Origin of the sequence: Sorangium sp. So ce281 (assembly GCF_051527395.1) — a bacterium.
Taxonomy (GTDB): domain Bacteria; phylum Myxococcota_A; class Polyangia; order Polyangiales; family Polyangiaceae; genus Sorangium; species Sorangium cellulosum_B.
This window is the reverse complement of sequence record NZ_CP150322.1, coordinates 10128485-10186155: the sequence shown is the minus strand read 5'-3', so window position 1 is coordinate 10186155 and position 57671 is coordinate 10128485. Positions and strand designations below refer to the sequence as shown.

Sequence of the window (57671 nt, the reverse complement as noted above, 5' to 3'; positions counted from 1 at the left end):
AAGGTCCTCCTCTCCAGCGCCGTCAAGCTCATCTCCGACGGCACCTTCGACCTCATCAAGTCGGCCAAGGAGGGGAAGCTGCCGTCGGGGAACTTCCAGGGCAAGTCAGGGTATGCGCCGTATCACGATCTCGACGCCAAGGTCCCCGCCGAGGTGAAGGCGAAGATGGAGGAGCTCCGGAAAGGGCTCCTCGACGGGACGCTCAAGACGGCGGTGCCGCCGGCCAAGGGGCCGTGATCGCCCTGGGCCCCCGAGGATGCGAGAGAAGCTGATCCGGCGCTTCGCGCCGCTGCTCCGGCGCCTCCGGCCGCTGCTCCTGCCGGCCCTCTCGGTGTTCACCGCGATGGTCCTGGGCGGCGTCCTCATCGCCGTGGCCGGGGGCAACCCGCTCGAGGCCTACGCCGGCATGCTCGAGGGCGCGCTCGGGTCGCCGCGGGCGGTGAGCGAGACGCTCGTGTGGGCGACGCCGTACATCCTGGCCGGCCTGTCGGTCTCGCTGGCGCTCAAGGGCGGGCTCTTCAACATCGGCGCGGAGGGGCAGCTCGCGCTCGGGGCGCTCTCCGCGGCCTGGGCGGGCCACTGGCTGCCGCAGCTCGTGGGCGGCCTGCCCGCGGCGCTGCACGTCCCCGTGACGCTGCTGCTCGGCGCGCTCGCGGGCGGGCTGTGGGCCGCGGTGCCCGGCTGGATCAAGGCGCGCGCCGGGGGACACGAGGTGATCAGCACGATCATGCTCAACTACGTCGCCCTCAACGCGGTCAGCTTCCTCTTGAACGGCCCGATGAAGGATCCCGAGGCGTCCAACGTGCTCTCCCGGACGCCGCTCATCGACGAGAGCGCGTGGGTCCCCGCGCTCGTGGACGGCTTCCGGCTGCACTGGGGCTTCCCGCTCGCCCTGCTCGCGGCGGCGCTCGTCGGGTGGGCGCTCCGGCGGACGACGTTCGGCTTCGAGATCCGGACGGCGGGGCAGAGCCCGGACGCCGCGCGCTACGCCGGCGTGCGGGTGAGCCGCACCGTGATCGCGACCATGGCGCTCTCGGGCGCCCTCGCCGGGCTGGCCGGCGCCATCGAGGTGAGCGCGCTGCACCACCGGCACGAGCTCGGGTTCTCGCAGGGATACGGCTTCGACGCGATCGCCATCGCCCTGCTCGGCAAGGCGCACCCCGGCGGGACGGTGCTCGCGGCCCTCTTGTTCAGCGTGATGCGCAGCGGCGCGACCCGGATGCAGTACCTGACGCAGGTGCCGATCGACGTGATCTCCGTCATCCAGGCGCTGATCCTGCTCTTCGTCGCGGCGGACGCCCTGGTCCGGCGCATCTACCGCGTCCGGGGCGAGCGCGAGCGGCTCGTGCTCACGCGCGGGTGGGGCGGTTAGCGCGCCGGCGCGGGTGAGGAGCCGGAGCGGGGAACGGGAGCAGGGAAGGACGAAGATGGGCTATCGACGCTACGCATTCATCGCGGTGGTCGTGGGCGTGCTGGTCCTCGTCGTGACGCTGGTCGGCGCGTCGCAGGTGCCGCCGCTGACGATCGTGGCCAGCATGGCGGCCACGACGCTCGCCGTCGCCACCCCGCTCACCCTGGGCGCCCTCTCGGGCGTCTTCTGCGAGCGCTCCGGGGTCGTCAACCTCGGCATCGAGGGCATGATGCTCGCGGCGGCGTTCTCGGGCTGGTTCGGGTCGATCTACGCGAGCGCGATCCTGGGCCTCCCGCCGCTGCCGAGCCTGCTGATCGGCGTCGTGATCGCGGTCGCCACGGGCGCCGCGCTGGGGCTCCTGCTGGCGGCGCTTGCGGTGACCTTCTCGGTGGACCAGATCCTCGCGGGGACGGTGATCAACTTGCTCGCCGTGGGGCTCACCGGCTTCTTCAACCGCCAGCTCTTCTTCGGGTCGGGCAGCGTGTTCGGCGGGCAGGTGCCTCACGCGCCGGGCGTCCTTCCGCGCCTCGGCGTCCCGCTGCTCGCGGACATCCCGGTCGTGGGCCCCGTGTTCGAGCAGCAGCCCATCGCCGTCGCCGCCGTCGCGCTGGTCGCGCTGACGCACCTCGTGCTCTTCCGCACGCGGTGGGGCCTGCGCGCGCGGGCCGTTGGCGAGCACCCCCGCGCGGCCGCGACGGTCGGGATCGACGTGGCCCGCGTGCGCTACGTGAACGTCGTGATCGGCGGCGCGATCGCCGGGCTCGGCGGGGCGTATTTCACGCTGGAGTCGGTGCCGTCCTTCGAGCCGCTGATGACGAACGGGCGCGGCTTCATCTCCCTCGCGGCGATGATCTTCGGCGACTGGACGCCGTTCGGCTCGTGGGCCGCGGCGCTCGTCTTCGGCGCGGCGCAGGCGTTCCAGATCAACCTGCAGCTCTTCCGCGACCAGATCCCGCCGTCGTGGTCGTTCCTGCAGCAATCGTCGGTCGTCGGGCTGGTGCCGTACCTGCTGACGCTGCTGCTCCTGACCGGCGTCATCGGCAAGACCACGCCGCCGGCCGCCGACGGCCTGCCGTACGAGCGGGAGGGGCGGCGGTGACGGCCGTCCTCGAGGCCCGGGGGATCACCAGGCGGTTCTCCGGCGTCCTGGCGAACGACAAGGTCGATCTCGACCTCCGAAAGGGCGAGATCCACGCCCTGCTCGGGGAGAACGGCGCCGGCAAATCGACCCTGATGAACATCCTCTACGGGCTCTTGCGCCCCGACGAGGGGTCGCTCCTCCGGAGCGGGCGCCCGGTCGCGCTGCGCTCGCCGAGCGACGCGATCGCGCTCGGGATCGGCATGGTGCACCAGCATTTCATGCTGATCCCGGTGTTCACGGTCGCCGAGAACATCGTGCTCGGCGCGGAGCCCGTGCGCGGCGCCCTGCTCGACCGCCGGCGCGCGAGCGCCGAGGTCCGCGAGCTCTCGGCGCGCCACGGGCTGGACGTCGATCCCGACGCCCGGGTGGAGGACCTCCCGGTCGGCGTGCAGCAGCGGGTGGAGATCCTCAAGGCTCTTTACCGGAAGGCGGAGATCCTGATCCTCGACGAGCCCACGGCCGTGCTCACGCCCCAGGAGGCGGACGAGCTGTTCCGCGTGCTGCGGGGGCTGACGGCGCGGGGGGTCTCGGTGCTGTTCATCACGCACAAGCTCAGGGAGGTGCTCGCGGTCGCGGACCGGGTGACGGTCATGCGCGCGGGGCGCGTGGTGGGCGCCGCGATCCCGGCGGAGACGGACGAGCGCGGCCTGGCGGCGATGATGGTGGGCCGCGAGGTGGCGCTCCAGGTGAGCAAGGCCCCGGCGAGCCCCAAGGACGTCGTGCTCGACGTGCAGCGCCTCGGCGTCGCGGGCCGCCGCGGATCCGGCGGCGACGTGGTGCGCGAGGTGAGCTTCTCGGTGCGCGCCGGCGAGATCCTGGGGATCGCCGGCGTGCAGGGCAACGGCCAGACCGAGCTCTGCGAGGCCATCACCGGCCTCTCGCCGCCCCGCGCCGGGCGCGTGCTCCTCCGGGGCCGCGACGTCACCGGCGCGCTGCCCCGCGCCCTGATCGAGCGCGGCGTCTCGCACGTGCCCGAGGACCGCCAGCGCCACGGGCTCGTGCTCTCGTACGCGATCGCGGACAACCTCGTGCTGTGCACTTACTACAAGGCTCCATTCGCCGTGCGCGGCGTGCTCCGCGACGACGCCCGCGAGGAGAACGCGAGGCGGTTGATAAAGACCTTTGACATCCGCGCGCCCGGGCCGGAGACGCCCGTCTCCGCGCTGTCGGGCGGCAACCAGCAGAAGGTGATCCTCGCCCGGGAGATGAGCCGCCCCGTGGAGCTGCTCGTGGCCAGCCAGCCGACCCGGGGCGTGGACGTCGGGTCGATCGAGCACATCCACCGCGAGATCGTGGCGGCGCGCGACGCGGGGGCGGCGGTGCTGCTCGTGTCGGCGGAGCTCGACGAGATCCTGGCGCTGTCGGACAGGATCGCGGTCATGTACCGGGGCGAGATCGTGGCGACGCGGGGCGCGGGCGCGGTATCGCGGACGGAGCTCGGGATGCTGATGGCCGGGGTGCTCCCCGGCGAGGAGGCCCCGCCGCCCGCCGCGGAGGAGGTCGACGCATGAGGGGGCGCGCGCTGCGCGCGCTGGCCGTGGCGGGGCCGCTTGCGGCGGCGGCCGCGGCCTCGTTCGCGCCGCCGTCCGCCGCCGCGCCGACGCTGGAGCAGTACCGGTATTTCCGGGCGCTCTCCCTCGACCTGAAGGGGCGGCTCCCGACGCGCGAGGAGCTCGCCGAGCTCGAGTCGCCGGGCTTCGATCTGGACGCCTGGATAGAGCGCCACCTCGACGGCCCGGGGTATGCCGAGCGGCTCACGCGCATCTACATGGATGTCCTGCGGCTGGAGCTCGGCCCTGCGGGGCTGTTCACGCCGTCCGCGACGACGCTCCGCCGGGTGGAGGTGCTCGGCCCGGAGGGCAAGCCGCTCTACGTCCATTACCGCATCAACCAGCGCCGCCTGAACCCGGTGATCGACGGCGAGTTCTGCTTCTCCGACGCCGAGAGCGGGCTCCGGGTGGCGGCCTACGCGCCCGTCACGGGGACGCCCGCCCGCATCTCCCAGAAGCTGCTCGACGAGCGGACGACGCTCGTGCGCCCCTACTGGCTTTACCGGGATTACCTCTCCGTCGTCCCGACGCAGCGTTATGGCGACGGGTGGAAGGACCCGGACAGCGCCTATGTCCCGCTGCCGCAGCTCCTTGTCGAGCCGGACGGCAAGACGCCGACCGTCGAGGTCCGGGTCTGCAAGGAGGAGGCGCAGACCGCCGAGGTCGGCCACCTCTACGCGAGCGACATCCCCCCGCCGCCGAAGGGAGCTCCGCCGCCGCCGGGCCGCGCGCGCCCGCCGGTGCGCGAGGATCGTTATGCGAAGGCGCACCGGGGCGAGCCGATCTCGTGCCGGAGCGCGCTCGCGCCCGTGATGAGCGTCGACTGCGGCTGCGGCATCGGCCTCGAGCATTGCTTGCCCGCCGACAGCGCGGGCAGGGATCCGCGCGCCTTCGCGCTGCCGGCGAGTACCCCGCTCGGCATCGAGGATCCCATCGGCTCCGCGCCGCACACGATCACCGGCTGGAACAAGTTCTGGTGGTCGCAGGAGGCGATTCATCTCATCCATCACGTCTTCGCGGCGGATCGTGATTTCCGGGAGATCCTCACCGGTCGTTCTACGTTCATCAACGGCCCGCTCGCGCAGTTTTACCGGTCGAGCGCGCCCGCGGCGTGCTGCTCGCTGCACCCGTCGTTCGGGATGCGCGAGGACGAGGCGCCCCTGTTCTTGCCGGGCGCGGTGCCGCCGGTCGTCGCGCCGCACGACGTCTCGGCCTGGACGTTCATCCCCGATCGCGGGCCGCGCGCGGCGGGGATCCTCACGACGCCGGTGTTCCTCACGAAGTATTCCTCGCGGCGCGCGCGGGCGGCGGCGCTCTACAGCGCGTTCCTGTGCAAGAGCTTCACGGCCGAGCACGCGGAGCTCCCGCCGTCGGAGGAGCCCGATCTCATGGTCCGGCCGGGCTGCTCGAGCTGTCATGCGACGCTGGAGCCGCTCGCGGCGTATTTCACGCGGGTCGAGGAGACGACGTGGACCTATCTGCCCGCCGAGCGGTTCCCGATCGAGAACCCGGTGTGCAAGCTGAACGCGGAGGGGAAGACGGGGCAATCGTGCGAGCGCTTCTACGACCCCGTGTTCTCGAGCCGGGAGCGCGGCGTGCTGCGGGGCGCCTATGCCTCGGCGGATCACGCCGAGCGCGGCCCGGCGGGCGCCGCGGCCGATATCACGCGTTTGCCGGAGTTCGCGTCGTGCGCCGTCGAGCGCGTCACCGAGTCGTTCCTGGGGCGGCCGCTGCGCGAGGAGGACGAGGCGCTGCTCGGCGCGCTGCGCGAGCGGTTCGTGTCGCGCGGCTACCGGATGCGGCCGCTGGTCGAGGCGATCGTCCGCTCGCCGGCGTATGCGCGCGCGAGCAACGTGCGGCCTGCGCTGGAGCGGGGCGGGGCGGCGCGGGGCGGCGGCGCGGTGAAGGGCGGAGCGGGGGAGCGGGGCGGCGCGGCGCGCGGCGAGGGAGCGCGGTGATGCAGGGCCGGGGGAGGGCGCCCGGCAGGACGGGGGCGTTCGCCCTCGCTGCCGCGGCCTCGGTGGCCGCGCTGGCCGGCGCGTGCGGCCCGCCGGAGGCGATCGCGCCGCGGCCTGCCGCGCCGCTCCGGGAGACGGGGCGCGTCGCGCAGAGCCGGGCTCCGAAGGAGGATCTGCGGCTCATCCCGGCCGAGGCGTACCTGAGGACCTATCTCCGGCTCTTCGGCGGCCTCGCGCCCGCCGAGGTCGAGCGCCGCGCGCGGGGGGGCGACAAGGCGGCGCTGTTCGACACCTGGGGCGACTACCTCGCGGCGCTCGGGCTCCCCGATCACGGCCTGGATCTCCCGCGCGCCACGCAGACCAACGCGCTCATGCTGGCGGCGTTCGAGCGGCTCGGGATCGCGCTCTGCGACCGCGCACTGGAGCACGATCTCAAGGCAAAGGAGCGCGTCCCCATCGAGCGGCGGCTGATCTTCGCGTTCGATCTGCCCGCGCAGGACCCGGACGAGGCGGCGTTCGCCCCGCGCTTCGACGTGCTGCACCGGACGTTCCTGAGCTACCCGGCGCGGCTCGGGCCGCCGGATCGGCAGGGGAAGTTCTTCGCGCTGTACGAGGGGACGGTCGCGCGGCACCGCGCGAAGGGCGCGGCGAAATCGCGGTTCTCGCCGGAGGAGGCGGGGTGGGCGGCCGTCTGTTACGGGCTCGTCCGGCACCCGGAGTTCCATCTGTATTAGGGGTACTATCAGCGGGCCCACGGCGCGGCCGGCGTCGCGCGTGGCTCCGGCCGCGCCGGCCGTCACCTACTCGTCCTCGCACTCCTTGACGTGAAACAAAGCGGAGACGAGCAGCGCGGGATGGCCGTCGAGGGCCCGCTGCAGCTCGCAATCGCCCGTCGAGAACTCCACCTCGCGCGGGTCGCTGCCGATCGTCGCCACGACGTGGCAAAAGCCATCGTAGAAATCCTCTCCTGCGTGCATCGTGACATTCGGTAGAGGCTCGCCGCCGTCATCCTCGCGCTTGACGAGCAATACAATTGAGCTGATCGGCGGGTCGTCGTCGCGCGCGCGGTCCAGGGACATCTCCGGCAAGGAGTCTTTCAGGTAGCACCCCGTCGACCACCTCTCCCCTGTTTTCACGAACCTCCGTCCATCATCGCCGGTATCGTAGCTCAGGGTTTCACCGTCGAGGGCGACGACCGCCTTCCCCGCGATGTCCGGATGGTTGGCGCACGCCATCGCTGGCAGCGACAGCACGGCCAGGAGCGTGAGCCGCGTGCTCGACATGGACATCGTCATCCGCCTCACGGGGTGTTCCACCAGATCTCGGAATAGGAACATACGATGTGCGGCTCGCGTCGCTCCAGGGTGCCAAGCACGGCAGCGACGCTCGGGGAGCAGGCGCCTGGCTCTTCCTCCACGAGCGTGGCGCGCATCGCGCTGAGCGGGAGGGGCGAGGTGACGTCCGCGCAGGCCGTCTCCCCGAGGCCGACAGGGAGCCCCGCGTCCATGCGTTCGCTGCATGCGCTGTCCCCATACAAGCCGACGTCGGCGACGCACCTGCCCCCCGCTGGGGGACCACACTCGCACGGAGCGCAGGCGCGGTTGTCGATCAGCTGTTCGAAGAACTCGTGTCGTGTCAGGCCACGCCTGCAGGTCCCCTCGCTGCTGGCCTGCATGCAGGGGATGAACCCCGGCGGGTCCTGCGCCGTGCTGCCGGCGCACACCCGGACGAACCTTGCAGGAACGGGCGGCGGCTCGAATGTCGCCGAGGGGGTGCACGGCGAGAGTGTCGGCGGCTCGTAGACGACGGACGCGAAATCGTCCGGCTGGACGGGCGACGGGAGCGCAGCGCACGTCCCATCCCATCCCGCTCCGGCGTCGAGCGCGATCGAGGTGCTTCCGCCTGGGCAGGTCATCGCGTTCACCATGACCGTGGAGGGCAGCCCGCACGCCGCCGGACCGCATTCGCACGCATCGCACGTGTCCGGCAGCCCTTCAGGCGCGTCAACCATCCAGCCTTCCCACTTCGGCGGCTGGCCGTCGATACAGGGAGGCGCATCGTCCTCCGCACCTACCCACATCCACAGCACTGGAGCCGAATCGGCAGGCGGAGGCAGCAGCGGCACAAACCACTCGTCTTCGCACGCGAGCAGCGTTATCGCGGAGACGAACAGCAACATCGGACGCCGCATCAGAAAGGCCTCCGTGCCAGCGTCGCCATGCTCACGCGCTGACGGTCCAAAGCGACATCGCCGACGCTCACCATCGAACGCGAACCTCCGCGCCGTGCGCCGTCACTCGAATCTGCGCGTCGTTCGGCAACCAGACGTACACGAGGGTGGCCGCGCCTGCTGCGGCCCCAGCGATCAACGCGCTGGTACCCAGGAGACGCATCAGCTTCTCGTGCGCGGCAGCATCGATCATCTCGTTGTAGTCGGGTTGAAATGCGGGGTCGACCGCGCCCATCACCCGTGCATGATGTCGAGCCGCCGTCGCCTCCTGCCCGTACCCCTGCGCGCTCTGCAAGCACACGGTGCCTGCCACCAAGAACCCGACCGAGGCCACCGCGCCCGTCGTGACGATCCGGAGGTCCGGCCCCGGCCGACCTGCGCCCTGCGGGGGCCCTTTTGGTGCCGCAGGCCCGGGCGCTCCAGGCCCGGAAGCCCGTTTCGGCGGTTGAGCGCGGTCCTCCGGCGCTTGTGCCGGCTTGTCGAACGTGAGCGGCACCTCCTTCGACTCGCCCGCCTCCACCTTCACACCCGCGCGCGCGACCTGCCCCTCCTGCCCGACGGCCATCACCTCGTGCTGGCCAGGCCTCACGTAGACGCGGCTGCCGTCCTTCACCCCCCGGCCGTTCACGAACATGCCCACGACGCCGGGCGGCGGCACGAGGACAACCTCGCCCACGCGGCGCCGGGCCCGGGCGAGGTCGGCGTGCCGGTGGTCATACAGGCGCCGCTCCACCTCCGTGCGCGGGGCCGGCATGTGCTCGACGCATTGCGAGAGCTCCACCACGGCCTCCTCCCAGCGGCCCATCCGCAGGTCGAGCTGCCCCATGTTGCACATAGCGACGTTGGACCGCTCGATATCGTACACCTCGCCCCACAGCTCCCGGGCTCGCGCGACGTCGAGCCGAGCCAGCGCCGCCCCGGCCTCGTGAATGAGCTCCTTGACGGCTCGCGAGCGCTTCAGAGGCGCCTCCGCGCGCGCGGGAGCAGCCGCGAGCAGCACGAGGAACAACACTGCCCACGACGGAAGCCAGGATGCTGATCGAGTACCTCGCACGCTCCACCTCGGGCGCGCCAACGTACGTGACCGCGCGCCAGCGTCACGTTCGCTCTCTACCATCCTCCGTGTGTGTCTGGCTAGCGCTCCCGGCACGTGAGCGATGCCGAGAGGCATCTGGCGTTGCATTGCATCTCGGCGACGAAATTTCTCATCCCACCCGCATCGATGGCCGTCTCATCCTTCCGAAATCGCACCCGCGCGGAGGATGGCCCTTGGACGGGACGGTGCGAAGGAGGTCGCAGCGCTCTACCGCTGGGTTGACGGACATCTCCGGCTTTGCCAGCCGCCCGGGGAGCTCCGCAGGACACGCCAGCAGCCTCGGGAACGCGTCCAGCACTGCCGGGGCGTACTCAGCAGCGCCGGAAAGTTGCCCAGCAGCTCCGGGGAGCGTGCCCAGCGGGGAGCGCGGCCAGCAGCTCCGGGGAGTGCACCCTCCCGGGCTCGCGTTGGTTTTCACCCTCAGCAGGCACGCGGGCGGCTGGCCGCTTGCCGTGCCGTCGACGCGTGGCGCGAAGAGAACCCGGAGCGACTCTTGTCGAAGGAGCAAGTTGATGCCGCGCTGAGCGCGGAGCGCGACAGCTGGGGAGAACCGTGAGTCGAATCTATCTGGACTCTTGCGTTCTCATCTATCGGGTCGAGGGGGCGGAGCCCTACAGGGGTGCATCGGGTCGCGCGCTGCTTTCGCTCGGATCGAGCGATGCGTACATATCGCCTCTTGTTCGACTGGAATGCCTCGTGAAACCCGTTCGGTTGAATGATAGCGGCCTGCGAGCGATGTATGAGGGCATGCTCTCCGCCTTCGAACTCTTGCCGCTCTCCCCGGAAGTCTTCGACCTCGCGACCACGCTTCGAGCGCTACACGGGCTGAAGACCCCCGATGCTCTTCATGCAGCTGGTATTGAGCGCACCTCGGCCTCGCCGCCTCGAGGCGGCATCACGACCCGATCCCCGATGAGCTCGTCCGTGTAGCGCCGGTGCTCGCGATGGCGGCCGCGCTCGACGGCAAGGTCGTGCGGGCGCGCGCGGCCGCGGAGGGTATCCTGAGCAGCGCGCCCGATGCCTCGCCACGCCCCCCGCCCCCTCGCCGTCCCGCGCCGCGCGCTGCTCGAGGCCGCCGCGGGCGCGGCGCTCGCCGGCGTCCTCGGCCTGCCGGCGCGCGCGCTCGCCGCGCAGGGCAAGGCCGCGGAGGACGAGTTCTTCCTCTTCATCCACGCGTCGGGCGGCTGGGACGTGACGCTCTGGGCCGATCCTCGCAACGAGGCCAGGGGCCTCGTGAGCCCCGCGACGACCGACAACACCGACACCGCGGGGCTCCGCCTCTGGGTCGACGCGCCCGCGGCCGGCGGCGCCAAGACCTTCGCGCCGGTGACGCCCAGGGGCTCGAGCCTCGTGTTCGGCCCCGGCATCGGCGCCCTCGCGGACATGCACGACCGGCTGTGCATCCTCAACGGCCTGGCGATGAACACCGTGAGCCACCCCGACGGCACGGCGTTCTCGACCACGGGACGGCACCTCAGCGGCGGCCGCACCGTGGCCTCCAGCGTCGACGCGATCTGCGGGAGCGAGCTCGGCGCGAGCCAGACCTTCCCCGTCGTCTCGGTCCAGTTCCCCTCGGCGTTCGTCGGCGATCGCCTCGATCGGCGCGCCGTCCCGCTCATGGTCGGGGAGATCGGCACCCTCAGCCGCTCGCTCTCCCGCGCGCGCCACTACGACACCGACGAGGACCGCGCCGCGGTGACCGCGCTCCTCTCCGAGGAGGCCAGGTCCCTCGCCGCGCGATCCAGCCACACCGACGCCCTGCGCGGCTTCGCCATCCAGGCGGAAGGGCTGGGCAAGATGCTGAGCGCAGGCCTCCAGGACGTGTTCTCCAGGGGCAAGCTCATCCAGGCGCACCCGGAGTTCAACCACGCGGCCCGCTTCGCAAGGCAAGCGGCCGTCAACGCCGCGTTCGCGATCGAGGCCATGCGGCGGAACGTGGTCCGCTGCGTGAGCTTCTCGAGCAGCGGGTTCGACACGCACACGAGCACCTACCGGCAGCACGCGGCCACCCAGCAGGAGCTCTTCGACCTCATCGCCGCCCTCCTCGGCTCGCTCGACAGGACCCCGCACCCGACCCGGGCCGGCAAGAAGCTCTCGGATCACACCCACCTCCTCGTGACGAGCGACTTCTGCCGCACGCCCCAGCTCAACACGGCGATGGGCCGCGACCACTACCCCAACAACTCCGCCATGGTGATCTCCCCGCGCTTCCGCGGGAGCTTCGCGTTCGGCAAGACCGACCCGGAGCAGCTCCTGCCGGCCCCGGCGAAGACGTTCCGGGGCGGGCCGCGGCCGATCGCCCCGCCCGACCTGCTCGCCACCTTCCTGTTCGCCTTCGGCATCTCCCCGCGCGAGCACCTGCGCGACGGCGAGGTGGTGCCGGAGCTGCTCCGGTCGCCGTGACGCTCCTCCGCCGAGCGGCGTCCGCCGCCGCGCTGGCGCTCTCGTCGTCGGCGCTTGCGCTCTCGTCGTCGGCGCTGGCGCTCTCGTCGTCGGTGCTGGCGCTCTCGTCGTCGGCGCTTGCGCTCTCGCTCGCCGGCTGCGCGGCGCAGGCCGCGGCGCCCCTCCCGCCGCTCGTCGTGCGCGAGGTCGCGTGGCCGTCCTCGGGGGCGCTCGGCCCGGTGCGCGCGGTCGCCGACGACGGGCGCCGCGTCGTGGTGTTCCACGACGGCGCCGCGGCCGTCTTCGTGAACGGCGCCCTCGCGAGGGTGGAGCGCGCGCCCCACCGCTGGGTGAGCGCCGCGGTCCTGCCCGCGCCCGATGGCTACGGTACGTGGATCGTCGGCGTCGACGCCGAGGGCCGGCTGCTGCGGCTGCCAGGCCAGGGGGCCTTCGAGGTCGTCTCCGACCGCTACGGCCTCGAGCGCGCCGCGGTGCGGTCCGCGATCGGCCTCGGCGAGGGCGGCGCCGCCTTCGCGCTGGACCGCGAGATCGCGGTGGCGGACGGCGACACCGTCACGCGCTACGCGACGGGCCCGCTCGCGACGCTCGCGGCGGGGGCCGGGCGCGTGGCCTTCGCGGCCGGGGGCGACGGGCTCGGCGCCCTCGACGTCGCCACGAGGGCGCTGCGATCGTACCCGCTCCCGGCGGACGGCGCCGCGCCGCTGCTCGCCCTGACCGGCGCGGGCGCGCTGCTCGCGGCGACGCCCGCCGCGCTCTACGCGGAGGACGGCGCCGGCGTCCTGCGCCTCCGCTTCCGGGCGCGCGCCGCGCTCCACGGGCTCGCCGTCTCCGGCGACCGCGCGTGGTTCGCCGACGGCGACGAGCTCGGCGTGCTCGAGCAGGCCGGCGCGCGCGAGACCCGCGGCGCGCGCCTCCCGCGGGCCGGCAGGCTCGTCGGCTCGCCGAGCGGCGACGTGTGGCTGCTCGCGTCGGGCGCCCTCCGGCGCTTCGCCCCAGCGGACGGCGACGGGCCCGCCTGGGGCGAGATCGCGCCCGTGTTCGCCCGCGCGTGCGCGCGCTGCCACCTCCCGCGCGGCGAGGGCGGCGTCGACCTCTCCACGCCCGCGGCGTGGGCTTCGCTCCGCGAGGCCATCGCGCGCCGGGTCGTGGACGAGCGGAATATGCCGCCCCCGGGATACGCGCTGTCGGAGGCCGACCGCGCGCGGATCCGCGCCTTCGTCGGGCGCGCGGGGCCGCCCGCGCGGCCGTGATGTGGGCTCGCCGCCGTGGCCGCGGCGCGCGCTCGCCCGCGCGGCCGTGAGGCGCGCTCGCCGCCGCCGCGCGCCCGTCTTGCGCTACCCTGGGGCACCATCGCGAAGAGGAGAGCTGCCTGATGATGTCGTTCAGCCCGGATCCGCGCGTCGCCGAGCAGCAGATGCACGCCATCATCTACTACCTCACGGGGTTCGGGTACATCGACGGCGAGCTCGATCCGACCGAGAAGTCGTTCATCCGCGGCTACATCCACGACCTCGTCCGGCAGCGCGCGCGCGACGCCCTCGGCGGCGGGGCCCAGGAGAACGAGGACGTCGTCGGCCGGTGGACCAGCCACTTCCACGAGGTCTTCTCCGAGATCGACCACCAGATCCAGAGCCATTTCACCGAGAGCGTCGCCGAGGGAGAGGACCCGAAGGCCTTCGTCCTCTCCAAGATCAAGCTCCGCTGCTTCGAGCTCCTCGACGGCTTCGACGACGACAACCGGAAGGCGCTGCTCGCGACCGTCGACGAGCTCATGCTCGCCGACGGCGTCGTCCACCCGAACGAGCAGCGGTTCCGCGACGAGCTCTCGTCGCTCCTGTCGGCGTCGCCGATCGAGATCGACGACGTGGACATCGAGACGATCGAGCAGGGCGCGGTGGTGATCGATCCGGCCACGCGCAAGCAGGCGCGCGAGGTCGATCACCCGTTCTTCAAGGCGTTCGAGTGGGACTACGCGAGCGATCCGGCCACGTTCGCGGAGCAGGCCAAGGTCGACATGGACCTGATGCGCAGGTTCGAGGCGAAGCTCGAGGAGCAGCGCGCGCGCGGCGCGGGCCGGCTCGACGGCGCCGCGGATCTCGCGGGCTTCGCCGGGCAGGCGCCCTTCCTCGACGGCCACGTCTACGTCGCCTCGCCCGACCCCGCCGAGGACGTCGAGCTCCTGGTCATCGGCGATCTGCACGGCTGCTACTCGTGCCTCAAGGGGGCGCTGATGCAGGCCGACTTCTTCGCCAAGGTGCAGGCCCACCGCGACGACCCCGCGCACAACCCGCGGATGCTGCTGGTGTTCCTGGGCGACTACATCGATCGCGGCAGGTTCAGCTACAACGGCGTCCTGCGCACGGTGATGCAGCTCTTCCTCGCCGCGCCCGACAGCGTCTTCGTGCTGCGCGGCAATCACGAGTACTACGTCGAGCTGAACGGCCGCGTCCTCGCGCCGGTGCGGCCCTCCGAGGCGATGAGCTCGCTCGCGGCCATCGCCCCGAACGAGGTGTTCGCCGCCTACATGCGCCTCTTCGAGGCGCTCCCGAACATGCTGGTCTTCGACAGGATCCTCTTCGTCCACGCGGGGATCCCGCGCGACGAGACCATCGCCGCCCGGTGGACGTCGGTGTCCTCGCTCAACGACCCGGAGATCCGGTTCCAGATGCTCTGGAGCGACCCCAGCGAGGTCGACGCGATCCCCGCGGAGCTCCAGAGGTCCACGGCGCGCTTCCCCTTCGGCAAGCGGCAGTTCAAGAGCTTCATGCAGAAGCTCGGCTGCACCACGCTGATCCGCGGCCACGAGCGCATCCCGGAGGGCTTCCGCGTCGTGCACGACGACCCCGACGGGGTGCTGCTGACCCTGTTCTCCGCGGGCGGGAAGACCAACGACGACCTGCCGCAGGCCAGCAACTACCGCGAGGTCACGCCGATGGCCCTCACCATCCGGTACAAGGGCGGGGTCAGCCAGCTGACGCCGTTCGCGATCGAGTACGAGCGGTACAACGATCCCAAGTACAACGCGTTCTTCCGCGAGCAGCTGCCGTCGCTCTAGTCAGAAGTCCGGCCAGGGATGGGCGAGGCGATCGGTCGGCTGCTCGGGCTGCCGGTGGCACCGGAGGGGTGAGCAAGCTTGGGCCGAGATCCTCGTTCGCGACGGCAAGGGCAGGAAGGATCGAATCACGATGCTGCCGCTCCGCCCGGTCCCCCCGCTCCGCGATCACCTCACCGCCGTGCGCGCCCAGCACGCCGCCGATGTCGTGGCCGGCGCCGGCTGGTGACCCTCCCCGACGCCCTGGACCGCAAGGTTCCGAACGCCGGCCGGGAATGGCCCTGGCAATGGGTCTTCCCCGCGACGCGGCCCTATCGCGACAGGGAGACAGGTCGTCACGATGAGGCAGCCGCGCCGTGTCACCCAGGCACGGACGCGGCGCGACACCTCCGGCTGTGCGTCCGCCGTGCCCCTCCAGGCGCCCCCGACCCCCCCGGGAAGGAGGCTACTGTCGCCGGAGTTCGACGGATCTACCTGATACATTCAATCACAAATTTAAGTGAGGGTCTCGTTTTGGTGAAGTGACCGATGTGGTATTTGGTTGTCATGGACATGTACGGCGGCAAAAGCCATAGCATCCCGCAGAAGACGATCATTGTGCTGTCCGAACTCGGACTGCTCGCGATCTCCTACCTCGTGCTATTCGGGCATCTTTTCGAGGGGATGCGCGCATTCGGGGAAAGGCCCCATGTCTACCGCAATATCGCGCTGTTTGCATGTAACGTTGTCGTCTTCTGTCGCTTTCTGTTTACACTCTTCGTGTTCTTGAAGCGTCGAATTCCACTCGAAGAAACGATCTCCGTGCCCTTTGCGTTTGCGCTCTATCTTCTCGGGTTTCCTTTGATGGCGCGCGGTATCGAGGTCCCTTGGAGCGTTGCCGAAGTCCTTGGAATCCTGCTCTTCTGTCTCGGTTCGCTCGTCAACAGCGGGGCGGAGCTGGAGCGCCACCGCTTCAAGCAGCGACCTGAAGGCAAAGGCAAACTCTATACTGGCGGACTGTTCGCCCTCTCGATGCATATTAACTATTTCGGTGATTTGCTCTGGGTTTGCGGATTGGCCTGCATCACGCGAAATCCGTACGCGCTACTCGTGCCTATATTCTTGTTTTGCTTTTTCTACTTTTTCAATATTCCGAAGCTCGACATCTACTTGAAGGCACGCTACGGGGAACAGTTTGCCAGCTACTCGAGAACAACGAAGCGATTAATACCATTTCTGCTCTAATCTATACAGAAGAAATTGTTGTTCACACCTGCGCGATGGCGGAACGGCGAACTCCTGTCCCTCGCGGCGAAAGAGCGCTGAGCGCATACTTCAGCGTGCGCCCAGCTCACAACTGAACTTGACGGGCGCAGCGCCCGCAAGTTAGTTGTCACCCGTTGGGCAGATGAGGACGTGACGCAGATGGTGCGATCCCCCCACAGCCAAGGAAAGGGAAGCCGCCGCTTCCCCGGCCGCCCTGGCGGTGCAGGATCGAAGCCGCCGTTGGAAGACTGGCGACGACACACGAGCCATGCCGCTGCTCGCGCCGAGGACCTCGAGCCCGACCGCTATCGACTGTGGTTGCGAGGCGACTGGAGCACTTCAGCCGCCGAGCTTGCCTACAAGGTTGATCAAGCGCTCGCCCAGGCCCGCATCCCGTACTTCCCTATCGAGTATCATGGTTGGCACACGGGCCTCCAGGTTGTGATCCCGGCGCGTTTCGCGGAAGCTGCGACCGCTGTGCATCAACGGTTCGAGGAGGAGCGCCCTCGTCCTGCGCCATCCGTCAGTCGTGGTTGGACGTCGTCTATCGAGCCGCAGCGCTTGTCCAAACAGTACTCCAATCACCCATGGATATTTCGCCGATACAGCGAAAAGCTTCCGGATGGACGGCGCTACGAAGCATTGCTGTTTCGGGACGAGCATCATAAGCATTTCGGAAGACGTGAATGGGTCGTGCCGGCGGCGGCGGATGTGCCTGGCGCTCCAGCGTTGCGAAAGCTGGCATGGCGAATCGTCACTGATCCTGACTTTAGAAATGAACTGCTCTCGGACGACCCCGAGTTGAAGGATTTCTGGCGATGATGCTCGGCGCCCTTCACCGCGGGCGATGCGGCGGCGGAGGGCGCCCCGTTGGGCCACGCCGGAGCCGCCCTCGGCGGCGAGACAGGCGGAAACTATGAAAATCGCTGCTGTTTCCGGCGGTCGCTCGTCGTCGAGCGGTTCTGACCTCCGGAGGCCGCGCCGCGGTCGCTGTGCTTCAATGCCGCGCGCGGCGATCGATCGCCTTGATGGCCATCCGGGCCGTGTCGCACACGCGGTCAACGTTGCTGCGGGTGCCGGTCGCGGTGCGCTCGAACGGCTTGGTCTCATCCTCGAGCAGCCGCTCGAGCGCCGGCCGCACCCGCGCGTCGCCGACGTCGCCCAGCATGCGCGCGGCGTCCTGGCGCACGAACGGATCGGCGTGCCTCGTCAGCTCGGTCAGCACCTCGAAGCCCGCGGCGCGGTCCTGCCGGACGAGCGCCCGGCAGGCGCTCATCCGGTGGGAGCGCTCCTCGCCGAGCGCGAACGCCCGCAGCCGCTCCACGAGCGCCGGCGCGTCCACGTGGACGAGCACCTGCAGGCCGTACATCGCCACGCTCGGCTCGGCGTGATCGAGCATCGCCGTCGCGGCGGCGACGAACGCCGCGGCCTCCGACGGCGGCACGCCCCGGCTCGCCATGCCCGCGAGGCGCCAGCCCGCGTCCGTCGCCACGCCCTTGCGCGGGTCGCGGGCGCGCGGCGCGAGGTCGGCCAGCAGGATCACCTTCGCCTCGTCCAGGGCGCGGAGGGCCGCCGACGCGATCGAGCCGTCGGCGTCGTCGAGCAGGGCGCGGGCATCGGCGGCCCAGCGCGCGGGATCGCCCTTGCAGACGACCTCCAGCGCCGCCCGGCGCGGCCCCGGCTCCGGATCGCGCAGGAACCGCCGCGCCCGCGCCCCCGCGCCGTCGTCGAATTTGCCGAGCACCTGGAGCGCCTGCTGCCGGACGCCCGCCTCGGGGTGATCGAGCCGCGCGATCACCAGCTCGAGCGTGTCCCCGCCCAGCCGCGGCAGCTGGCACATCGCCGCCAGCGCCGCCGCCAGGCGCTCGCCCCGGCGCAGCGCGCCGGCCAGCTCGGGCTCGAAGCCCGGCATGCCGGTGCCGAACCAGTGGAAATCGTACCCGGCGAGGAGCTCGTCGAGCCAGCGCTCGTACCAGTCGAGGAAGCCCTCGTTCTCGGGGAAATACGGGCGCCCGCCGTCGAGGTCGATGTACACCACCCGGCCGCGCGCCGGCCCGGTGACCACGAGCTGGCTGAAGTAGCTGCAGCCCTGCATGCCGAGGCTCAGCGTGCCCCGCAGCGCGCGGTCCATCGCCTCGTCCTCGCCGGGCAGGAGCACATCGAGCCAGTCCTCCCCGGGCGGCAGCGTGTCGGGGTGCAGCGGGCACGCGGCGTCGAGGTCGTCGATCGCCTCGTACCGCGCCTCGTCGCACTGCGCGAGCGTCAGGAGCCCGTAGAACGGCCCGGCCCCGCCGTGCCCCACGTGCAGGAGGAACGCGCGGTAGTCCTCGGGCAGCCGCGCCCGCCGCGCGGCCTCGAACGCCGCCACCTCGGCCTCGGTGGCCGGCGGCTTCAGCTCGAAGCGATGAGCGTCGCTGCCAAAACACGAGAGGCCCCGCTCCCGGACCGCGGTCAGCTTGGCGACTATCCCATCGAGGCGCTCGCGCACGGCCTCACGCTAGCACCCGCGAGCGCCGCCGCGCGCCCGCCGGATCACGGCGCCGGGCGCTCGACGGGGGCGGGCGTGGCGCCGGAGGGGCGCCGCGAGGCACGCGCGCCCGCCGCCTGCGGCTGCGCTGGCGGACGCGTCCCCTCGATCCTCTGGTAGGCTCGCTGGCCGTCGAGCCGCGCCGGCCTCCCGAGCGGAGCGCAGGGCCTCCTGCGGATCGCGAAGGAGCCCGGCGCCATCGTCGTCCGCGATCCGCGGGACGTGATGGGCCCGCGCGACCGCCGCGGGTCGGACTTCATCGCTGCAGCCGATGTCCTCTTCGTCTCTTTCTTTCACCGCGCTCGCCGCGCTCGCGCTCGCCGCGACGGCGGCCGAGGCGCGCGCCAGCGCCGCGGAGGGCGCGGCGAACGCGGGCGGCGTCGAGCTCGACTGGATCGCGCCCGGGGAATGCGCGGATCGAGGGCGCGTGCTGGCCGAGATCGAGCAGCGCCTCGGGCGGTCGTCCGAGGCGAACGGCGAGCCGCTGCTCAAGGCGCGCGCGGTGGTGTCCCGGAACGAGCGCGGGTCGTGGGACCTCCGCCTCACGACGGCGCTCGGCGAGACGGCACGGTCGCGCGAGCTCCACGGCGAGACCTGCGCCGAGCTCGCGGACGCGGCGGCGCTGATCATCGCGCTCGCGATCGATCCCGACGCAGCCAGCCGCGGCGCCCCGACGGCGGAGCCGGACACCGGCGCGGCGCCAGGCGACATCTCCGGCGCGGATCCAGGCGTCGGCGCGGATCCAGCCGCCGGCGTGGCGCCGGAGGTCGACGCATCTCCTGACGCGCCCCCCGCCGCCGAGGCGCCGCCCGCGGCCTCGCCCCCGCCAGAGGCCAGCGCGGCCCCGGCGCAGGGCCCGTCGCGCCCCCTCGAGCTGCGCGGCACGCTCAGGGCCTCCGGCGTCCTCGACACCGCCTCGCTCCCGGCGCTCGCTCCGGGCGCCGGCATCGCCGCGGGCGTGCTGATCGGAGCCGTCCGCGTCGAGCTGTCCGGCACCTACTTCGGCGCGCAGCAAGCGTTCGTCGAGCGGACGACGATGGGCGGCGACGTCCAGCTGACCACCGGCGGAGTGCGCCTGTGTTACGCGATGCGTTATCGCTCGATCGAGCTCGGACCCTGCGCCGGCGTCGAGGTCGGCGTCATGAGCGCGGACAGCTTCGGCGCGGCGTCGCCCGGCTCGAACCGGGCGCTCTGGGTCGCGCCGCACCCCGGAGCGCTCGCGACCTTCACCCTTTCGGACCGGCTCCGCGTCCCGCTCACGCTCGACGTTCCGTTCCCCGTGACGCGCGATCGGTTCGTGCTCGTCGGCATCGGCGCGGTCCACCGGAGCGCCCCCGCCACGCTCCGCGCCTCGCTGGGGGTCGAGGTGCGATTTCCGTGACGGATCCGGACGGCGCCGGCCATGTACTTCGCGTGACGAGGACGCCCCCCGCGTCGGCGCTTCCCTTCGCGGGGTCCGTGTTCGATCCGCGCTTCGGCGTCCACGACGGGCCCGCCTCCCTCGACTTCGACGCGGTCTACGACGAGCACGCCGACTTCGTCTGGCGAAACCTGCGCCGGCTCGGCGTCAGCGAGGCGAGCCTGGACGACGCCTTCCAGGACGTCTTCGTCGTGGTCCACCGGCGGCTCGGCGAGTTCGAGCCGCGGTCGAGCGTGAAGGCGTGGCTGTTCGCGATCCTCTGCCGGGTGGCGCGCGATCACCGGCGCCTCGTCCGGCGCAAGGGAGGGCTCGAGGAGCTGCCGGGCGGCGTGGCGGACCGCGCGCCGGGGCCGGCGGAGCGGCTCGAGCAGGTCGAGGCGCTGAAGCTCGTCGACGCGCTCCTCGCGGAGCTCGACGACGACAAGCGCGCGGTGCTCGTGATGGCGGAGATCGAGGAGCTGAGCGCGCCGGAGATCGCCGCGGCGCTCGACCTGAAGCTGAACACGGTCTACTCGCGGCTGCGCGCCGCGCGCCGCGAGTTCGAGCTGGCGCTGGCGAGGCGCGGGGGCGGATGGCCATGAGCGATCCGGGCGACAAGGCGCGCGCGCTCCTGAAGGCGGCCCGAGCCGACGGGCTCGCGCCGTCCGACAAGGCGCGGCTCCGCGCGGCGCTCGCGGGCAAGCTGGCGGTCGGCGCGCCGCAGGAGCCGTCCGGGGAGGCGCCCACCTCGCCCCCGCCGCCGCTCGCGGGCAGCGGGGCAGGCGGCGGCGTGCTCGCGGGCAAGGCGGCCGGCGGCGTGCTCTCGGGCAAGGTGATCGCGGCGGGCGCGCTGATCGGCGCCGTCGCCTTCGCCGGCGGGTTCTTCACCGGCAGGGCGACCGTCGACGCGCCTCCGCCGGCCAGCGCAGCGCCGCCGGCGAGCGCGCCCGCGGCGCCTCCTCCCGCGGTGACACCGCCCGCGGCGGCTCCGGTCGCCGCGCCGGCGCCGACTGCCGCGCCCCCGCGCCCCAGTGCCGCCCACGCGGTCGCGCCGGCACCGCCGCGGCCGCTGGACCCGGGCGCGGAGGGCGCCGCGCGAGCGCCCTCGACAGGCGGCGGCGAACGCGAGCCGGCGCGCCCGCGCGGCGGACAGCCGGCGACGCCGAGCACGCTCGCCGCGGAGATGGCCCTGCTGCGCGAGGCGCAGGACGCCGTGCGGGACGGCGATCCGTCGGCCGCGCTCGATCGCCTCGACGACCTCGGCGCCCGGTTCCCGGAGGGCCAGCTCCGCGAGGAGCGCATGGCCGCGCGCGTGCTCGCCCTCTGCGCGGCAGGGCGGGCGCCGGAGGCGCGCGCGGAGGCCGAGCGGCTCCTCGGCGAAGCGCCGGGCTCGGTGCACATGGGCCGAGTCCGCGCCTCGTGCGCGTTCCGAGAAAATCTCGACTGACAGAGACGGATGTTCCTCGCGCCGGCCATGTAGCGATGGACCGCAAGAGACAGGAGGAACCATGAATCGTTCGACCCGCGTCGCGCTCGCGTTGCTCTTCACGGCTGCCTCGCTCGGGAACACCGGCTGTCAGTCGCAGGATCTGCCCATCGGCAGCGGTGAGCCCAGCCCCGACTCCAGCGCGGCCGCGCTGCTCGTCGCGCACTGGGATGGATACGTCGAGAACTTCAAGTTCCGCTCGGGATCGGACGTGATCCAGATCGACATCGACACCGTGGAGGGCACATCGATCCAGGGGAAGGTGCGCTTCGGCACGGGAGCCGCCATCCCCCCGGCCGTGGATCCGGACGTGGGCTATCCCACGTCGATCGGGCCGGGCGACTACTACGATACCGAGCTGCCGTACGAGGGGTTCGATTTCACCATGCTCGATGCGCAGCTCACCGACCGCCGGCTGCATTTCGCCATCGATCCCCGAGAGCTCTGGACGGGCTGGTGCGAGCTTCAGACGTCGTACCTCATCCAGCCAGACTCGGACGCCTACCTCTGCATGCCCAACGGGGGGTGGGGAACAGGGGCCGCCGGCTGTACCCAGGACGGGCAGCCCGCCGACTGCGGATACATCGCGCTGTGTAGAATAGGCGTTTGTGATTGTGATGCATCCGGGTGCACCATCGATGTGCGCAACACGGTCGCCTTCGATTTTGTCGTCGACCAGCAGAGGGCAGACGGCAGCATGGCGCTCGGGAGCGCCACGTACAACGTCCGGCTGACGCGCGACCCCTGACGGCGATCGGCTCAGGGACCGGTCCCCTCGACGACGCCGTCATGGTGTGCCGCGCCGTCTGGCACACCGAGGCCCCTCGCCCGCGCGATCCGGGCCGAGATCGGCGGGCGCATCGACCGGACGCCCAGGGCATGCTCGTTGCAACTCGCCCGGCATGCCTCGGCGCTTATCCCTGGGTCTTGGCTTGCTTAGCTCCCTTCTGCTCGCCGCAGGCTGCTCCGGGAAGGTGGACCCCGCAGGCTCGGGCGGCGGGGACCCGGGCGGAGGCGGTTCGTCTGCGGAGACCGGCGGCGGTGGCGGCGGCGGGCAATTGCCCGTCCGGTGCCTGCTGCCGGCGGATCCGGGTCGGTGTGACGCGGCGTTCCCGAAAACCTGGTACGACCCGGCCGCCGGCGCGTGCAGGGAGTTCACCTACGGCGGCTGCGAGGGCAACGAGAACCGCTTCGATTCCCTCGCCGCGTGCGAGGAGGCCTGTCGGGGCGAGCTACCCGACATAGGCGTCTGCAACGCGCCGAGCGATTGCGTCCTGGTGTCGCGGGGCTGCTGCGGCGCCTGTGACACGGCCGTTGCCGAGAACTTCAGGGCCATCAACCGCGCCGGGACGAAGCTCAACGAGATCATCCAGGGGTGCGGGGGCGTCGCGTGCGGCGCGTGCCCGGAGGTCACCGAGGCGGAGCGCACGACCCAGTACTTCACCGCCACGTGCGAGGCGGGGCGCTGCGTCGTCCTCGACGTGCGCGAGTCGCCGTTGACGGAGTGCACGGTCGACTCCGACTGCGCCCTGCGCGACGGCCTCGGCTGCTGCGAGGGGTGCGACGGGACAGGCATCGTCGCCCTCAACCAGAGCGCGGAGCTCGATGCCCTGGTCTGTCCCGCCGGCATGGGCGCGTGCCCTCCGTGCGCGCCCGTGTTCCCGGACGGCATGACGGCGGTCTGCTCGTCGGGCAGGTGTCAGCCGCAGATGCCCCCGACACCTTGAACGACGCGGGACGACGAGGAACGACCAGCGCTCCCGGCGTGCGTGGTCAGGCGCTGTCTCGTGAATCGTGGATAAGGCACTTTCCTGCGCCCACCTGGGCGTCTTTCCCGTCTCGACGCGTCATCGCCGCGCTGCGCCGATTCCGGTGAACAGCACCGGCGCATTGGGTGGGACCGACGGAACCGCCGGGACCGCCGGGGCCGAAAGAACCGCCGGAACCGCCGGAACCGCCGGAACCGCCGGGACCGAAAGAACCGACCGCTCCACCGTCGCCTCGCATTGACGCTGAGCGCCTGGCCCCGATAGCCTGTTCCATGGAGCGCTCGTAGATTCTTCTTTCTTCGAGCTCATTCACGAAGGAGCTGCCCGTGAATCGAAGCACCCCGAGGATGCTGCTCGCGGCCATCGCGCTCTCCAGCGCGGCCGCGTGCTCGGGAACGTCTGGAGACGGCGGATCGGACCCGGGCGACGGCCCCGGTCCCGGTCCCGGCCCCGGCCCCGGTCCCGACCCCAGCGCCCAGTGCGCGCCCGGCGTCACCGCGCCAGGCCCCACCCCGCGCCTGACGCGGCTGACGCACGCGCAGTACGACAACACCGTCCGGGACCTCTTCGGCAAGGACATGAAGGCCTCGGCGGCGTTCCTCGCGGACCCGGCGTTCGAGGGGTTCAACAACAACGCCAAGGGGCTCCTCGTCTCCGACCGCCTCGCCCGCGATTACCGCCGCGCCGCGGAGACCATCGCGGCCGACGCCGTCGTCGACCAGGCCGTGCTCGGCAAGATCGTGCCGTGCGCGCCGGAGGGCGACGGCGCGGCCTGCGCCCGGCAGCTCATCCGGGAGCTCGGCAAGCGCGTCTACAGGAGGCCGCTCTCGGCGGAGCAGGAGGAGGCGTACGTCGCCGCCTACGCCCGCGGCAACGGCCTCTTCGACGCGGGCACGCCGTTCGAGCAGGGCGTGCGCCACGTCATCGAGGCGATGCTCCAGTCGCCGCACTTCCTCTACCGCATCGAGCTCAGCGAGGCGCTCGACGGCGGGGGGATCATCCCGCTCGACGCCTACGAGGTCGCGACGCGGCTCTCGTACCTGCTCTGGAACAGCCTGCCCGACGACGCGCTCCTCGAAGCGGCGGAGGGCGGCGCGCTGGGCACGCCCGAGGGCATCGAGGCCGAGGCGCGGCGCATGCTCGCCGACCCCAGGGCCACGAGCGCCCTGGACGACTTCCACGCCCAGTGGCTCCACATGAGCCGTTACGCGGATCTCTCGAAGGATCCGGCGCTCTACGAGGACTTCGACGCGAGCGTGTCCTCGGCCATGGCGGCCGAGACGAGGCAGTTCATCCGGCACGTCGTCCTCGAGATGGAGGGCGACTTCAGGACGCTGATGACGGCGCCCGTCGGCTTCGTGAACGACAGGCTCGCCCCGATCTACGGCGTGGAGGGGTCGTTCACGAGCGAGCTCGTGGAGACGCCGCTCGACCCGGCGGAGCGGGCGGGGCTCCTCACGCAGGCCGGCTTCCTGAGCTCGCACGCGTTCTTCAACAAGAGCTCGCCGATCCACCGCGGCGTGTTCATCCAGCGCCAGATCCTCTGCACCGACCTGCCGGACCCGCCGGCGAACATCAACACGACGCTGCCGCCCATCCAGGGCGAGATCAAGACCACGCGCGACCAGGTGGAGGTGCACACGTCGCCGGACGTGTGCAACAAGTGCCATGGCGTGATCAACCCCCCGGGCTTCGCGCTGGAGCACTTCGACGCGGTCGGGCGCTACCGCGCCGACGAGGACGGCGAGCCGATCGACGCGACAGGCACGATCGCCGTCGGAAAGGACGAGCTCAGCTTCGACGGCGCCGTGGACCTCGCGACGCAGCTCGCGGAGAGCCCCGTCGCGCAGCGGTGTTATCTGACGAACTGGTACCGCTACGGCAATGCGCGCCAGCTCTCGCGCGAGGACGCGTGCACGGTCGCCGAGCTCGACGCGAAGCTCGGCGCGTCCGGGTACAACATCAAGGAGCTGCTGGTCGCGCTCACGCAGACGAAGACGTTCAGGTACCGGGCCGTGGAAGAGGTGGACCAATGAATCGCAGAACGTTCTTGCGGGGCGCGTGCGGGGTGATGCTCGGCCTCCCGCTCCTCGAGTCGCTGCGCCCGCGCGACGCCAAGGCGGACGCGAGCGCGCCGCGCCGGTTCATCGCCTTCTTCATGTGCAATGGCGTGAACATGGCCAAGTTCTTCCCGAGCACGCAGTACGGCGCGCTGACGGCCGCCTCGTTCGGGGCGACGCGGGCCATAGCGCCCCTCGCCGCGTACCGGGACAAGCTCCTGATCCCGCGGGGCATCCACATGGTGCCGCGCGGCTACGGGTTCGACCCGACCGCGGGCGACGATCACGCGAAGGGGATGGGCTGCAAGCTCACGGCGCAGCCGCTCGTCCAGGGCACCCAGTACGCGGCGGGGATCTCGCTCGATCAGTTCATCGCGAACAAGATCAACCCGCCGGGCACGCCCGCGCTGACGCTGATGGTCGGGGCGAAGACGCCGAACGTGCGCGGGCACATCTCGTACACCGGAAGCGAGCAGCCCGTCGGCGGCGAGAACAACCCGTGGCTCGCGTACCGGGACCTGGTCGGCGGGACGGATCTCGAAGAGGAGGCGCTCGTGCGGCTCACGAAGCGCCGCGAGAGCGTGCTCGACCTGGTCTCGGTCGAGTACGAGGCCCTGCTCAAGAAGAAGCTCAGCAAGGCCGATCGCGACAAGCTCGACATGCACTTCCAGACCGTGCGCGACCTCGAGGTCGGCATGGGCGGCTCGGGGATCATCCCGCGCGAGCTCTCGCCGGAGCGAGCGGCGGAGATCGAGGCGATCGACCCGGACACCGTGGCGTTCGACGCGGAGTTCAAGAAGGTCGGGCGGATGCAGATGGACATCCTCGCGCTGGCGATCGCGACCGGCGCGACGCGGTCGGCGACGCTGCAATGGGGCTCGGGCGCGGCGGGGCCCGTCTTCAAGTGGGATGGGATGGCCCACGAGTACAACCACCACAAGCTCTCGCACGGGAACACGAGGGACGACGACACCGGAAACGCCGTCGACGGCTACGAGGAGATGCTCTTCAACATCGATCGCTGGTTCATGGGCGAGTATGCCTACCTGCTCGACCGGCTCGCGGGCTACGAGGAGGGCGGGGCGACGGTGCTCGACAACAGCGCCGTCGTGTTCATGAACGAGCTCTCCGACGGCCTGCGCCACGATTTCCGCGACCTGCCGTACATCATCGCGGGGAGCTGCGGCGGCTACTTCAAGACGGGGCAGTACATCAAGGTGACGCGGCAGTCCAATACGGTGCAGGACAAGGACGCGCCCCACAACAAGCTGCTCACGACGCTCGCGAACGCGGTCGGCTGCACCGAGGAGGGCGGGGGGCCGATCGCGAACTTCGGCTCCTTCGGCCAGCCGGGCGAGCTCGACGAGATCAAGGCCTGATCCGGCGGGAGATTTCAACGCAAAGCCGCAAAGTCGCAAAGGCGCAAAAAAGAACAGATAGAGATTTCAACGCAGAGTCGCAAAGCCTCAAAGTCGCAAAAAAACAGATCTTTTTTCAGGTTTGCGTCTTCGCGTCTTTGCGCCTTTGCGTTGAAATCTCTCTTCCTTCGCGAGGCCGATCCCCGGCGGGATTTCTGCTAGTTTGAAGCGTCGTAGTTGAGGTTCGGGCGGAGCCAGCGCTCGACCTCGGCAACGGTCATGCCCTTGCGCGCGTGGTAGTCGACCACCTGGTCGCGATCGATCTTTCCCAGGCTGAAGTACCGGGCCTCCGGGTGCGCGAAGTACAGGCCGCTCACGCTCGAGCTGGGCCACATCGCGAACGACTCGGTGATCTGGATGCCGGTGCTCTTCTCGACGTCGAGCAGCCGCCAGAGCGTGCCTTTCTCGGTGTGATCCGGGCACGCGGGGTACCCCGCCGCGGGCCGGATGCCGCGGTACTTCTCCTCGATGAGCTCGGCCTTGGTCAGGTCCTCCTGCCGGCCATAACCCCACTCGTCGCGCACCCGCTTGTGCAGGCACTCGGCGAACGCCTCGGCCAGGCGATCGGCGATCGCCTCGGCCATGATGGCGTTGTAGTCGTCGTGCACCGCCCTGAACCGCTCGCACAGCTCCTTCAGGCCGATCCCGGCGGTCACCGCGAAGCCGGCGATGTGGTCCCGGAGGCCGGTCTCCCTGGGCGCGATGAAATCCGCGAGCGACCGGTTCGGCTCGCCGCTCTCCTTCGCCGTCTGCTGGCGCAGGAAGTGAAGCCGATCGAGCACCTTCGTGCGCGTCCCGTCCGTGTACACCTCCACGTCGTCGCCCACGGCGCTCGCGGCGAAGAAGCCGTACACGCCGCGCGCCGTCAGCAGCTTCTTCTCGATGATCGTGTCGAGCAGCGCGTTCGCCTCGGAGAAGAGCTGGCGCGCCTGCTCGCCGTACTTCTCGTGCTCCAGGATCCGCGGATAGACGCCCTTCAGCTCCCACGTGTGGAAGAACGGCGTCCAGTCGATGTACTCGCGCAAGGTCGCGAGCGGGAAGTCCTCGAGCACGCGCGCGCCGGTGAACTCGGGCACCGGCAGATCCTCGGCGCGCCACTCGATCCGCGTCCGGTTCGCCCGCGCGGCCTCGAGGGAGACGAGCTTGTGCTTCGGCGCCGCGTGGAGCCGCCGCAGCTTCTCGTACTCGGCGCGGTGCTGGGCGACGAACGCCGCCTTGCCCTCCTCGCTCAGGAGGCTCGTCGTGACGGGCACGGCGCGGCTCGCGTCGACCACATGCACGACCGGCTCGCTGTAATGCGGGGCCACCTTCACGGCGGTGTGCGCCTTGCTGGTCGTCGCCCCGCCGATCAGGAGCGGCAGCTTGAAGTTCTGCCGCTCCATCTCGCGGGCGACGTGGATCATCTCGTCGAGCGACGGCGTGATCAGCCCGCTCAGGCCGATCAGATCCGCCTTCTCCTGCCTGGCGCGCTCGAGGATCTTCTCGCACGGGACCATGACGCCCATGTCGATCACCTCGTAGTTGTTGCACGCGAGCACGACGCCCACGATGTTCTTGCCGATGTCGTGGACATCGCCCTTCACCGTGGCGAGGACGATCTTCCCCTGCGTCTTCACCGCCTGTCCAGCGGCGGCCATCGCCGCCTTCTCCTCCTCCATGAACGGCGTGAGGTACGCGACGGCCTTCTTCATCACGCGCGCCGATTTCACCACCTGCGGCAGGAACATCTTGCCCGCGCCGAAGAGATCTCCGACGACGCTCATTCCATCCATCAGCGGGCCCTCGATCACGGAGAGCGGGCGGCCGAGCTTGGCGCGCGCGTCCTCGGTGTCGAGTTCGATGTACGTGTCGATGCCCTTGACCAGCGCGTGCGACAGCCGCTCCTCGACGGTGCCTTTGCGCCACTCCTCTTCTTTCTTCTCGGCCGCGGCGGCGCCGGCGCTCCTGGCCTTCAGCGCTTCGCCGAAGTCGACGAGCCGCTCCGTGGCGTCCGGGCGCCGGTTGAGCAGGACGTCCTCGACGAGCTCGCGGAGCTCGGGCTCGATCTCCTCGTACACCTCGAGCATGCCCGCGTTGACGATGCCCATGTCCATGCCGGCCCGGATCGCATGGTAGAGGAACGCCGAGTGCATGGCCTCGCGCACCCGGTTGTTGCCGCGGAAGCTGAACGAGATGTTCGACACGCCGCCGCTGACCTTGGCGTGCGGCAGGTTCGCCTTGATCCAGCGGGTCGCCTCGATGAAGTCGACGGCGTAATTGTTGTGCTCCTCCATGCCGGTGGCGACCGTGAGGATGTTCGGATCGAAGATGATGTCCTCGGGAGGAAACCCCACCTCGTCGACGAGGATGCCGTACGCGCGCTTGCAGATGCGGATCTTGTCCTCGTAGGTGGCGGCCTGCCCTTGCTCGTCGAAGGCCATGACCACGACGGCGGCGCCGTACTTGAGGACGGTCCTCGCGCTCTCGCGGAACTTCGCCTCGCCCTCCTTGAGCGAGATGGAGTTCACGATGCCCTTGCCCTGCATGCACCTGAGGCCCGCCTCGATGACCTCCCATTTCGACGAGTCCACCATGAACGGGACCTTCGCCACCTCGGGCTCGCTGGCCAGGAGCAGCAGGAAGCGCGTCATCGCGGAGACGCCGTCGATCATGCCCTCGTCCATGCAGATATCGATGACGTTGGCGCCGTTCTCGACCTGCTGGCGCGCGACGCTCACCGCTTCCTCGAACTTCCCTTCCTTGATGAGCTTCGCGAACTTCGGCGATCCGGCGACGTTGGTGCGCTCGCCCAGGATCATGTAGACGCCGGGCTGCTGCGTGAACGGCTGCGAGCCGGACAGGCGCAGGGGGATCGGCGGGCCGGAACCGGAAGAGGCCGCGCCGCCGGGCGGGGCCTCCGCGGGGGGCCTCGGGTCGAGGGCGCGCGGGGGCTTGCCGGCGAGCGCCTTGGCGATGGCCGCGATGTGCTCGGGCGTGTTGCCGCAGCAGCCGCCGGCGATGTTGAGGAGGCCTGCGTCCGCGAAGCCGCCGATGTGGCGCGCCATGTCCGGCGGCTCCAGATCGAAGCCCGTGGGGGAGAGCGGGTTGGGCAGGCCGGCGTTCGGGTAGCAGGAGATCGCGGCGCTGGACTTCTCCGAGAGGTCGGACAGGAACGGATACATCAGGTCCGGACCGAGCGAGCAGTTCAGCCCGATGGCGAGCGGGTTCACGTGCTTCACCGCGTTCCAGAACGCCTCGACCGTCTGCGCGGAGATCATCGTCTCTCCGCCGCGCCCGACCGCCGCCGAGATCATCACCGGCAGGGTCTTGCCGTCCTTGTCGAACACCTCTCGAATGGCGACGAGCGCGGCCTTCGCGTTGAGCGAGTCGAAGATGGTCTCGACCAAGAGCACGTCGGAGCCGCCGGCGATCAGGGCGCGGATCTGGTGGACGTACGCCTGTTTCACCTGATCGAACGTCACGACGCGGAAGCCGGGGTCGTCGGCGTCCGGGGAGTTGGACAGGGAGACGGTGAGCGGGCCGATGGCGCCCGCGACGAACCGCTGCCGCCCGTCGGCGTTCGCCACGCGATCGGCCCATTCGCGGCACTGCCGCGCGGACTGCTCGTTGATCTCCCAGGCGAGGTCGTTGAGGAACGGGTCGTCGATGATCCGTTGATAGAAGGCCGGGTCCTTCCGCCCGCCGTGCTCGCGCGGGTCGTCCACGAAGAACTCGCTCTGGGTGATGCTGGTCGCGCCGAAGGTGTTCGTCTCGATGATGTCCGCGCCGGCCTCGAGGAACCGCCGGTGGATATCGCAGATCATCTCCGGCTGCGTGAGCGAGAACAGATCGCCGTTGTTCAGCAGGTCTTTCTTCGAATCCGCGAAGCGCTCGCCCCGGATGTCGGCTTCCTTCATCCCGTAGGTGCGGATGGTCGTCCCCATCGCCCCGTCGATGATGACGATGCGGCTCTGGAGGAGCTTCTGGAGTGGATGAAGGGGAGGCGTTGTGTTGTTGGACGGCATGATCAGCCTCGCTTGGCGCTCTTGGAGGGACCGGGGGTCGGCTTGTCGGCGATGGCGAGCACGACCTGGAAATGGGGTTTCTTCGTCTCGCGGCACGCGACTTCGGACGCGACGACATCGAGCTTCACGCGGGTGAGCATGGCGCGGATGTCGGAGGGCGAGAAGCCGGGGTGGCGCTCGCCGTAAGGCACGGTGATCTCCCGCTGCTGGTGCGCGTCGAGCGACAGGATGACCACCCGACCGCCCGGGCGGAGCACGCGGGCGCACTCTTCCAGCGCCCGCGGTGGGTCCTCGGCGTAGGTCAGCGTGTGAAACACGAGGACCGAGTCGAAGGAGGCGTCACCGAACGGCAGCGCGTGGACGTCGGCGACCTGGGCGCGGACGTGGGGCTGGGTCGAGAACCGCTCTCTCGCGGCCTCGATCATCCGGCTGCTCGAGTCGACGCAGGTGAGCGAGCGGCAGTACGGCGCGAGCGCGCTGGCCGCCGCGCCGTCGCCCGACCCGACGTCGAGGACGTCGCCGAGGCGGAGCAACGCGGCGATGCCGACCGCGAGCGACTGCCATGTGCGGCCCGGGGAGTAGTGCCTCTCCATCTCGCCGGCGAAGGACTCGGGGAGGCCGCCGCGCCGCTCGGCGTCGAGCTCCAGGAGGCGCCGCTGGTCGCCTTCCAGGGTCGGGTCGGGCGATTTCGTGGCCTCATCGAGGAGGGCCTTCGCCGTCCCGGGCAGGGTGTCGACCGCGAGCGCATAGAACGACTGCGGCCCCTGGCGCCGATCCCGCACGAACCCCGCCTCGCGGAGCCGCCCGAGGTGCGTCGAGACGCGCGACTGCGCGATGCCCGTCACGCGAACCAGATCCGTCACCCGCAGCTCGCGCTCGCGGAGCAGCACGCAGAGCCGTATCCGGCTCTCGTCCCCGAGGAGGTTCAGCGTCTCGATGTATTCGGAAAGACTCATGTATTCATGTATCTAGATGCGCGAATGTCATAGAGGCGCCGGCTGCCGGAGTCAAGCGCGCCGGTGGCCGAGGAGCACCGAGCGCCGCGCGCCACGCTCGTGCCTGTGTTCGCATGGCACGCCCCCTGCAGCCGGGCTTCGTCGTGGATCGTCCTGAAAAGGAGCGTTGCCCTGCCATGACGAAGCGATCTTCTCGGCGCACCTTCCTCCACGCCGCCGGTGCCGGCATCGCGCTCGGCGCGTGTGCAGGGGGCGCGCAGCTGCGGCAAAACGCTACATCCCCGGGCGCGGGCGCTCCGGAGCCTCCCGAGGGGCCTTCCTCCGGGGCGCCGGAGGAAGAAGACGTCGCGCTGCCGGCGGGCGGCGTGATGCCGACGAGGACGCTCGGGCGGACCGGCGTGAAGGTCAGCCTCCTCGGCCTCGGCGGCTACCACATCGCGGTCCCCAGCGACGAGCAGGAGAGCATCCGGCTCGTTCGCTTCGCGATCGATCACGGGGTCACCTTCCTCGACAACTGCTGGGACTACCACGACGGCAAGAGCGAGGAGCGCATGGGCAAGGCGCTCCAGGACGGATACCGCAGCAAGGTCTTCCTGATGACCAAGCTCGACGGCCGCACCCGGGCGACCGCCGAGGCGCAGCTCGAGCAGTCGCTCCGGCGGCTGCGCACCGACGTCATCGATCTCGTGCAGATGCACGAGATCATCCGGATGAGCGATCCCGAGCAGATCTACGGGCCCGGCGGCGCGATGGAGGCGCTCGTCGCCGCGAAGAAGGCCGGCAAGATCCGGTTCATCGGCTTCACGGGGCACAAGGACCCGGACATCCACCTCGCCATGCTGAAGACGGCCGAGCGGCAGGGTGTCCCGCTCGACACCGTGCAGATGCCCCTCAACGTCCTGGACCCCCATTACCGGAGCTTCGAGAAGGCGGTGCTCCCGGTGCTGACGCAGCAGGGCATCGGGGTGCTGGGGATGAAGCCGTTCGCCGGCGGGGAGATCGCGACGGCGGGCGTGGTCTCGCCGATGACCTGCCTGCATTATCCCATGAGCTTGCCGACGTCGGTGGTCATCACCGGCTGCGACAGCCTGGGTGTCCTCAAGCAGGCGCTCAAGGCGGCTTACACGTTCCAGCCGCTCGGCAGCGAGCGCGTCTCGGCGATCCTCGCGCGCACCGCCGAGCTCGGGGCCAGAGGAGAACACGAGCAGTTCAAGACCACCGAGCGCTTCGACGGCACGACGAGGAACCCCCACTGGCTGACGACCGCGAACCTCTGAGCGGGAGCGCCGCGGGGCTCCCGACGCAAGGGGGCAAGCCTCGCAACGGGCGTCGCCGCGAAGGCGCCCTGCTCCTCCGCCGACGCCCCGCGCGCGCCAGCCGCCGCAGGTGCCCGAGCGTGTGGATTTTCTAGTCTTACAAGAGAGAGCGCCGCCGACGGCATCAATCGATTGTTGAACTACCGTCGCTTTCCCAGGAGAGTGAATGAATCAGGGTTGCATGTTCGACATGGCTGGCCGCCTCGCCGCCCGGTAATGGTCAATTTTGACCAACCGAATGGACAGCCACTTGACGGTGACTTGACCCTGGATGTGAGTGAATGAGGGGCCATCAAATGTTGACATGATGCACCCGCAGTCATCCATCTCGCGCACTAGTCGTTGTTGTATGCAAACTTTGCGTACCGCGACATTTGTGTCATGGAGCCGCGACATTTATGTCATGGCAACCTGCTCGTTGACTCAGTGGTGAACACGGATACCATGCGCCCCATGTCCACCGGCATGGACCGGCTGCGGCGCCCCTTCATTTTCCGGGACCCTGTCCATGGAGACATCGCGTTCGCACGTGATGGAGCTGACGAGCTCATCCGCAAGATCGTGGATGACGAAATCTTCCAGCGCCTCCGTGGTATCAAGCAGAACGGAGTATTGAACCTGGTGTTCCCAGGTGCTGAGCACTCTCGGTTCGCCCATTCGCTCGGAGCCGCGCACGTTGCTGGCCGCATGTACGACGCGGTGTGTCAAAATAGCGGACGAGCGAACAGTGCTGAGGATCGGAAGCTCACGACACTCGCCGCTCTCTTGCACGACGTGGGGCACGGCCCGTTCTCGCACCTGCTCGAAGAAATTCTCGGGAAGAAGATTTTTCACCACGAAACGCTCACGAGCCGGATTCTCACGGAGGACGGATCCCCGATTGCGACGTGCCTGCGAGAGCATGACAAAGAGCTGCCGGAGAAACTACTCCCGTTCATCGATTATAAGAAGCGGAAGCCTCGCCGCTGGTATTACGGACTAGTGTCCAGCCAGCTCGATGCAGACCGGCTCGACTACACTGCCCGTGATGCGATGATGTGCGGCATTGTAAGCCACCGCTTCGATCGTGAGCGGCTGATCGGCTCCCTGTACGTATGGACGCGGCCATTCAAGGACGACCCTCCGCAGGATCAAGCACCAGAGGAATACATAGTAGTAGACGACAGAGCGCGTGATGTAGTGGAGAACTACCTCCACGCGCTCTACCATCTGTATCAGTCGATCTACCTCCACCACACCGCACGAGCAGTCTCGTGGCTGCTAAACGCAGCGCTCCGGCGCGCGCGCGAGCTTGCAGCTTCCGGTGCCGCCCACCGAGACGCGCTTTTTCCCGGCGGCGACAAACGGGATCCGCTCTGGGCACTCATCGAGGATGGTAATAAGGTTCCGCTCGACGACTACGTTCGACTCGATGAGGCCCATGTTTGGGGACTAATACAGCGTTGGCGTGATTCGAAAGATCCTACGCTGCGGGATCTCTGCGATCGTCTCAAGCGACGTCGCTTCCTGAAAGCGGTTGATGTTTTGACATCCGACTTCGAGAAGCTAGCGACGTTACAGGAGGAAGCGAGAACGCGCGTTATGAAGGCTTTCCCAGGCGTTGAAGCGAATTACTACGTTCGCCTCGACCAGATCGGTCGCGAGAATTACAAGCCCTATCGGTGGGGTCGGGAGGACAGCGGGTCCGACCCGATCCTGCTCGTCTCGAAGCATGGTGAGACTCGGCCCATCGAGGACGAAACGCGTGGCAAGAGCATGCTGGATCTCCTCGATGCGGGGTTCAAGATGCAGCGGCTGGTCGTTCCAGAGGAGGTGCGGGAGGGTCTACCGCCTGACCTGCTCAAGGACTAACCCAGGAGAGAGGATCCGCGGATCATGTCAACTTTCCAAGATCAGATGGACTTGGCGTCGATGTTGGCGCTGATCGTCATTAACACGGGGAAGCTTGTCGGTCGACTCCGGGTCCAAAAACTCATGTATCTCCTCCAGCAGAAGGGGGCAAAGCCAGTGGAACCCTTCTTCTTCGAGTATCACCATTACGGCCCATTCTCCGCCGAGGTAGCCGATGCTATTAAGGGGGCCGTGCGCTCGAAAGTCGTCGCGGAGCATGAAGAGAGCGATGATGATGGGTGGAGGCGCTACGAGTACCAGCCGGGGGAGCGCGCTGTGGATTACGCTGCCCGAGTAGATCCAGTCACACGTGCAGTCGTCGACAACGTGCTCAAGATTTGCGACGGCGCGCACTGGCGGACGCTGGAACTGGCAGCGACGGCCGATTTCCTTCGGCGTGCCGATGATCTCGATCGTGATGCGGCCTTCCGTGAGGCGCTGGAACGGAAGCCTCAGTGCGCTCAGTATGAGTCTGCGGCCAGAAGGCTGCTCCACGAACTCCAGCTTTAGGTAATGTGTATATGATCCCATTTCGCCGGATGCGATCGCAATTTGAGCGGTCCGAGTGAGCCACCATCTCACACTTCACTCCCGCACGTACCACCGCAAGCCACCATCCCGACACTGATCTGCGGTCACTCGACTGCCTCCAGGTGCAAGTCGTCGCCCTTCGCTTCTAGGCAGTATTGCCCACGAAATAAGGCATTATGAGTGCTCCGCGGCTGGGACATAGGCTGTCCTATCGTTGCCGCGTGCGCCTCGAAGATCGCTATTTGTGGCTTAGATTTAGGGCCTACACGAAATCGCCCTGCCCCCGGCTGGTCCCCGGAAGCAGGGCTGCGGAACGCCGAGCGGTTGGGCCGCCCTGCGCACGACGCACGTGCAGCATGGGCCCCCGCTTGGGGAGAGGCAAGGCCCTGCATGGCACACGTGCTGCCGATGGCGAAGCGCGTCGAGGTCGTTGCGCATCTTGTCGAAGGGGCGGGCATCCGACCCACGTCACGGCTCACCGAGGTCAGCAAGCCGGCGATCCTGACGCTGCTACTGCGCGTCGGCGAAGGCTGCGAGCGGCTGCACAACCGGCTCGTGCGCGACGTCGACTGTCGCACGGTCCAGGTCGACGAGATCTGGTTGTACGTGCAGAAGAAAGAGGCGCGCGTGACGCCGGGCGACTCGCCCGAGGTCGGCGAGGCGTACGTCTTCGTCGGCATGGCCAGCGCGTCGAAGCTCGTGATCTCGTACCGCGTGGGGAAGCGCGACGAGGCGAACACCGCCGCGTTCATCGCGGATCTGCGGAGCCGGTTGGTGTCCGTCCTGCAGCTCTACAGCGACGGGTGGGCGCCCTACGTCGCGGCCGTGGGCGCGTCGTTCGCCGGCTCGGTCGACTACGCCCAGGTGGTGAAGCGCTACAACCGGAAGGCTCGCAAGGACGACGATCACAGGTACGAGCCGCCGCGCGACCCGTTCATCACCAAGACGCCGGTCTACGGCGCGCCCGACATGAAGCGCGCCAGCACGAGCCACCTCGAGCGGCAGAACCTGACGATCCGCATGCACATCCGTCGGTTCACGCGGCTCTGCAACGGGTTCAGCAAGCGCCTCCCGCACGACAAGGCGGCCGTCGCGCTGCACATGGCGTTCTACAACTTCTGCCGCCCGCACGAGGCGCACCGCGTGACGCCCGCGATGGAGGCCGGGATGACCGACCGCGTGTGGAGCGTGGAGGAGCTCGTCACGGCGGCGCTCGCCGAAGCGCCGGGGGAGCCCCCGAAGCCGAGGGCGCTGCGCCTGCCGGAGCCGTCACCGGGAGCGCCTACGGCACCGGCCAGAGCGCTCCCGAACGGCCGGGGCTGGCTTCGGGTCGTGGATGGCGGGAAGGGCTCAGCGACCCCTGCTCCGGCGCCAGAGCCGAGCCCAGTGGCGCCCGCGGTCACCTCCGACGGTGGACAAAGTCCGATCCACGAGGTAGTGGATCAAGGTCCTGGTGCCCAACTAGACCTGTTCGCGTGGAAGCCGAAGCCTCGCAGGTCGGTTCAACTCTCACTCTTCAGCGAAGATGAGCCGTGAGCGGCTATGGGTTTCTCAGGCTCGTGTCGAGGAGGCAGTATGAGGGTTGTACTGTCCAGCGTAGACGAGATCGACGGAGTCGTAATCCGTGTCAACTACGGAACCGTAGAAATCGACATGCAGCACGCGCGGCGAGTAGGCACGAGGATGGTAGAGTCCAGGTCTTCTGGAACAGAAGGCGAGAAAGAGGAGCTATCTACCGAGGGCGCGCTTTAGCCAGACGATAGTTTCGTCTGGCGTCTGACCGCTGCACGGCTCTTTGATAGTGGCCGTCACAAGCGTGTCGTTCCTGTCGAGGAATTTCATCGCATGGTTGTACACGTCATCAGCAGTCCACCGAACGCTATGCACTGCATAGCATGACTCTGACAGTTTACCCCATTCCTGGAACGACTTGATGTAGTTCAGCAGCTTATCGCGCTTGTCGCCCGGTAAGTTCACATCATACGTAATCAGGACCACTGCCATAGACCCAATCTCCTTGTATGAGTTGGGCACACGTATCCCTTGACGCGGAATGCGAGATGTGAAATTGATACAACTGTAACGCCGCGAAGCGTTTCCGCACGAGGGATAGAGTGCGCCGAGGCCGGCCTGCTTGCGACAGGTCACGGCTTCCCTTTCTCTACGCTCGAGGATTCGACTCGCGCAAGGGCAAACGTGGGGCACTCAGGATCCACGTGGACATTCATTGATCCAGGTTTTCCTGGAAGCATATCTGCGTCGTGATGTCAAGCGCTTTGCGGCCTCTTGTCGGCGCCACCGCTTCAGTCGCAGCGCCAGGGCTTCCCAGGCGATCCTGAGCCTGCTGAGCGCCGTGTGCGGGCTCATGCGGTGCTTCCGCGCGTACGCCGAGACGCTCTCTGGGTCGTCGACCGAGAGGAGCGCATCGACCTGCCAGGGCGGCAGGCTGGCCATGGCGTCCAGGATCTCGCGCGCCTCGATCTGGGCGCGCAGGTCGATGCCGACGGGCTCGCGCAGCAACCCGAGCGGCGACGGATGGAGCACGGCGAGGCGCACGTACGCGGTGTGGATGTAGTGCGAGGCGAGGCGCCACGCGATGCCGTGCAGCCACTTCCTCAGCGCATCGCGCGGCTTGTCCCGAGGGTCCGGGCGGTAGAGCCCACGTCGGACGGCGTTCCAGGCGTTGAGCCACACCTCGGCCTCCACGTCACGGCGGTCGCGCTTCGGGATGCCGGCGAGCGTCGCCAGGACGATGCCGCGCTCGGCAAGGATCGCCTCCATCGTCGGCTTCTTCCTGGGGTGTCGTGCGGCAGGCGGGCGTCCGGCCCCCTTCCGCCGGGGCTTCATCCGCTCCTCCCGCACGTCGGGCAGCGGTGGACCGGAGCGAGGCCACCGAGCAGCTGCTCCACGGTGACGCCCGCTGCCTTCGCAGCGCGGAGCGCGGTCGCAGGCGAGCCGTTGGCCCGTCCGTTCGCGATGCTCTCGATCGCGATGCGTTCGCGATGCTCTCGATCGCGATGACGGACGTGTCCATCACCTCGGCCAAGCAGGACCACGCACCGTATGCCGATCGAAGGCTGCGCAGCGCGGCGCGGAGCCGCTTGCGCTGGGTCGGGGTCAGGGAGAGGCAGGCGGAAACGCGGCGCTGGCGCCTGGGCGCACCTTCGCCTTGCCCACCGTCGGGTGGGAGCAGGTACAACTGCATCGTCGGACCTCGCGTGATCGGGGTTCGGCCACGCAGCCCGGGCGATGGCAATCGCCGCGGGCTGCACTTGCTTGAGGCCGAACCTACGCGGCGAGATCCCTAGTCGCCACGCCGTTCAGGCAAACTTGACCACTCAGCGCCAAAGTTGGCAATTACCCGCCGCCCAGGCGCGAGCCCATGTCCGACATGGCCGGCCGCCTCGCAGCCCGGTAGTGGTCAAAATTGACCAACCGTCTCGTCGTCGTCTTGACTGCCATCCGGCGGCCGGTCCTTGGCTGCGTCACTGCGCAGTGCGGCCACGACCCACGAATGTGGCACGTTGGCGCAGCATTCGGCACACGTAGGCTGCCTACGCTGGGACGGTCCCGTTATGGGGATCGTCTCTGGTGAGCAGGCGATCGCCGACACGGGTGCGCCGATGATGCTCATGTACCCATGTGGGATGCCGCCGTCCGGCGATCCGCGCGTCGCGTGCCACACTCCGTCTTTAGCTTGGACGCACATCGGAACTGGGTCGATTGGCTCTGCGAGGCAGTCCTCATGGTCGGTCATTCAGCGACGCTACCACGCGCGCCGCACCGTTCGTCAGCGTTGGCGACCAACGACGCAAAAGAGCCGTCAAACAGGCTGTAAACGCGCACGAGGGCTAGGACAACCCGTGTCCTATCTGCTCAGAAAGCCCGGGAAACAAGGCGTTTCGTTGCTATCTTGCAGGGTACTTAGCAAAGCGCCCTGCCCCCGGCTGGTCCCCGAGAGCAGGGCTGCGGAACGCCGAGCGGAAGGTCCGCCCTGCGCACGACGCACGTGCAGCATGGGCCCCCGCTTGGGGAGAGGCAAGGCCCTGCATGGCACACGTGCTGCCGATGGCGAAGCGCGTCGAGGTTGTGTCGCACCTCGTCGAGGGGGCGGGCATCCGCCCGACGACGCGGCTCACGGAGGTGAGCAAGCCGGCGATCCTGTCGCTGCTGCTCCGCATGGGGGAAGGCTGCGAGCGGCTACACAACCGGCTCGTGCGCGACGTCGACTGCGTGACGGTGCAGGTCGATGAGATCTGGAGCTACGTGCAGAAGAAGGAGGCTCGCGTGAAGCCGGGCGACTCGCCGGAGTTCGGGGAGGCGTACACGTTCGTCGGCATGGCGAGCGCGTCGAAGCTCGTGATCGCCTACCGCGTCGGCAAGCGGGACGAGGCGAACACCGCCGCGTTCATCAAGGATCTGCGGGCTCGCCTGGTGACCATCCCGCAGCTCTACAGCGACGGCTGGGCGCCCTACGTCGCCGCGGTCGGGTCGTCGTTCGCGCTCGCCCCCCGTGTCAGAGAAGTTGTCGCCCGGTCTGATCCGCTTACGAAGGATCAGGTCACCGTTGTCGGGGAGCGGAGACAGGCTTTGAGGTGAGAGAGTACTCAGAATCCTTCAAAAGAAAAATCGTCCAGCGGCTTCTCGCTCCAGGAGGACCGACGGCGGTGGCGCTGTCGGCCGAGACGGGGGTGCATCAGACGACGCTCTCGCGCTGGCTTCGCGATGCTCGTAGCCTGGCGCCGATGTCCGACGACGCTCGCCGCTCCGCCGCTCCGCCCCCTGCCGTCGCTCGCCGCCCCGAGGACTGGACCCCGGAGCAGAAGCTGCGCGCGATGACGGAGGCGGCGGGGCTCTCCGAGCGGGAGCTCGGCGAGTATCTGCGCCGCGAGGGGCTGCACGAGGCGCAGCTCGCCGAGTGGCGCAAGGCCGCGCTGGAGGCGCTGGGCGGGCCGGCGAAGGCAGGTCACAGCCCGGCCCCGTCACGGCGCGTTCGGGAGCTGGAGAGGCAGCTGCGGCGCAAGGACAAGGCGTTGGCCGAGGCGGCGGCGCTGCTGGTACTGCAAAAAAAAGTCCAAGCCATTTGGGGGGACGGGGACGACGACACGGATCCGGAGACCGACAGGTGACGCTCGAGCTCATCGATGAGGCCGTGCAGGCCGGCGCCACGCTGGAGGCGGCCTGCAGCGCGCTCGGGCTCAGCGCGCGGACCGTGGCCCGCTGGCGAGGAGAGGCCGGCGGCGAGGACGGCCGCGCCGGACCGCGTCACGCCCCGGTGCACAAGCTGACCGACGTGGAACGCCGGCGCATCGTCGAGACGGCCAACAGCCCCGAGTTCCGCAATCTCTCGCCCAAGCAGATCGTCCCGCGCCTGGCCGATCGTGGCGTCTACATCGCTTCGGAGTCGAGCTTCTACCGCGTCCTGCGCGAGCAGGGGCTGCTCGCGCACCGCAATCCGGCTCGACCGGCACGCGCCCATCGTCCTCGCGAGTTCGTCGCCAAACGCCCCAATCAGGTGTGGTGCTGGGATATCACCTACCTGAAGAGCGCAGTGCGCGGAGCATTCTACTTCCTGTACCTGGTGGTGGACGTCTACAGCCGCAAGATTGTCGGCTGGTCGGTCGAGGCCGAGGAGTCGATGCTGGCTGCCGCTCGCCTCGTCGAGCATACCTGCGGCCGCGAAAACGTGGGCTCCGGTTGCCTGGTGCTGCACGCGGACAACGGCGGCCCGATGAAGGGCTCGACCATGCTCGCCACCCTCCAGCGCCTGGGCGTCGTGCCCTCTTTCAGCCGTCCTCGCGTCAGCGATGACAACCCCTACGCCGAGGCCCTGTTCCGCACGCTCAAGTACCGGCCCGAGTACCCACGCCGCCCGTTCGCCACGGTGGAGCAGGCGCGCCAGTGGGTCGAGCACTTCGTCGCCTGGTACAACAGCGAGCACCTGCACAGCAGCATCCGCTTCGTCACGCCCGACGACCGCCACCGCGGTCGCGATGGCGCGTTGCTCGCCGCCCGCCACGCCCTCTACCAGCGGGCCCGCCGCAGGACGCCCCTGCGCTGGACCGGTCAGACTCGCAACTGGACACCGATCGGCCCCGTGACCCTCAACCCCCACACCCACGAGGCCAAAGCACTCATGAGGACCTGACCGATTCACTGGACAACTATCTTGACACCCACCGCTCGCGGGCTCGGTCGACTACGCCCAGGTGGTGAAGAACTACCGGCGGAAGGGCCGCAAGGACGACGACCACCGCTACGAGCCGCCGCGCGACCCGTTCATCACGAAGACGCCCGTGTTCGGCGTGCCCGACATGAAGCGCGCCAGCACGTCGCACGTCGAGCGGCAGAACCTCACGATCCGCATGCACATCCGCCGCTTCACGCGGCTCTGCAACGGCTTCTCCAGGCGCCTGCCGCACCACAAGGCGGCCGTCGCGCTGCACATGATGTTCTACAACTTCTGCCGCCCGCACGAGGCGCTGCGCGTGACGCCCGCCATGGAGGCCGGGCTGACTGATCACATCTGGAGCATCGAGGAGCTCGTCGCCGCGGCGCTTGCCGAGACGCCCACGGAGCCGCCGCAACCGAAGGCGCTCAAGCTGCCCGATGCGCCCGCGGGAGCGCCTACGGCGCCAGCAAGGGCGCTCCCGAACGGCAGGGGGTTCCTCCGGCTGGTTGGGGGCGCGCCGGCTGCGCCTGTGGCGCCTACGCCGCCCGCCGGACCTGAGCCCCAGCCGACCGCGCCGGGGCCGAGACGGATGACGCAACTCAATCTTTTTGGAGATGATGAGTGATCGCCGCTTGCAAGTGGTTCACAGAAACATCGTACTACACGATGTCTAACGAACTGGTGCGCCCCCAATCAGCGACGACTGGGGCATGCTTCGCGGGCGGTGTGCCGTGATCGAAGACGACGGCATCGAGGCACTTCGCGCGGCCCGCGCTGTCATCTCAGGTTCGCCCGTGCTTCGCAGCGTACCACGCGAAAGAACACTGGCGGACGCGATCGACGACATTGCTCGCGATGCTGGGACTGGATGGTCACAGCGTGGCAGTGACCATCATCGCCGATGACTACCCGCGCACCTTGTCCAATGCATCCAGCGCGAGTCGCTCCCAGTCTTCTCTGGGAAACTTGCTCGTGAGGTTCACGGCACCGTGCCGTGTCAGTCCTTCGGATCCATGCGCGCCGGCATTGCCGCCAGCAAACAAGTGAACACTGCCGACCCCGGTGCTGATGTTACCGGCAAACAGGAAACGAACAGCGGCCCATCGCTCCATCTTGCCAATCGTGCTTGGCACCTGAAATACAAGAGAGCCGAAGTCCACGTACTGCCCACCGTCGACGACCACGTTCCTCCTGTCGGATATGACCGTCGCCTGGATATTTAGCGCCGAAAACTCTCGCCTGATACCGCTCAGAATGCTTGTTGTTGACGCGAATGCTTCATTGAAGACGGCCAGTTGTGCCTTTTTAACGTTCTCCGCTTCGTCTCTTGCGCGCTGCTCGGCTGCTCCACGCTGCTCGGCTTCGCGACGCGCAACGGCTGCGTCTTTCGTTATGTCGTTCATGATGTCTTTCAGTGGTCGGCTCATGATCTGGCTCTCCTTGGTGCGACGCGCGAGCGTTGCGTCTTATAGACGTTCAAATAACGCACTGCCCGGCTCGCCGCAGGGCAGCCGGGCAGTGCGGACGCTAGCCGGTGTTACCGGCGCGGCGTCTTTCTGGTCATCCGCCTCGGGACAGGCGCGGCGGGTGCAGCGCGGTGAGCGCTCGACTGCCGGTCAGGCGCCTGGCGGCGCGGACCGTCGATCCTCACCTCCAGCCGAATGGCCCGGTAGCCGAACTCGTACGCGTATACCCGACGCTTCAGTCCCCAGTTCCAGTAGCTGGAGACGTAGATAAACCTGTACCTCGGACGGGGATCGTCGTTGGCCATGAGGGCCTCCTCGAACACAACTGCGTGACTCACGGATTGTCTCGGCGGGACCCGCCCGCAAAGACGCAAAACTCCGTATCGGGCGCGACGGCACGTGGTCGCCGTGCCGACGACCGGCGCACCCGTTCACGCTCTAGAGACGCGATCGCTTGATCGCATGGCACACCTATCCCCGCTGCGACGCGAAGGTCGCTGAAAGGTGCTTGCGCGGCGCCTTTCGAGCGGGTAAGGTAGCGACTGTGTGACGGTGCTACCCGTCCCCGCCCGGGGCCGGTCGTGCTGCGCAAGCCGGTTGAGACCGGCCCGGGTCGTTGGGGGCGCTGCAACGCCCTTACCGACCCGAAGTCTTATTTGTGGCAGCTACTCGTCCGCTACGTCCTCCTCCGAATAAGGAGCCACGTTTAGGCCGTCACGCGAGGCTCCTTCGAGGAGCTTGCCGAGCTCGGCCTCGTCGTCTTCAACGTGGTCGATCGCGTCAGCAAGTCGCAAATGCGACGCCGAGCGGTAGCGACCACGGGTCGCCATTTTCGATATCTTGCCTGCGCGAGCAAGTCTGGCAAGGGCGGAACGAGCCGACTGCACGTTCTCCAGTTGAAGCAGTTTGGCGATCTCCGGGACGCCGAAGTCCCTGTCCGGAAACTCGTCGAGCAGACCGACGATCCGTCTGGCGGCACTGGCCTCCGCCTCGTGCGCCGCAATGACAGCCGGATCATGGGACGGCCTCGGCGACACCGGACCGTCGTCAGTCTCCAGCAGCAGGTCGAGTTCGTACTCCAGCCTGGCCAGTTCGCTTCGCAGCGTCTGAATCTTGGCCCCGACCTGGATTATCTGCTCGCGCCTGCCCATGCCCGACCTCAACCGTCCGACATTGTCTACGAGAACGTCCGGGGAGGGGCAAGGTCGAAACTGTTTGAACCAGTGATTTCTGAACGAAACACCCGTAGCCGGAGTTACACACAGGCAGCGAACATCTTTTGAACAAGTTATCCACAAGTTAGCCAACCACGTTGCCGCGGATGTCGCGACGGCATCCGGCGCGAAGTGGTCCGCCTACCTGTCGTGCCGGACGAAGAGCTGATCGATGGCGTCGAGCGCCTGGATCGCGCCGACCGCCTGCTGGGCCGCTGCGCGCTCGGTCTTGGTTCTGGCCTCGATGATGGCGTCGAGCACGTCGGCCCAGAGCTTGTCGCGGTTCCAGGGGCGCACGCCGCGGAGGTCAGCCAGCGCCGGAACCTCGCTGGCGATGAGGGAGAGGTCCTCCTCGGTCAGCACGCGGCGCGTCTCGCGGGCGCTCATCGCCGCCACCTCTTGAGCCGCAGCGCCAGCGCCTCGCGGGCGATCTTGAGCCGCGACGCCGCGGTGTGCGGGTTCATCCGGCGCCGCTTGGCGTACGCGACGAGCGACTCCGGGTCATCGACAGAGAGCAGCGCCTCGCGTTGCCAGTTCGGCAGGCTGGCCACGGCGTCGAGCACTTCGCGCGCCTCGATCTGGGCGTGCAGGTCGACGCCGACGGGCTCGTGCAGGAACCCGAGCGGCGACGGATGGATCACGGCGCGGCGCACGTACGCGCTGTGAACGTAGTGCGACGCCAGCCGCCAGGCGATTCCGTGCAACCACTTTCGCAGGGCGTCCCTCGGCTTGTCCCGGGGGTCGGGGCGGTAGAGCCCACGGCGGACGGCGTTCCAGGCGTTGAGCAACACCTCGGCTTCCACGTCGCGGCGGTCGCGCTTCGGGATGCCGGCGAGCGTCGCCAGGACGATCCCGCGCTCGGCGAGGATCGCCTCCATCGTCGGCTTCTTCCTGGGGTGTCGTGCGGCAGGCGGGCGTCCGGCCCCCTTCCGCGGCTTGGTCACCCGGACCTCCCGCACGCTGGGCAACGCTGCACGGAGGCGAGCCCGCCGAGCAGCTGGTCGACCGAGACGCCCGCTGCCTTCGCAGCGCGGAGCGCGGTCGCTGGGGAGCCGTTGGCCCTACCGTTCGCGATGCTCTCGACCGCGATGACGGACATGTCCATCACCTCGGCGAGGCAGGACCACGACCCGTACGCCGATCGAAGGCTGCGCAAGGCTGCCCTGAGCCGCTGGCGCTGGGTTGGGGTGAGGGAGAGGCAGGCGGAAACGCGGCGTCGGCGCGCGGGCGCACCTTCGCCTTCTTGCTCGCCCGAAGGCGAACGGACTACCGTGAGCATGTCGGACCTCGGTTCTGTCGGGGTTCGGCCACGCAGCCCGGACGATTGCCGTCGTCGCGGGCTGCACTTCCTTGCGCCGAACGCTACGGACCGAGATCGGGATCCGCCACGCGAATCAGGCTATTTTGACCAATAAGGGTCAAAGTTGACCATTACCCGCAGCCCAGGCGCGAGCCCATGTCCGATATGCGCGGGGCGCCTCGCCGCCCAGGCGCGGGCCCATGTTCGATATGCCGGGGTGCCTGGTCGAGCACGCGCCGGCCATGTCGTCCGGGCGTTGGGGCTTCTACATGTCGGGGTTCGCCGGCTCCTGCGGCGCGGCCGGGGCTTCGGGTCCCGGCGCGGGCGCCGTGCCGGGGCGCGGGCGCGGGTTATCTAGCGCCGCGTCCTCCTCGTCCGCATAGGGCGCGCGCAGCACGTCGGCCGTGCTGGCCCGGAGGTGGCGAACGGAGGGCCGGCTGCTGGCGTGGTGGCGGGGCGGGCCTCCGAAGGGCTGGAGTTTCGAGGGGCTGGAAGCGCCGTCCCCAACCATCACCGGGCGTGTCGAGCCCGGGGTAACTCGCTCGTCGTGCAGCCCGGAGCGCGCCGGTTCAGAGGATCCGGCGCGCTCCCCGCGGGGCTTCCGTGGTGGAGGAGCCACCGGGCGAGCGGCGCCCAGGCCTGGTCGACGGCGTCTGCAGCGTAGAGGAGATCGCCGTGCCCGAAGTCCTCGTCCTCGTCCTCGTCCTCGCGCGCGGGCGCGAGGCGCCTGACGACATGAGCGGCGACGTCCGTGGAGGCGATGAGCGTGGCGCGCCCGAGTCGGTCTCGCTCCGCCACGCGGCGATTCGATTCTGGCCAAGTCGTCGAATAGGATTGTGATTTCAATGAGCAGATCTGGAGAGGCAGGCGGTCATGGACGTCTATGAGGCAGTCAGGAGCCGGCGGGCGGTGCGCGGATTCACCGACCAGCCCGTCTCGAGGGAGGTGCTGGAGCGCGTGCTCTCCGCAGCGGCTTGGTCGCCATCCGGATCGAACCTCCAGCCGTGGAACATCTACGTGGTGACCGGCGCGCCGCTGGCTGAGCTCAAGAGGCTCGCCGTGGCGCGCGTGGCTGCAGGCGACCCCTGGGACGAGCGGGAGTACGAAATGTACCCGCCGGGACTGAAGTCCCCGTACAGAGAGCGCCGATCCGCCTTCGGCAGAGAGCGCTACGCCTCGCTCGGCATTGCTCGCGAGGACTGGGAGGCGCGACAGAGGGCCGCGATCGCCAACTGGGACTGTTTCGGCGCGCCCGCCGCCCTGTTCTGCTACATCGACCGTGACGTGGGCCCGGCCCAATGGGCCGACACCGGGATGTATCTGCAGACCGTCATGCTGCTGCTGCGCGCCGAAGCGCTGCACAGTTGCCCGCAGATGGCGTGGTCGCAGGTTCGCAAGACCGTCGCGCAGGTCCTGTCACCCCCGGACGGGCTCATCCTCTTCTGTGGCATGTCGATCGGCTACGAGGACCCCACGGTCGGCTACACCCGTACGGGCCGGGCGCCGCTCGACGAGACGGTCAAGTTCGTCGGCGGTTAGCTCGCGCTCTTCAGGGACGGGAGACTAGAAGCCGAAGGTCGGATCCTTCTCGGAAGCGCCCTTGCTGGAGGGCGCAGCCCGAGAAGGCCGCCTCGCCGGCGGAGGCGCCGGCGGACGGTTCGATCGGAGCGTGGCCCTCGCCGAGCTGGAGGGGGGAGCCGGTGAGGAGGCTGCCGGCGCGGCGTCTGCGCCCGCCGGGGCCGACGAAGCCGACGCCGCGGGGAGGGCGCTCGCGTCCGGGGGAGGCGGGGAAGGCACCTCCTCCACCCGCGTCGGCGGTGCGGCGGACTCCGGAGCGTGGGGCGAAGACGTCGCCGCAGGGGCCGCGGTGACCTCGGGAGCAGGCGAGCGAAGCAGGACGACGGCGGCGATCCCAAGGCCGATCACGAGCACGCTGGCAGCCACGGCGAGCGCCGCCCGCGGCGGGGCGCGACGATCCACGGGCGGGGACAGCGCGCCTCCCACGGCCTCCAGCGTGCCGCTGGCGGTCAGCGTGCCGCCCGCGGCCAGCGTGTCTCCCGGGCCGCCCATGCCTCCCGGGACCTGCGCGCGGTCCGCCACGACCGTCCCGCCCGCGGCCAGCGTGCCGCCGGCGGTCACCGCGTCGTCCAGGGCCACGGTGCCACCCCCGAGGAGCGGCGCGACGCCGAGAGCCTGCGCGCCGCCGAGAGCCTGCGCGCCGCCGAGAGCCTGCGCGCCGCCGAGAGCCTGCGCGCCGCCGAGAGCCTGCGCCCCGCCGAGAGCCTGCGTGACGCCGTGAGCCTGCGCGCCGCCCGAGCCCGGCGAGCTGGTACGCGCCGGCGCGCCGCCGTGAGCCAGCGCCTCGGTCGAGTCCAGCGAGTCGCGCGAGTCCGGCACCGCCGTGCGCTGCACCGCCGCGGCGAACGCGCGGGCGAGCTCGCTCGCGCTCTGGAACCGCTCCGCGGGCTCGCGCTTGAGCGCGCGCTCCAGGAAACGATCCAGCTCCGGCCAGAGGTTCGGCGCGAGCTGCGAGGCGACCGGGATGTCGCCCGTGCAGATCTCCACGAGCACGTCGCCGAGCTCTTCGCCGGGGAAGGGCAGCTGGCCCGTGAGGCACTGGAAGATGATCACGCCGAGCGACCAGAGATCGCTGCGGAAGTCGATCGTCTTGCTCCGGCGCACCTGCTCCGGGCTCATGTAGTGCGGCGAGCCGATGAGCGTGCCGGTCTTCGTCGCGTCGGCGGCCACCCCGGTGCCGATCGCCTTGGCGACCCCGAAGTCGAGGATCTTGACGATCTCCTCGCCCTGCCGCGCGAGGAAGATGTTCGCCGGCTTGAGGTCGCGGTGGATGAGCCCCACCTCGTGCGCGCGGCGGAGCGCCTTGCTCACCTGGCTCACGATGCCGAGCAGCTCCTCCGGCTCGAGGCGCCCGTGGCGCGCGAGGTACGCCGCGAGGTCCTCTCCCTCGAGCAGCTCCATCGCGAGGTACGGCGTGTCGCCCTCGAGGCCGTAGTCGTAGACGTGGACCACGTTGGGGGTCCGGAGCTGGGCCGAGGCCTTCGCCTCCCGCTCGAACCGCGCGCGCGCGACGGGGGAGTCGACGTGCTGCGGCATCATGAACTTGAGCGCGACCTCGACGTCCAGCTGGAGGTGCCGGGCCACCCAGAGGAACCCCATGGCGCCGCCCGCCAGCGGGCGCTCCAGGCGATACTTCCCACCGACGACGCTCCCCGCTTCAAGCGACAGCATGCGATCGAGCCTTCCGCGTCCCAGCGTCCTTCCGTTCGGGCCTCCGCGGTCTAGCAGAGGCCGGGCCCCATGTCGCGCTCCTTACAGCGGCCGGCATCTCACCTCATCATGCCACGGGCGCGGCGACGCGACGAAGGCCGAGCGCGAGCGGGCTGCTGTCGCAGGACCTCCTCCCCTGCCGCGGCAGCCCTTCGCCCCCTGCCTCCCCGGGCGCGCCGGGCGCCCTGCCGCCGCCGCGGGTGGCTCCGCCGCCGCGCGCCCGAGGAAGAGCCCGCTCCGCCGCAGGGCGCCGGGCGCGCGCCCTCGCCGCCGCGCAGGGGCCGTCTTCGCGGCGTCCGGTACTAAGCTGCGTGCGCCATGGTCGACGCTTCCCCCATCACCGCCGTCCTGGGCCCGACCAACACCGGCAAGACCTACCGCGCCATCGAGCGCATGCTCTCGCACGACTCGGGCATGATCGGCCTGCCGCTGCGCCTGCTCGCGCGCGAGGTCTACGACCGGGTGACCACCCGGGTCGGCGAGGCCCGCGTCGCGCTCGTGACCGGCGAGGAGAAGCGCGTCCCCAGGCGGCCGGACTACTGGGTGTGCACCGTCGAGGCGATGCCGGTCGATCTGGAGGTCGACTTCCTGGCCATCGACGAGATCCAGCTCGCCGCGCACGACCAGCGCGGTCACGTGTTCACCGAGCGCCTGCTCCTCTCGCGCGGCCGGCGCGAGACCTGGTTCCTCGGCGCCGACACGATGCGGCCGCTCATGGCCGAGCTCGTGCCGACCGCCAGCATCGTCCAGCACCCGCGCCTCTCGCGGCTCGCGAGCGCCGGGGCCGGCAAGCTCTCGCGCCTGCCGCCGCGCAGCGCCGTCGTCGCGTTCTCGACCCCGCAGGTCTACGAGATCGCCGAGCGGCTGCGCGCGCAGCGGGGCGGCGCGGCCGTGGTGCTCGGCGCGCTCTCGCCGCGCACCCGCAACGCGCAGGTCGCCCTCTTCCAGTCGGGCGAGGTCGACTACCTCGTCGCCACCGACGCGATCGGCATGGGGCTCAACCTCGACGTGCGCCACGTCGCGTTCGCGGCGCTCCGCAAGTTCGACGGGCGCGCCGTGCGCGACCTCGACCCCGCCGAGCTCGCGCAGATCGCCGGCCGCGCGGGCAGGCACCTCGCGGACGGGACCTTCGGCACCGTCGCGCCGCTCTCGCTCCCCGACGGCGTGGCCGCCGCGATCGAGGCGCACCGGTTCCCCCCGGTGCGGCGGCTGCTCTGGCGGAGCAGCGAGCTCGACATGAGCTCGATCGACGCGCTCCTCGCGTCGCTCCGCGCGCGCCCGCGCGCCCGCTCGCTGAGGCTCGTCGACGACGCGGAGGACACGGCCGCGCTGGCGAGGCTCGCCGAGGACCCGGAGGTGCGAGCGCGCGCGCGGGGTGAAGAGGCGGTGGGGCTCCTCTGGGAGGTCTGCCGCATCCCCGACTTCCGCAAGCTCCTGTTCGAGTCGCACGTCGCGCTCCTCGCCGAGATCTACGGGCAGCTCTCGGGCCCGAGCGCGGCGCTCGACGCCGGCTGGATGGCCGTCCGGGTGGCCGAGATCGACGAGGTGGGCGGCGACATCGACACGCTGATCACGCGGATCGCGTCGATCAGGACGTGGACGTACATCTCGAACCACGCGCGCTGGGTGCGCGACGCGGCGGCGTGGCAGGAGCGCACGCGGGCGATCGAGGATCGCCTGAGCGACGCGCTCCACGAGCGGCTTGTGCAGCGCTTCGTCGAGCGGGGCGGCGGGGCGGCGCGCCGCTCGCGGGCGGCGCCGGGCGCGCGGTCGTCGCCGGGCGCGCCCTCGACGCAGCGGCGCGCGGAGGCCGAGCCGCCGGCGGTGCCGGAGGGGCACCCGTTCGCGCCGATCGCGGCGCTGCGGGCCCGGCTCGCGCCGGGGCCCGCGGCGCCGGCGCCCGAGGACGACCGGGCGCGCTGGGTCGAGGCGCTCGTCGGGGCGCCGCACGAGCGGTTCTCGGTCGACGTGGGCGGGCGGATCTTCGACGGCGAGCGGCTGCTCGGGCAGCTCGCGCGCGGCCCGACGCTGCTCCTGCCCGACGTGCGGCTCGCCGCGCTCGAGGACCTCGGCGCGGGGGCGCGGTCGCGCGTGCTCCGGCGGCTCGTGGCGTTCGCGCGCGATCTCGTCGAGGCGCTGCTCGCGCCGCTGCGCTCGCCCGAGGTGCGCGCGCTCCCGGGCGCGGCGCGGGGGATCGTCTACCAGCTGGAGCAGGGGCTCGGGACGGCGGCGGCGCGCGACGCGGAGGAGCAGGTCGCGGAGCTCGCGCCGGAGGGCCGGGCGCTGCTCGCGGCGCGCGGCATCGAGGTGGGCGAGCGCGTGCTCTACGTGCAGCCGCTGCTCCGGCGCGGCGCGCTCGAGCGCCGCCTCGCGCTGTGCGCCGCCTGGTTCGACCGCGGCCACGTGCCCGCGTGCCCGGCGCCCGGCGCGGTGTCGATGGCGGTCGCGCGGGGCGTGGATCCGAAGGCCTACGCGGCGATCGGCTACCCGGTGTTCGGGACGCGGGCGCTCCGCGCGGACGTGGCGGAGCGGGTGCTCCGAGCGCTCGCGAGCGGCGAGCCGGCGGAGCGGCTCTCGGGCTGGATGGGGTGCTCCGCGCGGGAGGCGCCGAGGGTGGCGGCGTCGCTGCTGGGGTAGGGGAGAGGGGGCCGGCGACGTCCGACGTCGAGGTCGAGCGCAGAGGGCAGCGGATTCTCGGCGACGTGCCGCCCAGCGCGCCGAGGGCGGTCCCTCATCCCCTCACAAGCTGATCTCACAGGTAAGCTCGGGGGTATCTCTCGACTCGCCGTGCGTGATAGCCCAGTTGACGTCGCTCGACATGGCGCGTCGCACGATCTCCTCCATGACCCCTACAATCCACCAGCGAAGCAGCGCCGAAGGGGGCCCGAGATCTTCGACGGTCAGCACCACCTTCCAGGCAAATCCGGTGTCGACACGCCAGGACCCGGACGTGAAGAGGCACGACAAGATGCTGGTCGTATGGTGCAGGACGGGCACGACGTTCACCGTCGGCACCGCGTAAACTGGGCGCACGAACTGGTGCAGGTCGCCGCTGACCGCCAGTCGACCGAAGTCACGCCAGCGCCTGGGATCCCGCAGGACCAGCGACGTGGCGAGATCCATGTAGGTCGTGAGCATCTCGAGATCGTACCTCGCGAGCAAATCGATCGACTCATGGCGGAGGTCGTCGCGGCAGTGTTCGGGCATCTGCGCCACGACCTCGTCGCGTGCGCTCCTGCCGCACTCGTCGATGAGCGTCCGATCCATGCTCCGCAGGACAACACCGCTCACGCGAGCTCGTCCTGGGGCGCTCGCCGGGCGCGGCTGTCCCGGGGCGACGCTCGGCCGCGTGAGGCGCGTCGCGACGACGGCTTGCTCGATGCGCGCCGCGACGTCGGCCCAGGCGATCTCGGGGTCAGGGGAGCTTGCCAGCGGCTCGCCGCCCGCGGGGAGGGGCGTCAGGAACGCGAACGCCGCAGCGCTCCAGTCGCACGGGCGCAAGATGATCGGAATCACCCGCGCGCCGCCGCTGGTCAGCAGCCGCCGACGCGCCTGCTCGACGTCGGCGCCGCACTCGTCGTCCGCCAGGAAATCGGCGCTTACCAGCAGCAAGATGATACGGGCCTGCGCGAGCCGGGCGGCGGCCGTAGCGCTCCGTTCCTCGTCGGCCCCGATCAGGCCTCTGTGCCAGGGACGGATGAGCCCCTGTTGGACGAGCGGGGCTAGATGGCTATCGAGGCGACATCTCAGCGCCTCGTCCGCATGCGCATGGGAGATGAAGACGTCGATCGCCAGATCGGCCATGCTCGCGAGCCTACCAGGATCGGCGGTGAGCGCGCAGGAATTCGCGGCGTCCGCAGGGGCGATCCTGCTGGCCCCCGCGCCTGCCGACCGTGGCCGCGCGAGCACGGAAAACGGAAAACGGGTGCGCCACGCAGCGAGCCTCGCCGGGGTCGTCGTTGATTCTTTGTCCTCGCCGCCGGCGGCCATCTAGGCTCGCTCATCGGGTCCGCGAGGCCTATCTGAGAAAGTCGGGCCCCAGGCGCCAGTGGCTCGCGGTCCTCGCGAGCAACGCGGTCAGCGTCCCGGTCGACAACCTGCTGTTTTGCTTCGGTGCCTTTGCCTTTGTCCTGCCGTTCGAGGTGATCCGGCAGATCTTCGCCATCAATCTGGCGACCAAATTCGCCATGACCCTGATAAGCCTGCCGGGCATCTATCTCGTGCCCGACAAGAAGAGCGAGGGCGCCCCCGGGCTGCAGGCATAGCCCGCTGCTTACGGCTTGCAGTAATCTTTGGCCGTCTGGACGGCGGCGACGGTGACCTTCACCGCCTTCGCGCCGCCGGAGATGACGTACTCGGACGCCCCGTAGATGTCCGCGCCCGGCGCCCAGTTGTACGAGTAGCCCAGCCTGGTCCAGGGGAAGCCCGTGGGCGTCTGGCCCTTCTCCGGCACTTGCCACGACGACATCGCGTGGTTCGTGAACCACCTGTAGTAATCGGCCGGCGCCAGTGAAGGCTGCTTTGCAGGCAGCTTCGTCCCGTCGCAGGAGTCGGTGTCGACGCGGGCGTCCGTGCACGGGCGGAAGATGCTCGCGGCCGGCACCCCCGAGAACGTGACGAACTGCCGCTCCGTCGTGTCCGCGGGGAGCGGCGGCTGCGGGGCCGACAGGCCGAGGACCTGGTGGATCTGGAGCACCACATCGCCTGTCCACGTCTTGCACTTGTTCTGGAGCTCGCCGTTGCTCGTGACCCACACGTCCCACTTCACGTTCACGGGCTGCTGCGCCACGTAGGCGCCGCACTTGTTCGGCCCGCCGTCGCCCCGGCAGCCGGCCCAGGTGGTCACGGTGTAGGTGCCGTTCGCGTCGGGCTTGAGCGGCACGAGCTTGCGCGCGGCAGCGGGCGTGACGACGGCGGACTTGAAGATCGCTTCGCTGTAGAGCGCATCGAGATCCACCGCCGCGGGGGCCGCCGGGCCGGGCGCGGCTGTCGCCGGCGCGGTGGCGGCTGCCGCCGGCGCGGTCGCGGCCGGAGCGGGGCTCGTCGCAGGGGCCGCGGGCTCCGGGCCCGGTGATGGGGCGGCGGCCGCGGCGGGAGGCCGAGCCCCCGACTCCGTGACGCACGCTCCGAGCGGGAGCAGGAACAGGCTTGTCATGGCCGCCGTCGCGGCGCGTGAGGATCGGATCATCTTCGCGGCTTCTCCTTGGTTGCCGGACAACACTATCCGACCTGCGGCTCCGGCTACAGCCTCACGCGCCCCGTGTGCTGGTGGAGCTGCCCGGTCAGCGACGTCGACTCCGTGCCATGTGAACGAAGGTCATCTCGACGTGATCGACGAGCCCTCGGTCGCCGCGAGCTCTCCAGGACCGATGGTCGAGGGCGCCGGCCTCGCCGTGGGCGGGCTCGCGGGCGCGGCGGCCTCAGGGGCCTCGCGGCGCGTCATCGCGCCGATCGTGCTCACCACCGTGACGGGTGTGGGCCTGTTCGGGATCTCCCTTCTGGCGGACCTCTATGGCGTGCTCGCCCCGGAGGGCGGCACCGGCAGCCCTCCTTTGTCGCTGCCCTGGGTCGAGACGCAGCTCGGGTTCGCCTACGTCCATGACCCCACGTTCGCGTACCGCACGTTCCTCGTGCCGGGCATGGATCTGCGCCTGAGCTCCCTCCGCCTCTCGGGCTCCGGCTGGTTTGCCTTGAACGACGACAATGCGCGCCTCCGCGTCGAGGCCGCGCATCGCTTCATCGGCCCCGGCACGCCGGACGGCCCGCGCGCGGCGGACGGCTCGTTCCTCGAGATCGAGGGCGCGCTCACCCATCACCGCTACACCTCCGACGACTTCTCGATCACCACCGGCGAGGTCAGCCTCGAGGGTCGGCTCGATCTCGCCCACCTCGGGCGCACGCTGCGGGGCTCGTTCGCGGAGATGGGCTGGGGGATCGCGGTCGAGGGCTACCGCCACGGCCGCCGCCCGCTCGAGGGGAACGAGCTCTTGATTCCCCGCTTCGCCTTCGGCGCGTACCTCGGGCACGCGGGGTATCCGCGCGGCGAGGCCAAGGTGGTTTACGACCACCGGCACGACGGGGTTGTCGGCGGCGCGAAGCTCCCCGGCCTCGGCAGCGGCGTCCCGGGCCATTTCGGCCTGGAAGGCCGGTTCCATGCCTCGCCCCGCTGGGGCCTGCTCGCCGACGTGAAGGCGGGCTCCGCGTACGTCGGGCGCCTCGCGCTGCTCTTCCGCCCTGGAGACTCGCCATGATCCCGAGAGACGCTCTCCTCGCGCTCATCGCCCTCACCGCGCCGCTCGCCCTCTCCTGTCTGGACGTGGCCGAGGGCCGCGCGCGCCGCGACCTGGAGGTGGGAAAGGCCTCGCGGGGAAAGGCGCGCGTCACCGTGGACGAGGGGCTCGCGGCGGTCCGCCGCCTCGACCCAGGCGAGCTCGCGCTCTGGGCGAGCGCGCCCGCGCTCTCGATCCGCCTCACCGACGAGGCGGGCGGACCGTGGAAGATCACGATCGAGAACATGCTCGCCGACGCCGAGCTCTCGGCGCGCGTCGGGGACGAGCGCGTGCCCGTGGAGCTCGTCGAGGCGCCGTTTCCGACCCAGCGCACCTTCCGCCTCTCCCTGCCGCCCGGCGCCGAGGTGACCCTCTCGCTGCGCCCGCCGGACGAGGCGCGGCGCGAGCCGTGGCGGTTCGCGGTCTTCGCCGACGTCCAGGAGGACATCGACCGCGTTCAGGACATCTACGCGAAAATGAACGAGGCGGAGGGCGTCCGCTTCGCGCTCATCAGCGGCGATCTCACGTCGCGGGGCTCGCCCGAGCAGCTCGAGCGATTCCAGCGCGAGATGAAGACGCTCCGTCTTCCCTGCTATGCGACGCTCGGCAACCACGAGCTCGGCACGCGGGACGACCTCTACCACGAGTGGTTTGGCCGCGGGAATTACCGCTTCGCGTTCCGAGGTGTGCAGTTCACGATGCTCGACTCGGCCAGCGCGACGATCGATCCGCTCGCCTACGGGTGGCTCGACGGCTGGCTCACCGAGGGGCAAGATCTCTTGCACGTGGTCACGATGCACCTCGCGCCCCTCGACCCGGTGGGCTCCCGCAACGGCGCATTCGCGAGCCGCGCCGAGGCGAACAAGCTCCTCACGATGCTCGCGGGCGGGCGCGTGGATCTCACGTTCGCCACGCGCATCGGCGGCCGAGGCGATGGAGTCGCTCTCGCGTCGCTCCGCGCGCGAGGATCGTGGCGAGTGGCGAAGCACGCTCCCGCGAGACGAGACGAGATGAGGACGTGCTCGTGGGCGATCCCTACATCATCGCCTCTTCCTCGCCCAGGCCTCCGGTTTATCTGCCTTGACAAACGAGCAGTGTCGCGCAAAAGTTCGACCTGGCGTGTGTCCACCTTGACAGGTGAGCAGTACTGCGCAAAAGTTCGACCGGGTACGCCTGCGCCCGCACGGAAAAGAGGAGATGAGACGATGCCCATGATCGGACGACAGTGCACGCGCGACGGCAGGACGGTCTGCCTTCGGATGAGTCAGACCGGGCTACCGGTGAATCAAGAGGAGCGCGGGCTCACGCTCGTGTACGGGTGGGCGAGCGAAGAGCGCCGCGCACAAGGGATTCCCGCGTCGATCCAGGGAGTCGAGTTCCGCACCGACGCGGGCAAGGTCCTCGCGTTCGACTACTGCCCGTTTTGCGGCGAGAAGCTCGCGGGGAGCACGAGCAGCGTCCGAGCGCCCGTCGCGCGGCGCACCGCTCCGGAAGGCGCCCGCGCCGAGTCGCAGCCGGCGGCGGCCGAGCGCACGCAGCGGGCCGGGCGTTCGGTCGAGGCCGTGCCGCCCACCCGCCCGAGCGCACCGGCGCGCGCGCAGGCGGCGGCGGGCTCGACGACGCTGAAGGTGCTTCGCGAGAAGCTCGGGCTCTCGCAGGCCGAGCTCGGCGAGAAGCTCGGTCTCGCGCGCAGCTCGGTCGCCAACTACGAAAACGGACGGTCACCTCTGTCGCAGCGGCTCCGCAAGTGGGTCGCGAAGCACGAAGCGAAGCTCAACGACGGGGGAAGCGGCGCATCCGGCCGCAGGAGCGCGGCCGCCTAGAGGCCCGTCCACCAGCCGCTCGAGAGGGCGAGCGCGATCCAGCCTTGCAGATTGGCCCGCAGCTGCGCTGCTTCCGCCGCCGTGCAGCCCTGCTCGACGGCGGCAAGGGCCTGCCCGAACGGCAGCTCCAGGCAGCGCTCGAGCAGGCGGGCGAACAGCGGATCCACCGAGGTCGTGGTCGTGCCGGCGGCGCTCCGGGCGAAGACCCACGCGCGGGTTGACGCGTGGCGACGCCTCGCGTCCAGGGGGCGCTCTTCGAGATCGCCCCCCGCGAGCCGCGAGAAGCGCGCGAGGTCCCAGTCCTCGTGGGCGAGCGTGAAGGACACCGCGAAGCGCAGCCGCGCCTCGGCCAGCGTGGCGAGCTCCTCCGGCGTCGGCCGCCAGAGGCCCTCGAACGGCGACTCGCAGGCGCGCCGCTCCGCCTCGTCCATGCGCAGCGCCTGGCGGACCATCGCGAGCGGCGCCCTGGAGAGCTCGATCCGCCGGCGCCACGCGTCCTCGTGCCCAGGCGCCGGGCGCCCCGGCGGGCGATCGCGGCGCGCGCCGTCAGGGCCGCGCAGCGCGCCGCGGAGCCGCTCGGCGAACCCGCGCGTGCTCTCGTCGATGTCGAAGTGACGGGGCGGGCGCGCCTCGAGGTGCAGCGCGGCCAGGTGGTTGAAGTGCCAGCAGCCGATCGCCCGCGACACGCGCGGGAAGC

48 protein-coding genes and 2 pseudogenes (2 of these 50 running past the window's edge) are annotated in these 57671 nt (G+C 69.9%); 31 read left to right on the top strand and 19 right to left on the bottom strand.

What is annotated here, in order from left to right; genetic code table 11:
* The 6 genes in view from WMF27_RS38945 to WMF27_RS38920 are tightly spaced (at most 55 nt apart) and all read left to right on the top strand, a layout consistent with a single transcriptional unit that may run on beyond the window.
* Positions 1-237, top strand: partial view of a BMP family lipoprotein gene (locus WMF27_RS38945; protein ID WP_437943422.1) — the 3' portion only. It extends 795 nt beyond the left edge of the window; only the last 237 of its 1032 coding nucleotides appear in the window; the start codon falls outside the window, past its left edge; the stop codon is at positions 235-237.
* Between the two features lie 19 nt (positions 238-256).
* Positions 257-1372: an ABC transporter permease gene (locus tag WMF27_RS38940; RefSeq protein WP_437943421.1), complete on the top strand. Its 1116-nt coding sequence runs from the start codon at positions 257-259 to the stop codon at positions 1370-1372.
* A gap of 55 nt (positions 1373-1427) precedes the next feature.
* Positions 1428-2510, top strand: coding sequence for an ABC transporter permease (locus WMF27_RS38935; RefSeq protein ID WP_437763838.1), 1083 nt, complete (start codon positions 1428-1430; stop codon positions 2508-2510).
* The gene (locus WMF27_RS38930; protein WP_437943420.1) at positions 2507-4063 is read left to right on the top strand and encodes an ABC transporter ATP-binding protein; all 1557 of its coding nucleotides are present in this window, start codon (positions 2507-2509) and stop codon (positions 4061-4063) included. Before WMF27_RS38935 ends, WMF27_RS38930 begins: the two co-directional genes overlap by 4 nt.
* Complete coding sequence (locus WMF27_RS38925; RefSeq protein WP_437763840.1) at positions 4060-6060, top strand: DUF1585 domain-containing protein; 2001 nt, start codon at positions 4060-4062, stop codon at positions 6058-6060. The genes WMF27_RS38930 and WMF27_RS38925 overlap by 4 nt, the downstream gene beginning before the upstream one ends.
* Positions 6060-6794, top strand: coding sequence for a hypothetical protein (locus tag WMF27_RS38920; RefSeq protein ID WP_437763841.1), 735 nt, complete (start codon positions 6060-6062; stop codon positions 6792-6794). Before WMF27_RS38925 ends, WMF27_RS38920 begins: the two co-directional genes overlap by 1 nt.
* 66 nt (positions 6795-6860) lie before the next feature.
* Here the strand turns inward: WMF27_RS38920 and WMF27_RS38915 are convergent, their stop codons facing one another.
* The 3 genes from WMF27_RS38915 to WMF27_RS38905 all read right to left on the bottom strand — a co-directional run bounded on the left by WMF27_RS38915 (position 6861) and on the right by WMF27_RS38905 (position 9302).
* Positions 6861-7349: a hypothetical protein gene (locus WMF27_RS38915; RefSeq protein ID WP_437763842.1), complete on the bottom strand. Its 489-nt coding sequence runs from the start codon at positions 7347-7349 to the stop codon at positions 6861-6863.
* An 11-nt stretch (positions 7350-7360) separates the two neighbouring features.
* Positions 7361-8071: a hypothetical protein gene (locus WMF27_RS38910; RefSeq protein ID WP_437763843.1), complete on the bottom strand. Its 711-nt coding sequence runs from the start codon at positions 8069-8071 to the stop codon at positions 7361-7363.
* A gap of 247 nt (positions 8072-8318) precedes the next feature.
* Positions 8319-9302: a hypothetical protein gene (locus tag WMF27_RS38905; protein WP_437763844.1), complete on the bottom strand. Its 984-nt coding sequence runs from the start codon at positions 9300-9302 to the stop codon at positions 8319-8321.
* Between the two features lie 636 nt (positions 9303-9938).
* Between WMF27_RS38905 and WMF27_RS38900 the strand changes: the two genes are divergently transcribed.
* The 6 genes from WMF27_RS38900 to WMF27_RS38875 all read left to right on the top strand — a co-directional run bounded on the left by WMF27_RS38900 (position 9939) and on the right by WMF27_RS38875 (position 16908).
* Complete coding sequence (locus tag WMF27_RS38900; RefSeq protein WP_437763845.1) at positions 9939-10316, top strand: type II toxin-antitoxin system VapC family toxin; 378 nt, start codon at positions 9939-9941, stop codon at positions 10314-10316.
* A gap of 87 nt (positions 10317-10403) precedes the next feature.
* Positions 10404-11789 carry a DUF1501 domain-containing protein gene (locus WMF27_RS38895; RefSeq protein WP_437763846.1) on the top strand — a complete coding sequence of 462 codons (1386 nt, stop codon included), beginning with the start codon at positions 10404-10406 and terminating at the stop codon, positions 11787-11789.
* Positions 11786-13039, top strand: coding sequence for a c-type cytochrome (locus tag WMF27_RS38890; protein WP_437763847.1), 1254 nt, complete (start codon positions 11786-11788; stop codon positions 13037-13039). The genes WMF27_RS38895 and WMF27_RS38890 overlap by 4 nt, the downstream gene beginning before the upstream one ends.
* A 122-nt stretch (positions 13040-13161) precedes the next feature.
* Positions 13162-14844, top strand: coding sequence for a metallophosphoesterase family protein (locus WMF27_RS38885; RefSeq protein ID WP_437763848.1), 1683 nt, complete (start codon positions 13162-13164; stop codon positions 14842-14844).
* Positions 14845-15387: 543 nt separating this feature from the next.
* Positions 15388-16065, top strand: coding sequence for a DUF1295 domain-containing protein (locus WMF27_RS38880; protein ID WP_437763849.1), 678 nt, complete (start codon positions 15388-15390; stop codon positions 16063-16065).
* A 171-nt stretch (positions 16066-16236) separates the two neighbouring features.
* On the top strand, positions 16237-16908 hold the full coding sequence (locus tag WMF27_RS38875; RefSeq protein WP_437763850.1) for a hypothetical protein: 672 nt from the start codon (positions 16237-16239) through the stop codon (positions 16906-16908).
* A 175-nt stretch (positions 16909-17083) separates the two neighbouring features.
* Here the strand turns inward: WMF27_RS38875 and WMF27_RS38870 are convergent, their stop codons facing one another.
* A complete protein-coding gene (locus WMF27_RS38870; protein WP_437763851.1) occupies positions 17084-18574 on the bottom strand; it encodes a HEAT repeat domain-containing protein in 1491 nt (496 codons plus the stop codon).
* A 310-nt stretch (positions 18575-18884) separates the two neighbouring features.
* Here WMF27_RS38870 and WMF27_RS38865 point away from each other — a divergent pair, with 310 nt between their 5' ends.
* From WMF27_RS38865 to WMF27_RS38835, 7 genes are all read left to right on the top strand, one after another.
* Positions 18885-19994 carry a hypothetical protein gene (locus WMF27_RS38865; protein ID WP_437763852.1) on the top strand — a complete coding sequence of 370 codons (1110 nt, stop codon included), beginning with the start codon at positions 18885-18887 and terminating at the stop codon, positions 19992-19994.
* The gene (locus WMF27_RS38860; protein WP_437763853.1) at positions 19991-20614 is read left to right on the top strand and encodes an RNA polymerase sigma factor; all 624 of its coding nucleotides are present in this window, start codon (positions 19991-19993) and stop codon (positions 20612-20614) included. Before WMF27_RS38865 ends, WMF27_RS38860 begins: the two co-directional genes overlap by 4 nt.
* The gene (locus WMF27_RS38855) at positions 20611-21459 is read left to right on the top strand and encodes a hypothetical protein (RefSeq protein ID WP_437763854.1); all 849 of its coding nucleotides are present in this window, start codon (positions 20611-20613) and stop codon (positions 21457-21459) included. The genes WMF27_RS38860 and WMF27_RS38855 overlap by 4 nt, the downstream gene beginning before the upstream one ends.
* A gap of 61 nt (positions 21460-21520) precedes the next feature.
* Complete coding sequence (locus WMF27_RS38850) at positions 21521-22246, top strand: hypothetical protein (RefSeq protein WP_437763855.1); 726 nt, start codon at positions 21521-21523, stop codon at positions 22244-22246.
* 184 nt (positions 22247-22430) lie between these two features.
* Positions 22431-23225: a BPTI/Kunitz domain-containing protein gene (locus WMF27_RS38845; RefSeq protein WP_437763856.1), complete on the top strand. Its 795-nt coding sequence runs from the start codon at positions 22431-22433 to the stop codon at positions 23223-23225.
* A 368-nt stretch (positions 23226-23593) separates the two neighbouring features.
* Complete coding sequence (locus tag WMF27_RS38840; protein WP_437763857.1) at positions 23594-25303, top strand: DUF1592 domain-containing protein; 1710 nt, start codon at positions 23594-23596, stop codon at positions 25301-25303.
* Positions 25300-26706: a DUF1552 domain-containing protein gene (locus tag WMF27_RS38835; RefSeq protein WP_437763858.1), complete on the top strand. Its 1407-nt coding sequence runs from the start codon at positions 25300-25302 to the stop codon at positions 26704-26706. The genes WMF27_RS38840 and WMF27_RS38835 overlap by 4 nt, the downstream gene beginning before the upstream one ends.
* Positions 26707-26903: 197 nt before the next feature.
* On the opposite strand, the gene metH is transcribed toward WMF27_RS38835, so the two are convergent.
* Together metH and WMF27_RS38825 are read right to left on the bottom strand one after the other, a co-directional pair.
* Positions 26904-30749: a methionine synthase gene (metH, locus tag WMF27_RS38830; RefSeq protein WP_437763859.1), complete on the bottom strand. Its 3846-nt coding sequence runs from the start codon at positions 30747-30749 to the stop codon at positions 26904-26906.
* 2 nt (positions 30750-30751) lie between these two features.
* The gene (locus WMF27_RS38825) at positions 30752-31705 is read right to left on the bottom strand and encodes an ArsR/SmtB family transcription factor (protein WP_437763860.1); all 954 of its coding nucleotides are present in this window, start codon (positions 31703-31705) and stop codon (positions 30752-30754) included.
* A gap of 176 nt (positions 31706-31881) precedes the next feature.
* Here WMF27_RS38825 and WMF27_RS38820 point away from each other — a divergent pair, with 176 nt between their 5' ends.
* From WMF27_RS38820 to WMF27_RS38805, 4 genes are all read left to right on the top strand, one after another.
* Positions 31882-32982 carry an aldo/keto reductase gene (locus WMF27_RS38820; protein WP_437763861.1) on the top strand — a complete coding sequence of 367 codons (1101 nt, stop codon included), beginning with the start codon at positions 31882-31884 and terminating at the stop codon, positions 32980-32982.
* 492 nt (positions 32983-33474) lie between these two features.
* On the top strand, positions 33475-34872 hold the full coding sequence (locus WMF27_RS38815; RefSeq protein WP_437763862.1) for an HD domain-containing protein: 1398 nt from the start codon (positions 33475-33477) through the stop codon (positions 34870-34872).
* Between the two features lie 24 nt (positions 34873-34896).
* Positions 34897-35421, top strand: a complete 525-nt coding sequence (locus WMF27_RS38810; protein ID WP_437763863.1) for a hypothetical protein — start codon at positions 34897-34899, stop codon at positions 35419-35421.
* A 411-nt stretch (positions 35422-35832) separates the two neighbouring features.
* Positions 35833-36978: an IS1 family transposase gene (locus tag WMF27_RS38805; protein ID WP_437763864.1), complete on the top strand. Its 1146-nt coding sequence runs from the start codon at positions 35833-35835 to the stop codon at positions 36976-36978.
* 192 nt (positions 36979-37170) lie between these two features.
* On the opposite strand, the gene WMF27_RS38800 is transcribed toward WMF27_RS38805, so the two are convergent.
* Together WMF27_RS38800 and WMF27_RS38795 are read right to left on the bottom strand one after the other, a co-directional pair.
* Positions 37171-37446 carry a hypothetical protein gene (locus tag WMF27_RS38800; protein WP_437763865.1) on the bottom strand — a complete coding sequence of 92 codons (276 nt, stop codon included), beginning with the start codon at positions 37444-37446 and terminating at the stop codon, positions 37171-37173.
* A gap of 201 nt (positions 37447-37647) precedes the next feature.
* Entirely contained in the window at positions 37648-38223 is a 576-nt protein-coding gene (locus WMF27_RS38795) for a sigma-70 family RNA polymerase sigma factor (protein ID WP_437763866.1), read from the bottom strand.
* Between the two features lie 1269 nt (positions 38224-39492).
* Between WMF27_RS38795 and WMF27_RS38790 the strand changes: the two are divergent.
* The 3 genes and pseudogenes from WMF27_RS38790 to WMF27_RS38780 form a co-directional block, all read left to right on the top strand.
* Positions 39493-39942 (top strand): annotated as a pseudogene (locus tag WMF27_RS38790) (IS1 family transposase); the annotation flags it as partial.
* Positions 39943-40037: 95 nt separating this feature from the next.
* Positions 40038-41590 (top strand): IS3 family transposase gene (locus tag WMF27_RS38785; RefSeq protein WP_437764853.1). Its coding sequence is split into 2 segments (ribosomal slippage): positions 40038-40515 and positions 40515-41590, totalling 1554 coding nucleotides; the frame shifts between segments, so codons are not numbered across the junction.
* 40 nt (positions 41591-41630) lie between these two features.
* Positions 41631-42239 (top strand): annotated as a pseudogene (locus tag WMF27_RS38780) (IS1 family transposase); the annotation flags it as partial.
* 280 nt (positions 42240-42519) lie between these two features.
* Here WMF27_RS38780 and WMF27_RS38775 read toward each other — a convergent pair.
* From WMF27_RS38775 to WMF27_RS38745, 7 genes are all read right to left on the bottom strand, one after another.
* On the bottom strand, positions 42520-43041 hold the full coding sequence (locus WMF27_RS38775) for a hypothetical protein (RefSeq protein WP_437763868.1): 522 nt from the start codon (positions 43039-43041) through the stop codon (positions 42520-42522).
* A 110-nt stretch (positions 43042-43151) separates the two neighbouring features.
* A complete protein-coding gene (locus tag WMF27_RS38770) occupies positions 43152-43418 on the bottom strand; it encodes a hypothetical protein (RefSeq protein WP_437763869.1) in 267 nt (88 codons plus the stop codon).
* A gap of 327 nt (positions 43419-43745) precedes the next feature.
* Positions 43746-44231 carry a hypothetical protein gene (locus WMF27_RS38765; RefSeq protein ID WP_437763870.1) on the bottom strand — a complete coding sequence of 162 codons (486 nt, stop codon included), beginning with the start codon at positions 44229-44231 and terminating at the stop codon, positions 43746-43748.
* A gap of 204 nt (positions 44232-44435) precedes the next feature.
* Complete coding sequence (locus WMF27_RS38760; RefSeq protein ID WP_437763871.1) at positions 44436-44681, bottom strand: hypothetical protein; 246 nt, start codon at positions 44679-44681, stop codon at positions 44436-44438.
* Positions 44678-45172, bottom strand: a complete 495-nt coding sequence (locus tag WMF27_RS38755) for an RNA polymerase sigma factor (RefSeq protein ID WP_437763872.1) — start codon at positions 45170-45172, stop codon at positions 44678-44680. The genes WMF27_RS38760 and WMF27_RS38755 overlap by 4 nt, the downstream gene beginning before the upstream one ends.
* Before the next feature lie 62 nt (positions 45173-45234).
* Positions 45235-45393, bottom strand: a complete 159-nt coding sequence (locus WMF27_RS38750; protein ID WP_437763873.1) for a hypothetical protein — start codon at positions 45391-45393, stop codon at positions 45235-45237.
* A gap of 711 nt (positions 45394-46104) precedes the next feature.
* Positions 46105-46392, bottom strand: coding sequence for a hypothetical protein (locus tag WMF27_RS38745; protein WP_437763874.1), 288 nt, complete (start codon positions 46390-46392; stop codon positions 46105-46107).
* A 75-nt stretch (positions 46393-46467) separates the two neighbouring features.
* Here WMF27_RS38745 and WMF27_RS38740 point away from each other — a divergent pair, with 75 nt between their 5' ends.
* Positions 46468-47133: a nitroreductase family protein gene (locus tag WMF27_RS38740; RefSeq protein WP_437763875.1), complete on the top strand. Its 666-nt coding sequence runs from the start codon at positions 46468-46470 to the stop codon at positions 47131-47133.
* 24 nt (positions 47134-47157) lie between these two features.
* Here the strand turns inward: WMF27_RS38740 and WMF27_RS38735 are convergent, their stop codons facing one another.
* On the bottom strand, positions 47158-48843 hold the full coding sequence (locus tag WMF27_RS38735; protein WP_437763876.1) for a protein kinase domain-containing protein: 1686 nt from the start codon (positions 48841-48843) through the stop codon (positions 47158-47160).
* A gap of 357 nt (positions 48844-49200) precedes the next feature.
* On the opposite strand from WMF27_RS38735, the gene WMF27_RS38730 reads away from it, so the two are divergent.
* Positions 49201-51519, top strand: a complete 2319-nt coding sequence (locus WMF27_RS38730; protein ID WP_437763877.1) for a helicase-related protein — start codon at positions 49201-49203, stop codon at positions 51517-51519.
* A 102-nt stretch (positions 51520-51621) separates the two neighbouring features.
* On the opposite strand, the gene WMF27_RS38725 is transcribed toward WMF27_RS38730, so the two are convergent.
* On the bottom strand, positions 51622-52686 hold the full coding sequence (locus tag WMF27_RS38725; protein WP_437763878.1) for a TIR domain-containing protein: 1065 nt from the start codon (positions 52684-52686) through the stop codon (positions 51622-51624).
* Between the two features lie 89 nt (positions 52687-52775).
* Between WMF27_RS38725 and WMF27_RS38720 the strand changes: the two genes are divergently transcribed.
* On the top strand, positions 52776-53147 hold the full coding sequence (locus WMF27_RS38720) for a VUT family protein (protein WP_437763879.1): 372 nt from the start codon (positions 52776-52778) through the stop codon (positions 53145-53147).
* 8 nt (positions 53148-53155) lie between these two features.
* Here the strand turns inward: WMF27_RS38720 and WMF27_RS38715 are convergent, their stop codons facing one another.
* Entirely contained in the window at positions 53156-54070 is a 915-nt protein-coding gene (locus tag WMF27_RS38715; protein WP_437763880.1) for a hypothetical protein, read from the bottom strand.
* Positions 54071-54188: 118 nt separating this feature from the next.
* Here WMF27_RS38715 and WMF27_RS38710 point away from each other — a divergent pair, with 118 nt between their 5' ends.
* Together WMF27_RS38710 and WMF27_RS38705 are read left to right on the top strand one after the other, a co-directional pair.
* Entirely contained in the window at positions 54189-55133 is a 945-nt protein-coding gene (locus WMF27_RS38710; RefSeq protein WP_437763881.1) for a hypothetical protein, read from the top strand.
* Entirely contained in the window at positions 55130-56974 is a 1845-nt protein-coding gene (locus WMF27_RS38705; RefSeq protein WP_437763882.1) for a metallophosphoesterase, read from the top strand. The genes WMF27_RS38710 and WMF27_RS38705 overlap by 4 nt, the downstream gene beginning before the upstream one ends.
* Here the strand turns inward: WMF27_RS38705 and WMF27_RS38700 are convergent.
* Positions 56971-57671, bottom strand: partial view of an HvfC/BufC N-terminal domain-containing protein gene (locus WMF27_RS38700; RefSeq protein WP_437763883.1) — the 3' portion only. Its footprint extends 238 nt past the window's final position; the window shows 701 of its 939 coding nt (coding positions 239-939); the start codon falls outside the window, past its right edge; its stop codon occupies positions 56971-56973. The genes WMF27_RS38705 and WMF27_RS38700 overlap by 4 nt on opposite strands.

What these genes read in the sequence shown, in the direction of transcription:
- WMF27_RS38820 (WP_437763861.1), top strand. Translation starts at nt 31,882, where the DNA reads ATGACGAAGCGATCTTCTCGGCGCACCTTCCTCCACGCCGCCGGTGCC.
- WMF27_RS38800 (WP_437763865.1), bottom strand. Translation starts at nt 37,446, where the DNA reads ATGGCAGTGGTCCTGATTACGTATGATGTGAACTTACCGGGCGACAAG.
- metH (WP_437763859.1), bottom strand. Translation starts at nt 30,749, where the DNA reads ATGCCGTCCAACAACACAACGCCTCCCCTTCATCCACTCCAGAAGCTC.
- WMF27_RS38835 (WP_437763858.1), top strand. Translation starts at nt 25,300, where the DNA reads ATGAATCGCAGAACGTTCTTGCGGGGCGCGTGCGGGGTGATGCTCGGC.
- WMF27_RS38730 (WP_437763877.1), top strand. Translation starts at nt 49,201, where the DNA reads ATGGTCGACGCTTCCCCCATCACCGCCGTCCTGGGCCCGACCAACACC.
- WMF27_RS38795 (WP_437763866.1), bottom strand. Translation starts at nt 38,223, where the DNA reads ATGGAGGCGATCCTTGCCGAGCGCGGCATCGTCCTGGCGACGCTCGCC.
- WMF27_RS38895 (WP_437763846.1), top strand. Translation starts at nt 10,404, where the DNA reads ATGCCTCGCCACGCCCCCCGCCCCCTCGCCGTCCCGCGCCGCGCGCTG.
- WMF27_RS38910 (WP_437763843.1), bottom strand. Translation starts at nt 8,071, where the DNA reads ATGGTTGACGCGCCTGAAGGGCTGCCGGACACGTGCGATGCGTGCGAA.
- WMF27_RS38815 (WP_437763862.1), top strand. Translation starts at nt 33,475, where the DNA reads ATGTCCACCGGCATGGACCGGCTGCGGCGCCCCTTCATTTTCCGGGAC.
- WMF27_RS38775 (WP_437763868.1), bottom strand. Translation starts at nt 43,041, where the DNA reads ATGAGCCGACCACTGAAAGACATCATGAACGACATAACGAAAGACGCA.
- WMF27_RS38880 (WP_437763849.1), top strand. Translation starts at nt 15,388, where the DNA reads ATGGACATGTACGGCGGCAAAAGCCATAGCATCCCGCAGAAGACGATC.
- WMF27_RS38865 (WP_437763852.1), top strand. Translation starts at nt 18,885, where the DNA reads ATGTCCTCTTCGTCTCTTTCTTTCACCGCGCTCGCCGCGCTCGCGCTC.
- WMF27_RS38760 (WP_437763871.1), bottom strand. Translation starts at nt 44,681, where the DNA reads ATGAGCGCCCGCGAGACGCGCCGCGTGCTGACCGAGGAGGACCTCTCC.
- WMF27_RS38885 (WP_437763848.1), top strand. Translation starts at nt 13,162, where the DNA reads ATGATGTCGTTCAGCCCGGATCCGCGCGTCGCCGAGCAGCAGATGCAC.
- WMF27_RS38940 (WP_437943421.1), top strand. Translation starts at nt 257, where the DNA reads ATGCGAGAGAAGCTGATCCGGCGCTTCGCGCCGCTGCTCCGGCGCCTC.
- WMF27_RS38715 (WP_437763880.1), bottom strand. Translation starts at nt 54,070, where the DNA reads ATGATCCGATCCTCACGCGCCGCGACGGCGGCCATGACAAGCCTGTTC.
- WMF27_RS38740 (WP_437763875.1), top strand. Translation starts at nt 46,468, where the DNA reads ATGGACGTCTATGAGGCAGTCAGGAGCCGGCGGGCGGTGCGCGGATTC.
- WMF27_RS38810 (WP_437763863.1), top strand. Translation starts at nt 34,897, where the DNA reads ATGTCAACTTTCCAAGATCAGATGGACTTGGCGTCGATGTTGGCGCTG.
- WMF27_RS38825 (WP_437763860.1), bottom strand. Translation starts at nt 31,705, where the DNA reads ATGAGTCTTTCCGAATACATCGAGACGCTGAACCTCCTCGGGGACGAG.
- WMF27_RS38765 (WP_437763870.1), bottom strand. Translation starts at nt 44,231, where the DNA reads ATGGGCAGGCGCGAGCAGATAATCCAGGTCGGGGCCAAGATTCAGACG.
- WMF27_RS38735 (WP_437763876.1), bottom strand. Translation starts at nt 48,843, where the DNA reads ATGCTGTCGCTTGAAGCGGGGAGCGTCGTCGGTGGGAAGTATCGCCTG.
- WMF27_RS38915 (WP_437763842.1), bottom strand. Translation starts at nt 7,349, where the DNA reads ATGTCCATGTCGAGCACGCGGCTCACGCTCCTGGCCGTGCTGTCGCTG.
- WMF27_RS38750 (WP_437763873.1), bottom strand. Translation starts at nt 45,393, where the DNA reads ATGTCCGTCATCGCGGTCGAGAGCATCGCGAACGGTAGGGCCAACGGC.
- WMF27_RS38920 (WP_437763841.1), top strand. Translation starts at nt 6,060, where the DNA reads ATGCAGGGCCGGGGGAGGGCGCCCGGCAGGACGGGGGCGTTCGCCCTC.
- WMF27_RS38935 (WP_437763838.1), top strand. Translation starts at nt 1,428, where the DNA reads ATGGGCTATCGACGCTACGCATTCATCGCGGTGGTCGTGGGCGTGCTG.
- WMF27_RS38850 (WP_437763855.1), top strand. Translation starts at nt 21,521, where the DNA reads ATGAATCGTTCGACCCGCGTCGCGCTCGCGTTGCTCTTCACGGCTGCC.
- WMF27_RS38805 (WP_437763864.1), top strand. Translation starts at nt 35,833, where the DNA reads ATGGCACACGTGCTGCCGATGGCGAAGCGCGTCGAGGTCGTTGCGCAT.
- WMF27_RS38705 (WP_437763882.1), top strand. Translation starts at nt 55,130, where the DNA reads ATGATCCCGAGAGACGCTCTCCTCGCGCTCATCGCCCTCACCGCGCCG.
- WMF27_RS38855 (WP_437763854.1), top strand. Translation starts at nt 20,611, where the DNA reads ATGAGCGATCCGGGCGACAAGGCGCGCGCGCTCCTGAAGGCGGCCCGA.
- WMF27_RS38725 (WP_437763878.1), bottom strand. Translation starts at nt 52,686, where the DNA reads ATGGCCGATCTGGCGATCGACGTCTTCATCTCCCATGCGCATGCGGAC.
- WMF27_RS38755 (WP_437763872.1), bottom strand. Translation starts at nt 45,172, where the DNA reads ATGGAGGCGATCCTCGCCGAGCGCGGGATCGTCCTGGCGACGCTCGCC.
- WMF27_RS38925 (WP_437763840.1), top strand. Translation starts at nt 4,060, where the DNA reads ATGAGGGGGCGCGCGCTGCGCGCGCTGGCCGTGGCGGGGCCGCTTGCG.